Origin of the sequence: Acinetobacter higginsii (assembly GCF_000369845.1) — a bacterium.
GTDB lineage: Bacteria > Pseudomonadota > Gammaproteobacteria > Pseudomonadales > Moraxellaceae > Acinetobacter > Acinetobacter higginsii.
This window is the reverse complement of sequence record NZ_KB850217.1, coordinates 115,343-173,013: the sequence shown is the minus strand read 5'-3', so window position 1 is coordinate 173,013 and position 57,671 is coordinate 115,343. Positions and strand designations below refer to the sequence as shown.

Here is a 57,671-nt window from a genome sequence, read left to right as displayed (position 1 = left end):
AAGCGTGCGCTGAGCTCTTTAAGATCAACAACCGTAAAGCCAACATCAATCGCATCTGATTTTTTATCTTCGTATTCAACTTCGGCTTCAGCCAATGACGAACCACAGTCCATACACCAGTTCACAGGTTTTAAACCTGGTTCGATATGACCTGCTTTGGCAATCGCACCCAAGGCACGCACGATGTCAGCTTCTTGCTTGAAGTTCATGGTGAGGTATGGATTGTCCCAATCACCAAACACGCCCATACGCACAAAGTCTTTCTTCTGTAGTTCGACTTGCGTATACGCATATTCACGGCAAGCCTTACGGAAAGTTGAGGCATCAACTTTAACGCCCACTTTACCGACTTTTTCTTCGACTTTAAGCTCAATTGGTAGGCCGTGACAGTCCCAACCCGGCACATACGGTGCATCGAAGCCATCTAAAACGCGGCTTTTAATGATGATGTCTTTTAAGACTTTATTGACTGCATGACCTAAATGGATTTGACCATTGGCATATGGAGGGCCGTCATGCAGTACATATTTTTTCTTGCCAATACGCGCTTCACGAATCTGCTGATAAATGTTGTCGGCATACCACTCTTCTAACCATTTGGCTTCACGCACAGCCAAATTTGCTTTCATGGCAAATTCAGTATCTGGCAAATTGAGTGTGGCTTTATAATCCACTGCATTTTCAGGAGTTTGCTTATCGCTCATGCAAGTTTTCTTCCAGTTTGATCAGTTTGTAAACTGACATGTATTACGTTTTAAATTTAAAAAGGAAATTCTGGTGTGCTGCTACGATAGTCTCGTAACTTTTGCACATCATCATCAATTCCAGCTTTGAGGGCTTCAAGCGAAGGGTAATTCAGTTCACCATGCAAATAGTGAAGAAAGGTTACCCGCATCAATAAGCCATACAGATTAGCAGAAACATCAGGGAAATGTACCTCTAATCGCCATTCTGGCTGGTCTTGTTTGATGGCTGGGCGTGTCCCCACATGACCTGCACCAAACAAACTGTCAGCTTGATAGCCTGCAATCCCGTTGAGGGCAGGATCTGAATGTTTTACTTTTGCGTTCAATGATGCATTCTCACAGACCACATCCACCGCATAAATTCCGTTTAAACAGGGTTTGTGACGGTTTAAACGAACATTAATCGTTGGAAAATCAAGGGTACGGCCAATCTGATCGCCATATTGTACTCGGCCTGTGATGCTATAAGGACGGCCCAATAGTTTTGCCGCTAGTGCCAGATCACCCTGTTGAAGGACCTGACGAATACGAGTTGAACTGACACGTTCATCATTTAAAGCCACAGTATTTAAATTGGTGACATCAAAACCGTAGTCACGTAAGAATTCGCTGTTGCCTTGGCGGTCTTTACCAAAATGGAAGTCATCGCCCAACACTAGGCTTTGTGCATTGAGTTTTAATTTGAGTAGGTCGGCAAATTCAGTGGCATTTAAACTTCTAAAATATTGATCAAATTTCGCAACTGCAATGTAGTCCACACCGAGCTCAGTTAAATATTCTACTTTTTCTCTGAGTGAGCTGATTCGTGGCGGTGCATCATAACCTTTAAAAAATTCAAGCGGTTGTGGCTCAAAAATCATCACCAATGTTTTTAAGCCTTGCGCTTCAGCCAACGTTTTGAGTTGAGCAATCATCGCTTGATGGCCGAGATGGACACCATCAAAATTGCCAATCGTTACCGCAGTTGGGGGTAACTGAAAATCTGGCGATAATGCGTTGAGACGAAGCAACTTCATGGGCGTTAAATACAGTGATTTTTGCAAAGGCTATATATTGCCATATTCTCAGCGTTTCGTCTTGTTGTTGTGTTTTTACACAGGGAATTTTCAATATTTAGAAGCTTTATATCAATTAAATTGATTCATTAAATAAAAATAAATCAATTTTTCTTATTTAATGATTGACCTAAAATAGCTGCATAGTCGCTTGATATTGAGAAAGAGATGAAAAAGCCGTTTTATCAGCTAGAACAGAGCACCGATGTGATTCGCCATTTTACCCCGAACTGGTTTACTGCAACCATGGGAACAGGTGTGGTGGCGATGATTTTAGCACAGCTGCCTTTCGCTTCATCTGTCTTATTTATGCTTGCGACCAAATTATGGCAATTTAATATTTTGTTATTTAGCACCTTTAGCGTGCTGTATATCTTACGCTGGATTTTATTTCCAACTGAAGCCAAGCAGATTTTTACTCACCCCAACATGAGCTTATTCCTTGGTGCGATTCCGATGGGCTTAGCGACGATTGCCAATGGTTTTCTCAGTTTTGGTATCCATTTATATGGCGATATTGCCGTTCAGATTGCCACTTACCTTTGGTATATCGATGTGGTTCTTGCGGTAGTGATTGCGTGGGTGGTGCCATTTTGTATGTTTAGTTGCCAAGATCATCAATTACAACGGATGACTGCGGTATGGTTACTCCCGATCGTGGCCTGTGAAGTCGCTGCCAGCTCTGCGGGGCTGCTATTACAACATTTAGCTGCCGATCAACATGCATTAACCATCTTGATCACAGGCTATGTGTTGTGGGGTATTTCTGTACTACCTGCTTTTGCGATCTTAACCATTTTGATGTTACGTTTAGCTTTACACCAGTTACCTGAAAAAGAGGTCGCGATTTCTAGCTGGTTATGTTTAGGGCCGATTGGTACAGGTGCGTTGGCGTTATTATTATTGGGTGAACAAGCACCACGTATTATGCAGGCGATGGGCTTTGAAGGCTTAGCGACATTACTTCCAGCCTTGGGTATTGTGGCAAGTTTGGTGCTATTAGGTTTTGGTTTATGGTGGTTTGGGATTGCGATTTTGACCACACTACGTCATATGCGCACTGGCATTCCATTTAACTTGGGTTGGTGGGGACTGACTTTCCCATTCGGTGTCTTTATCTTGGCGATCTTCAACTTGGCGCATCAGTTACATATCGACTTCTTACAGTACGTGGCTGTGGTTTTAAGTCTGTTGTTGGTTGGCCTATGGGCATTGGTGATGAAGAAAACACTGGCAGGGGCGTATAGCGGTCAGTTATTTTTCTCTCCCTGTTTAGTCGCCTTACAGCAGAAGATGTAATAATATCGAGGTGTGCCGAAGCACACCTTTTTGTGTCTCTATTTTGATTTGAATGAGTCTTTTTATGAATGCTGATGTTGCTCTGATTATGGCTTTGCCGAATGAATCTAAAGGCTTGTTTGAGCAAGCAGGGATTGACGTTCATTACAGTGGCATCGGCAAAATTAATGCAGCATTCAAGGCATTTGAAGTGATTCAAAAGACGGGATGCAAAACGCTAATCAATTTAGGCAGTGCAGGCAGTTCACACTTTGATGCACATAGTCTGGTTGAGGTGATCACTTTCGTACAACGTGATATGGATGTGTCTCCTTTAGGTTTCGCAGTTGGGGTCACTCCGATGGATGATGAAATTCCTGCGGAGATCCATACTCAGCCTCATTTTGAGATTTTACCCAAAGGGATCTGCGGCACAGGTGATTCTTTTGAAACAGGGATTCCAAAGGTTAGTTGTAACCTCGTCGATATGGAAGCCTATGCTTTGGCCAAAGTGTGTCAAAAGCTAGGAGTACGTTTGATTTCAGTCAAATATATTACAGATGGTGCCAATGATACTGCGCATCTGGACTGGGAAGAAAATCTGTTGCTGGGTGCACAAAAATTATTGGCGCTGTATCAAGCACATTTTTAAATGCAAAGGTCTAATGTAGTAGTATGTACTGGTAAACTTTACACACTACTAAGCTATTGAAATTAAAAAAATATTATTTTATTAATTCGCATAACCCCCATTATGTTAAATAGACTCAGAAGTTCTTCAACTAGCTGAAAAATATTTACTTAATTTTTAAAATAATATAATTTACTATTATTTAAAAAATCAAGATGATATAGGTTATTAAAGCTATGAATTATAAAAATTTTCTACAATCCACATATCATATAAGAGAATTTAGTTTTAATAAGGAAAATCATTTTTTGATGAGCATTCAAAAAGCAAAAAAAGCTAATAAGAAATATTTGAAAAATTTAGAAGGTTATAAAGGTATTTTTGCTTTAACTGATTTTATTCATTTGACAGATTTTGGCTATGTACATCCGTTGGATACAAATAAAAAATTAACATGTATTTTTTGCTTAAAATCTGTAGATGATACTAGTTTTAGTCAGAAAGCTCATGTTATTCCTGAGTTTTTAGGAAATAAATATTTACTTCATTATGAAGAATGTGATGAATGTAATTCTTATTTTAGCTCTAGCATAGAAGATGCTTTGGATAAATTTACAACTATTTATAGGGTTTTTAATCGAACAAAAAATAAAAAAAATAAACTTATAAATTATCGGTCAATTAATCAAAAAAGTTTTGGAAAATTTAATCTTGATGATACTAGATTTGAATTTTTAGGATATGAATCTGATTTTTTGATTGATTTTGAAAAAAAAACGATGGTTATGCAATTTGATATTCCTAAGCATAGACCATCAAATATATATAAAGCTTTCATGAAAATAGTTTATGGATTGTTACCTAAAAATGAATTACAAAATTTTTCATTATTAAGAAGCTGGATAAATGATCGCGATCAAACATTAACCTATATCTCTCCTTTAACTGTTTATAAATCAAATTTACCATTTTTTAATCATAAACCATTGAATATTATTATTATCAAAAAAGATACTAAAAGCATTGATGAAGTTCTAAAAACTCAGCAATATGAAGAAGATATGGAGTATATGGGATTAATCAGTTTTGGAAATGTTGTTTTTGAATTTCCAATTTTCTCGGATAATATGATCCAAAAAGTTCAAAAAATTAAGAATTTTAAATTTAATATTAAATTTATGCCAAAGCCATTTTTTACGGGAAACCCTGAAGCTCTTGATTTAAGTAGTTCGGTATATAAGATTGATAGATTAAAAATGAACTTTTCATTTGATAGTTTGATTGAAGAAGATATCGACGTTGATAAGTCAACTTAAAATAAGGTTCAATCTAAATTAGATAATTTGTATGAAGTATGGAGAATGTGAATTGGAGTCAATTGAAGAATTTAAGCAAAGTTTCAAAACTAAAGGTGGGTTTAAATCAGCTGTAAGTTTTGTAAAAAAACTGATTGGGGTAGAAAATGACTCTTTTAGAAGCTGGATTGGACTTTTTAATCTTTACCAAAAAAACTTAATTTCAGATGATTTCTTTATTTCAGAAGAGGCAAAATTAATTTTTGCATTAACCCAATTAGATGGAGAAAAAAGAGCAGAGATTTTAGGAATAAAGAAAGAAATGTACTCTTCATTGAGGGAATCAAAACAATGGTATAGGCAACTTGCTTCTAAACTGCATTCAGATAGATGTAATCATATGTTAGCAGATGAAGCCATTTCCGAGTTAAATAATATATATGAACGGATGAAGAAAAATGGGCAATAGTAGATTACCTATAATTCTCGAAGATCTATCTGAAGAATATGAAAAGCCAACTCGTCGGAATAAGCTAGTTGATGATAAGAAATATAATGAAGTTGATGGTGCCATAAAGAATGGAGTAAAACTAGGCTCTAATGGAGTGGCATATGTGGATGTTAATGAAGCTCCAAAAATTCTTCAAGAAAATGCTGGAGATGCTCAATATATAATAGATACTTTTATTCCCGACAGTAAAAAAAGAAATGTTGGCGGCAAGGATTTAGTACATAGCGCATCATTAGTGGGTTTACTAGATGAAAGAGCACAAGAGTCTCGAAGTGCAAGTAAGCAAGCTTTGCAACAGTATGCTCGTGATTCATTGATAAGTGCTTCAGATTCGAATCAGGCTCAGGCTTTGAGAAGAAATTTAGATGATTTTAGTAATAAAGAACAAAAAAAACTAAGGACATTACGTGATTCTACAGTCGATGAAGTAACAGGAGATCCTCTATCAAAAGGGTATGCTTTTCATCATAAAAACCAGAAGTCTTTGCATACTGACCCAGAAATGAGTTTAGATCCTGACGCTGGTATATTAGTAAATTCCTCAACACATACAAAAATTCATCAGAATAAACTTAGAGATGAAAGAGCTCTTGATGAATATAAAAAAGAGATTGGTTGTGACTCTGATGATACGTAAGATTATTTAAAATTAACATAATACGCCTTATGCGAAATGCTTGAGCTTTTCCTATTTGCATCAATATCTTAGCCTAAACCGTTTTAGGGTTCGGCGAACTAGAACGGCTTTTTCTTCACTTTTCACGTTCTACGTATGTTTCTTAATTAATGTTCCACATTTTTGATTAGTTCAGTTGAATAATCACCTTAACCATTTGGCAAGAAAAAAGCGACTCACATAGTCGCTTTTTAGTGTAAGTCAATCGCTAAAATTAAGGCTTTTAGAAGAAAATTTAACGTGGCAACACGCCATACAACATCACATGAATGGTATGTTCGATGGTCCGTTGATACATGCTACGGTTGCGTAAGGTTTTACCTGTGACCATTTCTATTTGCGTCGAAAAATCAGCATAGTTTTGAGTGATCGCCCATATGTTGAGAATCAATAATTCTGGATCGACCTCTGCCGACAATTTGCCTTGTTCTTGCCAAGTTTGAATCACCTTGGTTTTACGCTTAAATAGCTTTTTCAAAGGCCCTTTTAAGATTGGCAAAATATGCGGCGCACCTTGAATAATCTCAAGAGCAAATAAACGTGACGCTTTCGGTTGATCACGCGAGCTTTCAATTTTTTGAATCAAATAGTGAGTGAGTGCTTCAGTTGGCTCAAGCTCAGACTCTAAGGTTTGTAAGGGTGCAAGCCACTTTTGCAACACAGTGGTGAGCACTTCGACATAAAGCGACTCTTTATTTTCATAGTAGTAGAAAATATTCGATTTATGCATATTTGCGAGCTGTGCAATCTCATCGAGGCTGGCACCACTAAACCCATAGACGGAAAAAACATCTAGGGCAGCATTCAGCAGTTGATTGCGCTTTTGTGTACTTTTCTTCTGTTCCATCTGCGAGCTTGATTCAAAAAATGTCATTGACATTGTAAGATAAATTGTCGGATTTGTGCACAATTGCGAAAATTTTTTATCGAAAAAAATATACTTTTTAGGCCAATGCAAACGATGTATTTGATAATTATTGAAATCTAAAAAAATGCATACATATTTTGTAAATAATTTTTTTCTGATCAGGAGAAAAGAGCACTCGGTTTTTATTATTTTGGTCACATTTTAGTGCAAATTAATGCAGTTTTAGGTAGCTAAAACCGCATCGAGGACTTGTTGCTCGAGTTGAGCGAATGCAATACTTTTTTTGCGTGGTCGTGGTAGATTGACCTGAAAACTATGGGCGATATGCCCTTGATCCAAAAGAATAATCCGATCGGCAAGTTGTACCGCTTCACTAACATCATGCGTAACCAAGATGGCGGTAAAACCTTGTTCTTTCCAAAGGCGCTCAATCAGGTTCTGCATTTCCAACCGCGTCAGTGCATCTAATGCGCCGAGTGGTTCATCTAACAGCAAAATACGGGGTGTATGGGAAAGCGCGCGCGCAAGCGCAGCGCGTTGTCGTTGCCCACCTGATAACTGAGTTGGCCATTGCGTCGCCTTGTCTTTTAGCCCGACTTTTTCTAGCAATGCTTCTGCAAGCTGATGCTGATTTTTAGGCAACCCCAATTGTACATTTTGTATAATGCTTTTCCATGGTAACAGGCGTGGATCTTGGAACATGACACGAATATCGTGGTTGGTAATGCCTTCACGGAAATTGCGAGCGGATTGGAACTTGATTTCGCCATAACTGGCCTTTTCGAGTTGGGCAATCAAACGCAGCAGGGTGCTTTTACCACAGCCACTACGACCAACGATGGCAACAAACTCACCTGCTTGAATGTTCAGGTCAAGGTCTTCAAGAACTTTGACCTCGCCATAAAATTTATATAGCTGCTCAATCAGAATATGAGCACCATTGTCTGGTGAGGTTATGGTTTCTGGTTCAGTAACGGGTTGAATCAGGTTGTTATCGTAGAAGTTTAAATTTAAGTTACTCATCGTTATGTCCTTATTATTTTTGATAACCTGCATGCCAGCGTAGTAGATAACGTTCTAACACTTGAGCCAATACATCTGCTAATTTTCCGAGCAGGGCATACAGTAAAATACCCACCAAGACGATATCTGTTTGCAAAAATTCTCTTGCATTCATAGTCATATAGCCAATTCCCGCTTGTGCAGAGATGGTTTCTGCCACAATTAACAGTACCCAAACCAGACCTAAAGAGAAACGTAGCCCAACTAAAATCGAGGGCATCGCACCAGGTAAAATAATGTCTTTATAAAGTTGCCAACGATTGAGTCCGTAACTTTTTCCCATTTCGATCAGTTGAGGGTCAACCGAGCGGATACCGTGATAAGTGTTGATGTACATTGGGAAAAATACGCCGACGGCCACTAAAAATAGTTTGGCAGTTTCATCAATCCCAAACCATAAAATCACCAGTGGTATCAGTGCTAGCGCAGGGATATTACGGATCATTTGCAGGGTAGTATCGAGTAAGGTTGAGGCAATACGAGATGAACCATTCAATAGCCCCAAAACCAACCCTAAGCCACCGCCAACCAATAAGCCGAGTAAGGCACGACCAGCACTCACTTTGACATGTTGCCAAAGTTCACCACTGATCAGTAGGTGCCAGAAGGCACTCACGACAGCAGTTGGGGCAGGTAAGACCCGACTTTGCAATAGACCTGAACTAGAAGCTGCTTGCCAAATTAAAATCAATAAAATCGGAAACAGCCAAGGCAGGAGACCTTTGCCTATTTTTTGTGTTCCACGTGAAACATCATTCAAAAAAGGTTTGGCACTCATGCGTCCTCCTTGATCAAGGTTTTTGCTTCCTTGGTCTCAGGGACATAGTTATTGGCAATGATTTCTCCGAAAGGCCCCGTTAAATGCGGTTGCGCCAGTTTTTCACGGGTTTTGAGTGGCAGTAAAGGGAACACCAGTTCGGCAAAACGAATTGACTCTTCCAAATGTGGGTAACCTGAGAAAATAAAGGTATCAATACCCAAGTCTGCATATTCTTGAATTCGTGCAGCAACGGTTTCTGGGTCACCCACTAGAGCGGTTCCCGCGCCACCACGGACTAAGCCGATGCCCGCCCATAGGTTCGGTGATACTTCAAGTTGATCTTTACGACCACCATGTAATGCAGCCATACGTTGCTGGCCCACTGAATCCATTTGTGCAAATTTTTTCTGTGCTGCGGCAATCGTTGCATCATCTAGGTATTGAATCAGTTCATCTGCAGCGGCCCAAGCCTGTTCATTGGTCTCACGCACAATCACGTGTAAGCGAATGCCATAATTCAGGGTACGGCCTTTGGCTGCGGCTTTGGCACGTAAATGCTCAATCTTTTCTTTTACGGCAGCAGGAGGTTCACCCCAAGTCAAATAGGTATCGACCTGTTCCGCTGCCAACTCGGTTGCAGCTTCTGATGAGCCACCGAACCAAAGCGGTGGATAAGGTTTTTGTACGGGTGGATAGAGTAGTTTGGCATCATCCACACTGAGACGCTCGCCGTGAAAGCTAAACGGTTCACCCGTATGTGAGCGAGTGAGAATTTCGCGCCAGATTTTGACATATTCAGAAGCAGTTTGATAACGGGTACTGTGATCTTCATAGAGTCCATCACCTTTGAGTTCCTGTTCATCACCACCTGTGACAAGGTTGAGCAGAATACGGCCATTGGAGAGGCGATCAAAAGTTGCTGCCATGCGTGCAGCAAGTGCTGGTGTAGTCAACCCAGGACGAAGTGCGACTAAAAACTTAAGCTGGGTGGTTGCATCAATTAAACTGGCTGCCGTAATCCAAGGATCTTCACAAGAGCGTCCTGTTGGAATGAGTACGCCTGCATAACCCAGATTATCCACGGCAACTGCAATCTGTTTCATATAAGCATGATCGACCTGACGAGCACCCTTGCTGGTGCCTAAATAACGACTGTCACCATGAGTGGGGATAAACCAGAAAATATTCATGTCGATGTTCCTTATGAAAATGAAATCAATGTTTATTGGGCAGACCAGACACTGTGCTGAATATCAATTTGCACAGGAATGAGTTGCTCTTGTTTAAATAAATCGGCGATTTGCTGCTGACTCTTTATGACCTCAGCTGTGAGGATGTGTACAGGTGATGGTTTTGGTCGTTTGTCTAAAACACGTTGTGCCACAGGAAGGCTCAGCCCCGTACTTTGTGCGTAAATCTGTAGTGCCTGATCTTGATGCTGCACAATCCACTGATCCGCGATGTTGATGCTCTTAATCAGCTTTGGCGCAGAATCAGGATGCTTTTGAATAAAATCAGGATTACCAATATAAAAAGAATAAGTGGTTGGAAAAGCAGAGCCATCGACCAAGGTTTTGGTATGGCCTTGCAGTTCTGCTGTACCTAAGTAAGGTTCCCAAATTGCCCACGCATCAACGGCCTGTTTGTCAAAAGCTGCGCGTGCATCGGCAGGAGGTAACCAGATCGGTTGAATGTCTTGCCAAGATAGACCTGCTTTCTGCAAGGTTTTTGCCAAAAGTTCGTGCGCACTGGAGCCTTTTTGAACCGCGACACGTTTGCCTTTTAAGGCTTGAAGGGTGCTGATTTTATCGTTGGCATGTACCAAGATAGCTTGGCCTGTTGGTGCGACCACTTCATAAGCCACATAGCTCAATGGTTTAGCTGCGGCTTGCGCAAAGATGGGTGGGGTATTGCCGACATAACCAAAATCGACTGCACCAACCGCAAGTGCTTCAAGCATTTGTGGACCTGCTGGAAATTCTCGCCATTCAATTTTGGCATTCGGAAATTCTTGCTCAAATAGCTTTTGTTGTTTGGCAACTAACAAATTGAGGGAGGATTTCTGAAAACCAATGGATAGGGTTTTGACAGCCGTATTTTCAGCTGCTGAAGTTGTCTTCTCCGTACTCTGCTCTGGTTTCTGGCAACCACTCAGTGAAAATGTAGAGATTAGCAACCCCAAAACAGAAACTTTAGATAGCAACTTCATAGTGATCCTCAATTATTTAACGTCGTTTTTTAATACGGCATCTTGGATCACAAGCTGCTTCGGAATCAGTTTTTGTGCAAAGAAGGCATCAGCCACATATTGCTGTTCTTTGGCGACTTTGTCAGAGATCGGTTGAACCCCGAAGCCCATGCGTGAAATTGAGCTTTTTAAGACATCAAATTCAAGCCCCGTTGGTTTTTCCAGTAATTTGGCTGCATCATCTGGATGGGTTTGCACCCAGTCTGTGGTCTGGTTCAGTGTATTCACCAGCGTTTTCAGTGCTTCAGGATGGCTTTCGGCAAATTGACGATCAGCCAGATAAAATTGGTGATTGCTGACCAGATGCTCGCCTGTAGTGATGACACGCGCATGAATCTGATGTTCTGCTGCGGCAAAGAATGGGTCCCAGATCACCCAAGCATCGACTGCACCTTTTTCAAACGCCGCACGGGCATCGGAGGGTGGTAGGTAGACGGCTTGAATATCATTGAGACTGAGGTTATTGGCTTCCAAGAGTTTGAGTAAGAGGTAATGAACATTTGAGCCTTTATTCAGCGCAACGCGTTTACCTTTCAGATCTTGGATCGATTGAATTGGCGAATCTTTTTGTACAATTAACGCTTCTGCTGTTGGTGCCGGTGGTTGGTTGGCGACATACACCAAGTTTGGATTGGCTGCTTGAGCAAAGATTGGTGGTGCTTCGCCTGCCTCACCAAAGACCACACTGCCGACATTTAAACCTTCTAACAGTTGTGGGCCTGCAGGGAATTCAACCCATTTAACATTGACACCTTGAGCAGCAAGTTTTTTTTCTAATTCACCTTTTGCTTTGAGAATCGGCAGGATGCCATACTTTTGAAAGCCGATATTTAATGTTGTGGTTTCTTGTTTTGTTGTCTCTTGCTGCTCTGGTTTTTTTGCACAACCTGCAACACTCATCAGGCTGGCAAGACTTGCTGCGATGATGCTATATGTTGCCCATGAACGATGGATTGAAATGGTCATGTTGGTTGTGCTCCCCGACAAATCAAAAGATTTAAATAAGATGAGCAACTAAACTAAAACTTTTTTTATTGCATAAAAAATAAGTAATCGGGCTTTGCTTATGCTGAAAAGTGCAAAATAGAAAATTGCATAATCTTATCTGCGGATTGAATAAGTGTCGAATGCTTTAATTTAACCAAGATATTGTTTTAATTGCATTATTTTTTATTTTATCGGTTGGTGAATTTATTCTTCATACTCACTTAAGCAGAGATAATGATGAAGCGGAGATATCTTTATCAAAAATAAAAATATCTCCTTCAGTCTACGTTGCGATGACTACAATGCTTTTTTAAAGACGAGAGAATTACGTTGATAGTTATACAGTGCTTGGCGCGCATTAGGTAAATCATCTACGCTGGCAGGACTAAAGCCTTGCTCTAGGAACCAGTGAGCGGTTCTAGTGGTCAGTACAAATAGTCGCTGAATCCCTTGCTGTTTGGCTCTGCTTTCCAAGAATTGCAAAATTTGGCTACCACGATTGGATTTTCGATAGCTTGAATCCACTGCGACGCAGGCAATTTCAGCAGAACGAATTTCATCTGTTCCCGCCGGAATTGGATACAGTGCTGCACAAGCCAAAATCATACCGTCGCGTTCAATCACTGCAAAATGTTCAATTTCACTTTCAAGACGTTCGCGAGAGCGATACACCAGAATGCCTTCCTGTTCCAGCGGACGTAGCAGATTAATCAAGCCACCGACATCGTGAATATTGGCAATCCGCACTTCTTCATAGTGCGCATCGGTGATCAAGGTACCAATACCATCGCGAGTAAATAGTTCTTCAATCAGTGCGCCGTCATAAGCATATGAAATCAAATGTACGCGATGTACGCCAGATAAAGAGGCTTGCTGCGCTTGTTTGAGGTGTAAGGCAAATTCTGGGTATTGTTGTTGGTTTTGTTGAATATAGGGTTCTAGCTGGCGCGGACTTAATTCACGTAATAACTGTTGCTGTTCATTCATCAAGCCTTGTTTTTCGCCTAAGAAGATCAGTTTATCTGCTTTTAAGGCTGTCGCTGTTTTGGTGGCGACGTCTTCAGCCAGTAAATTAAATACTTCACCTGTGGTTGAATAACCTGTTGGTCCAAGCAAAACAATATTGTGATTGTCTAAATGACGTTGAATGGCATCGGTATCAATTGAACGGACTTCACCTGTCAGTTGGAAGTCGATGCCATCGCGAATCCCATACGGTTTGGCGGTGACAAAATTGCCAGAAACGACATCAATGCGAGCACCATACATTGGTGAATTTGCCAAACCCATGGAGAGGAGGGCTTCAATTTCGAGACGAATGGAACCTACCGCATTCATGACTCCACGTAAGGATTCGCGTGTGGTAATGCGACGACTTTGATGGAAGGGGGTCTCGATATTGCGTTCGAGTAGATTTTGATTAATTTGCGGACGTGCGCCGTAAACCAAAATTAAACGAATCCCCAAAGAATGTAATAGGGCAATATCGTGGATAATATGTTGGAAATTTTCGTGTTGGACTGCTTCACCAGAGAACATTAAAACGAAAGTTTTATCACGGTGGGCATTGATATAAGGTGCGGAGTGGCGAAACCAATGCACATAATCTTTTGTTGTACTATGTGAATTTTCAGTCATTTGCTTCGCCATGTTGATCTCAGATATGCAGCACTTGCTCTGATTCTAACGAAAAAAATCAAAAGATAAATCTATTCCTAAAGCATCTATTCAACTTTAATTCTGACGAACCATGAAAAAGGGCTTAGAAGCCCATGATTCGGATAATACTGTTGTCATCTGAGTTGACTAAAATGTAGTCATTGTTGATTTTATACCACTGTTCGTTACGACCTGGGCGAGGCAGATTGCTGTCCTTATAGTCGACTTTATAGCCGTTACCACGATAATGTTGTGGCATGACGTAGCCTTCCTGCCAACGATGTTGTTTTAGGCGCTCTACACCACGTTCTTCACGCATACGACGTTCGCGTTGACGATTTTCACCATCTGGACGATCAAAGCCACGACCATTTTGCCAGCCGCCACCACGCGAATCATCATCGCGATCATGTGGACCTGCAAAAGTCCCCAGACTACTGAACAGGGTTGTCGAACCTAAAACCAAGATAATGAAAAATTTTTTCATGATGCACCTTATGGACTTCGGATGTCTCTCATGTGAACTACTGTACGTTAAAAATGCAGAGAAACTGTGAAGATCGATTCATTATTCCTTTAAAACAATGAAGATTTTTCACACATTTCTCTGAAAAAAGCAGTTTTAACGCCAGTGTCCAATGTTATTTAGAATTATTGTAAGGATGAAATTAAGCTTGAGCGTCAATACTTTGGCCATTCATATCTAAACTGTCATCGCCCATGAGGTACAGATAGGCGGGCATAATGCTATCTGGAGTCGGGAGCACTTTTGGATCTTCCTCTGGATAGGCTTTGGCACGCATGGCGGTACGGGTCCCGCCTGGATTGATGCAGTTAAAACGAATGTTCGGATAGGTGTTCTCTGCGGCAAAGATTTTGCTCATGGCCTCAGTTGCAACTTTAGACACTGAATAAGCACCCCAAAGCGCACGTGCTTCACGGCCGACGCTTGAACTGGTAAACACCACTGAGGCATGTTCAGATTTCTCTAGTAAAGGCAACAAGGCTTGAGTGAGGGCAAACGGTGCACGTAAATTTACTGCGAGTACATCATCCCAAACATCGACAGGATAATGTGCCAGTTCAACCCGATCACCCAACATGCCTGCGTTATGCAAGATACCATCCAAACGACCAAACTGTTGCTCTAGCGTACTGACGAGCAGCTCGTAATCATGTGTTGATGCAGTCGACAGTTGTAGCGGCAAAATTGCAGGTTGTGGTGCGCCTAAGCCTTCAATTTCATCATAAATAACTTCAAGTTTATTTAAGGTGCGGCCATGTAATACAACGGTTGCACCATGCAGGGCATAACTCATCGCAGCAGCACGACCAATCCCATCACCAGCGCCTGTGATCAGGATAATACGATCTTTCAATAAATCTGGACGAGGTTGATATTCTGAGTATTTCATTGTTATGCCTCCTATTCTTATCTTAAAAATTTAATTCATCATACCCTGATTTTCTGACAACACCGTGATTTTCTGTTTGATCAGCTGATGCAGTTCAGGAATGGTTTGAATAATGGCATCGGCTTGCCAAGCGGCAAGATCATCGCGTGATTCGACCGGCAAATAGCCATAAGCTGCCAAGATGGTGTACATGTCGGCATGACGACCTGCGTCAATATCGCGTGGATGATCACCGATATAGATAATCTCTTTTGCATCAAGCTCGAGTTGCTTTGCAGCCAAATACATCGGTTCTGGATCAGGCTTGGTTTTGCTGACATCTTCTGGGCAAACCAAGACTGCACAACGTTCAGTCAGATCCAATTTTGCCAATAGAGACTCACTTAGACCACGAGGTTTGTTGGTGACAATGCCCCACGGAATTTGATGTGCTTCCAGTTCTTCAAGTAATGGGTACATGCCGACAAACAGGTCGGTATCGACCACAATATTGTCACCATATACATCTAAAAAGCGTTGGCGATGTGCTAGAAATACAGGGTCTGTGACCTCTAATTCAGGATAAACCAACTTCACCATGGCACGCGCACCTTCCGATACTTGAGTACGAATGGTATCCGCATCAACTACTGGGCGTTGTTCATCACGACACATTTGTTGAATGATACGAATGAAGTCTGCGGCAGTGTCAATTAATGTGCCATCTAGATCAAATAAAACCGCTTTCATTCAGCACCTGTATTGGTGGTATGCACCATGTAATTCACGTCAACATTTGGTGCTAACCAATAGTGTTTGGTAATTGGGTTGTAGTGCAAGCCTGTCATTTCTTTCAGCGTTAAACCTGCATTGCGAATATCATGCGCCATTTCTGAAGGACGGATGAATTTATGATAATCATGCGTGCCTTTAGGCAATAAACGCAGCACATATTCCGCGCCAATAATCGCAAATAAATACGATTTAGGATTACGGTTAATGGTCGAGAAGAACACATGACCGCCTGGTTTCACCAAGGTTTGGCAGGCTTTCACGATTGAGGCTGGATCAGGCACGTGTTCCATCATTTCCATACAGGTCACCACATCGTATTGACCTGCTTGCTCGAGTGCCAATTGTTCAACGGGGATTTGACGATATTCGATGTTTTGTACATTGTCTTGTTGTGCATGCAAACGACCTACAGCAAGGGGTGCTTCGCCCATATCGATGCCAAGGACATCTGCTCCGCGACGTGCCATGCTTTCAGCCAAGATGCCACCACCACAGCCAACATCCAGTACTTTTTTGCCAGTCAAGCCACCGACACGCTCATCCACCCAGTTTAAACGTAAAGGATTGATTTGATGCAGTGGGCGGAATTCAGAATGTTGATCCCACCATTTGGCAGCCAATGCTTCAAATTTTGCGATTTCTTGTGGGTCAACATTCAATTGCGACATGGTGTCACCTCTATATTAGGATGATTATTTAGGTTTAATCTGTTGGTAGTGTAGCGATTCTGGCAAAAAAAGCGATAAATCCAATAAAAAACTTCACAGAAGCAAAACGAATTGCTCGTGTTTGTTTTATATTTAGCATATAAACTTACGAAAAATGCTTAGAGGAAAAGCAAAGCCAATGAAAAAGTTAGTATTAGGTGGTTTAAGTGCAGTTGCGTTGGCATTCTCAATGAATGCGATGGCAGCAGATTTTGTAGCCGGTAAAGACTATACCGTGATTGCCAACCCAGGCAAAACTTCAGCACCTGCTGGACAACTCGAAGTACGTGAGTTCTTCTGGTATGGCTGCCCGCACTGCTTCAAGCTTGAACCACATATGCAAACATGGTTAAAGCAAATTCCAAAAGACGTTTATTTCTTACGTACCCCTGCGGCGATGAATAAAGTCTGGGAACAAGGTGCTCGTGGTTATTACGTTTCAGAAGCACTGGGTGTACGCAAGAAAACCCATATTCCATTGTTCCATGCGATTCATGATGGCGGTCAGCAAATCTTTGACCAAGCCTCTCAAGCAAAATTCTTTGCGCGTTATGGTGTACCTGAGCAGAAATTTAACAGCATGTTTAATTCTTTCCCAATTACCGCAAAAATTGCTGAGTCGAATAAATTGGCACAGCAGTACCAGTTGACAGGTGTTCCTGCTGTGGTCGTGAATGGTAAATATGTGGTTCAGGGCGAAGACGGGAAAGTGACTCAAGTGGTTGATTATTTGCTAGAAAAAGAGCGTAAAGCAAAATAACTTACGCCCATCTGCAATAAAAAGGACTGTAGTGACAGTCCTTTTTATCATTTAATTTTGGTCAATCTGTAAATCTTTTAAATCAATCTGGACTTTCTGTGTCGGTAGAGACAAAGCCTGATTCACATAAAGATTAATCAACTTCTCACGCGAACCAATCGAGCGTTGGTAATAGCTTGAGTTTAATAATAATGCTGCGCCGTAGGTCAAAGACCAGATATAAGACAGGTAATCACGAATCGACATATCGTAATTCTGTGATTTTAAATATTTTTCAGTCATATCTTTCAATGAAACAATACGCTGCTGACGAATCGCATACAGCTCATCAAACAAATGTTTTAACTTCGATTCGGTCATGGTCAAATGTTCTTCTAGCTGATGCAGCAGAATGGTACGACTAGGTGAAGTTAAGTGATAAAGCATATAACGTGGTGCGTATTCTTTGACATCGGTATTGTATTTATCTGAAATTTTTAAAATTTCTTTTTCATTTTGAATAATCAGTTCCAGCAACAGTTCATTCTTGCTACGGAAATGTTTGTATAGCGTACCTTTAGCAATATCCAGTTCCGCAACCAGTTCATCTAAGGTCATTTCTTGGTTGTTTTCTAATAATAGCTTTTCCGCAACCTGCAAAATTTTTTCTTTACGAATTAAGAACTGAGTATGACGATCAGGATTCATGATGCTTATAAGCTCCTCATAGTGTTCTGGACTGCGTTTGCATTAGTGTCTAATGCATCATAACGCTAAGCAATGCTTTTATATATCAAACTTTGGTTTGGATCAGGTCAAGCGTTTTGTGGTTCCCAGTTAGAAATGCCACTGAAGAGTAAACGGACTTGAGTCGCTGCATTGTCGATAAATAAGTTTTGTTGTTCGAGTAGATGATCAATCGTGAATTGTTTGGGTAAATTGATCCACGTCATTGCCCATGTAAACGACATATTAATCAAAATCGTAGATAAGACTTGCAAGTCTTTGGCTTCTTTAATGTGTTTGAAGGTTTCGAGTTTGCATAGATCTATGGCGAGGTCTTCAATCAGAAACTCAATTTCACGTGCGATCGCAATGCGGACTGTTTCTGAGCCACCCCAACGTTCTGCAATCATAAACTGCCATTGTTGCGGGCTATGATTCACGGCCTGTACAAAAAGTTCAATACTGGTACGGGTTTTGGCACTGCCGCTGTGTTTCAAATAACTTTGCCCTAATTGATGGATCAAGCTTTTTAGATGTAAAGAGACTTGATCAACCAGTTCTTGGCCCAGTGTGTCCATATCTTGGAAATGACGATAAAACGCTGTTGGGACTAAACCAACCTCGCGAGCAACTTCACGCAAACTAATACTACTAAATGAGCGCCCAGCAGTGCTGAGATGAAGTGCTGCATCTAGTAGAGCCTGCCGACTCTGTTGTTTTCGTTCATCTCTAATCGACATGAATAAGACTCGTTGAAACCGTACAGCAGAGTCTAGCAAAAAAAACAGAAACTTTTTAGTCCTTGTCCATTGCTAAATGCCAATGTTTTTGATCTTTCACTGATCAACGCTTGCTAGATATGAGTTCAAAGCCTGCATAATTTTTTTATTTTTTCCTTGTTTTAAATGGCTTATTAAAAAGTATAAAAAATATTCAAAAAATTAGTGAACAAGTGTTGACTCAGTGAACACAAATAAATATAGTGTACACATGTTCACTACACGAACATTTGTTCACTCAAAATAAATAGCCAGATACAAAACGAGGAACGTATGAACGCAGAGTTAAGTTATCAGCCACATTGGATTCGAGAAGATTTTGTTGATTTTATTTTGCAAAAAATAAAGCCAACCTTTGCTTGGAAACGCATTCTTGCAGAAGTGACCGCCGTACAGCCACTCAGCTCGGATATGGTGTTATTGACGATAAAGCCAAATCATAATTTTGATTTTAGCCAAGTCCAAGCAGGTCATAGTGTTTTGATTACCTTGATGATCAATGGGGTATATCAACAACGTAGTTATTCAATTATTGATGTCACGCCACAGGGCGAAATTCGCCTTGGGATTAAAGTCCAAGGTGTAGTATCGAAAGCAGCACAACAATTGTGTGTAGGCGATCGTTTCGAGATCTCACAAGCACAAGGTGACTTCGTCTTACATCAAGGTCAGCAAGCTGCATTACTGATTGCTTCAGGTTCAGGGATTACTGCGATTTATTCTTTATTGCAACAAGCGCTACAACAGCAGCTTGAACAGATTCATGTGGTTTATTTTAACCGTGCAGAAGTGTTGCATCAGGACATTTTGGCTTTGGCTGAGCAATATCCACAGTTGCACTATCATTTCTTTAATACCGCAGAGCAAAAACAGCATTTAGATGCAGCATTGTTAGAGAAATTAGTCCCAAATTTTAAAGAGATGCAGGCTTATGCGTGTGGTCACCACAGCATGATGCGCCAAGCACAAGACATTTATACACAACAGGATGCAACTGGAAATTTTCATCAAGAGTTTTTCCAACCGATCCAGATTGAGCATTCAAGTGCAGCTCAACCGATTAGTTTTCGTCGTGCGCAACAGAATTTTATTGCAACGACCAATCTATTAAGTAGTGCAGAACAAGCAGGTTTACGTCCACAACATGGTTGCCGTATGGGTGTCTGTAACCGCTGTAGCTGTACCAAAGTCAGTGGTGTGACGCAGAACGTGATCACAGGCGAAATTGATGATCAACCGAATCGTCCAATCAAGTTATGTGTGAGCCAGGCCTTAAGCCCAGTCACGATTGACCTATAAAAACAAAGATATTTGAGGATTAGTACAATGAATATGGCATTAGAATTTAAAACCGTATCAAAGTCAGCGCATTTAACCCCTGAACAAGTTGAAGAGTTTGGTCGCCGTGTCGAGCAAATACGTCTAGAGGTGATGCAAAATCTCGGTGAGCAGGATTCAAAATATATCTACAAAGTACGTAATTTTGTACGTTATACCGAAATCGCATCACGCGGCATGTTGATGTTCGGTGGCTGGATCCCACCCGTATGGTTGCTGGGGACAGCCATGCTGGGTGTGTCTAAAATCGTAGAGAACATGGAGCTTGGGCATAATGTGATGCACGGTCAGTTTGACTGGTTGAATGACCCAAGCTTGCGTGGCGAAGACTACGATTGGGACAATACCTGTTCAGGCAATGACTGGCGCTATACCCATAATTATATGCATCACACTTATACCAATATTGTCGGTAAAGACCATGATGTCGGTTATGGCATTTTACGAGTAACAGAAGATCAAAAATGGGAAGTGCGTCATTTAGCCAATATTCCGTTGGCTTTACAGTTGATGTTCTTTTTCCAATGGTATGTAGGGGTACAAAACCTGCATTTGGAAGATGCGTTGGTCTATAAAACCAAAACATGGAAACAGGTTTGGGCGGATGCATCTGATTTCCGTAAAAAAGCGACACGTCAGGTGTTAAAGGACTATGTGTTTTTCCCTGCAATTGCAACGATTAACTTTATTCCAGTATTGGCTGGAAATGCAGTTGCAAACATCATGCGTAATTTATGGTCATCAGCCGTGATTTTTAATGGTCACTTTACTGAAGATGCGGAAACCTTTGAAGCAGATAATACTGAGAATGAGACCAAAGCGCAGTGGTATCTGCGTCAGATCCGTGGTTCGAGTAACTTTACCGGTGGTAAATGGATGCACTTTATGAGTGGTAATTTGAGCCATCAAATTGAGCATCATTTGTTCCCAGATATGCCTGCCAATCGTTATGAGCAAGTTGCACCACAAATCAGAGCTTTATGTGCTGAATATGGCGTGAACTACAACGAAGCTAACTTTATGAAGCAGTTCTGGACGGTTTGGGTTCGTTTAGCAAGATGTTCTTTGCCGAATGATATGGCTGCACAAGTGGCTCAAACTTGGTCGAATTTCAAATCGAAGTTTAAGTTTGCTTAAGCGATGACTAATTCTGTGAATTGTAACGAATAAGTAAAACTGGAAGCACGTGTAATTGAGATATACTATGGCGCAATGATATTTGTGCCATAGTTTTAAGGAATCGTTATGCGTATTGACCAAAGAACATTAGACCAATTACGTGAGGTCAAAATTACCCGTAACTTTACTCGTTACGCAGAAGGCTCAGTTTTGGTTGAGTTTGGTCATACTAAAGTGTTATGTACCGCAAGCATTGAGAACTCAGTCCCTCGTTTCTTGAAAGGTCAGGGACAAGGTTGGGTGACGGCTGAATATGGCATGTTACCGCGCTCAACGCATACTCGCAGTGATCGTGAAGCGGCACGCGGTAAGCAAACGGGTCGTACGCAAGAAATCCAACGTTTAATTGGTCGTAGCTTACGTGCCATGGTGGATTTGAAGAAATTAGGCGAGAACACCATTACGATTGACTGTGATGTGATTCAAGCGGATGGCGGAACACGTACAGCAGCAATTACAGGCGCAGCAGTGGCTTTGGTTGATGCGATGAACGTATTGCTCAGCAACAAGAAAATTAAACAGGATCCATTAAAAAGCTTAGTCGCAGCAATTTCTGTCGGGATGTATCAAGACGAAGTTTTACTCGATTTATGCTACGAAGAAGATTCAAATTGCCAAACCGATTTAAACGTGGTGATGACACAGGCTGGCGAATTTATTGAAATTCAAGGAACGGCAGAAGACAAACCGTTTACGCGCCAGCAGTGCAATGCCATGTTAGAGCTTGCAGAAAAAGGAATCGCGGAATTGATTCAGAAGCAACAGCAGGCACTCGGTTGGTAAGCTCCAGTTGATAGTGCGGGCGGTCTGGTTTTTTTAGACCGCCTTTTTTTTATCCATTTTTTGTCATCGAATTGCGATCAAATCATCATCGAATTGTCATTTATATTGTATTGACTATCTGCACTGATATTTAACGGATAGTCAAATGCGAAATTTCCTTTTAGCGTTGCTCAGCAGCAGTTGCTTGTTACTCAGTGCCTGTAACGACAGCGATGGCGATAATAATAACCCAACGCCAAGTCCAAAGCCGCCAACATCCACATGCAAAATTCACTGCGCGCCATAAACAAGAACAATAAGGAAATAAATCAATGAATCGTCGTGATTTTTTATTAAATTCAACCAAAGCCTTGTTTGGTACTGCAGCACTCACCAGTTTCCCAATGAGTATTCAAAAGGCACTTGCGATTGATGCCAAGGTAGAAACAGGCACCATTAAAGACGTTAAACATGTGGTGATTTTGACCCAAGAAAATCGTTCTTTTGATAATTATTTTGGGACGTTGAAAGGTGTACGTGGTTTTGGTGACCGTTTTACTATTCCTTTAAGCCAAGGTCGTAAAGTCTGGGAACAGTATGATGCCAATAAGAATAAGGTCTATCCATATCATTTAGACAGCAGCCGCGGCAATGCACAGCGTGTCAGCGGTACACCGCACTCATGGACCGATGGACAATATGCTTGGGATCATGGTCGTATGGGCAGTTGGGTGCAATACAAGCAACCGCAATCGATGGGCTATTACAAGCAACAAGAAGTTGAATTCCAGTTTGCCTTAGCCAATGCCTTTACCCTGTGTGATGCTTATCACTGCGCGATGCATACGGGAACCAACTCAAACCGTATGTTTATCTGGACGGGAACCAATGGCCCAACAGGCGCCAATGTTGCTAGTGTAGTCAATGATCTAGATGCGATTGGCCCATCGACCACAGGTTATGACTGGACCACCTATCCTGAGCGTTTGCAACAAGCTGGTGTCAGCTGGAAAGTGTATCAAAACATGCCTGATAACTTTACTGATAATCCATTAGCAGGATTTAAAAAGTATCGTCGTGCCAATGAGTTATCAGGCAAACCAGTCAATAACAGCACCATTTGCCCAGCCTATGATCCAGCAATTGATGCCAGTCAACCTTTGTATAAAGGCATTGCCAATACCATGCCAGATGGTGGTTTTCTCGGTACATTTAAAGAAGATATTGCCAAGGGACAATTACCTCAAGTGAGTTGGTTAGTGGCACCTGCAACCTATAGTGAGCATCCAGGGCCATCGAGTCCAGTTCAAGGGGCATGGTACATCCAAGAAGTTTTAAATGCTCTAACTGAACGTCCAGAGGTTTGGAGTCAGACCGTATTTTTAATTAACTTTGATGAAAATGATGGTTTCTTTGACCATGTACCATCGCCGAGTGCACCGTCAATGGATACTGCTGGAACAGTGTATGGTAAATCGACTTTAAACAAAGAGCAGATGTCGTACGAGTATGCCACGCATGCCAAAGCATCGAATGGTCAGCCTAATTTTACCGATCCAAAAGTGAGTAATGGGGTCGGGGTCTATGGGCCAGGCATCCGTGTGCCGATGTACATCATTTCACCATGGAGTCGTGGTGGTTGGGTCAACTCCCAAGTGTTTGATCACTCTTCCGTGATCCGATTCTTGGAGCAATGTTTTGATGTGAAAGAGCCGAATATCAGTCCATATCGTCGTGCAGTGTGTGGTGACTTGACCTCGGCATTTAATTTTAAAACGCCAAACTTACTGCCTATGCCAGATTTATCCGGTAAGAAGAGCAAAGCAGAAGCTGATGCGATTCGCAAAGCACAGGAGCGTTTATCTCAGGTCAGCCGCCCGCTCAGTCAGACCGATCCAGTTCAGGAGATGGGGATTCGTCCATCGCGTGCACTGCCTTATGTCTTACATAGCAGCGCCAAAGTTGATGTTACAGCCAAAACGGTCAAACTGATGTTCTCAAATACGGGCACACATGCGGCCGTGTTCCATGTCTATGACAAATTGAATTTAGAAGCAGTTCCACGTCGTTATATGGTGGAAGCAGGTAAGCAACTGGATGATGTTTGGCAGACTAAAGAGAATCGATATGATCTATGGGTATTGGGGCCAAATGGTTTCCATCGCAGCTTTACGGGTAATCTAACTCAAACCGCACAAATTCAAGCACTTCCAGAAGTTCGTGTCTGTATGGAGGAGTGTGATCCAAAGATTTTCTTAAAAGTCCGCAATGATGCTACACAAACAGCAAAACTGGTGGTCAAAGCCAATGCCTACTTACCAAATAAGAGTTGGCAAATTGAAACGGCTGCGACTGAAAAAGAACTCAGTTGGGATATGACTGAGTTTGGTGGTTGGTACGATTTTACCGTCACGATTGAAAATGATCCAAGCTATAGCCGTCGCTTTGCTGGACGTATTGAAACCAATGAAGACTCAATTTCTGATCCGTATATGGGCTTTTCAGGAAATTAAGGTTGTTTGATATGAGCCTAAAGCAGTCTAAGTCAATCTTAGGCTGCTTTTTATAGGTTGAAGATTATCGTAGTAAAAACCAGTAGATACATAGAAATATCAATATGAGCAGCGTGATAAAACCGACGACAAATACTTCAGTGCTGTCAAAATCTACTCGTTGCCCAAGCCGGTAGCAACGTACAACTCCATAGCCAAGGCTACGAATTACACTTTCAAAAATAATCTCAAAAATTAGGTCAATGAATAGAAAACGGAACAGCTTAAACAGCACATGAAATACGGCTTCGAATACGGTATCCATACTTATTATTTTAATAAATTGAGCTGCTTAGCATTTTAAGCTTACATAGATCGAAATAAAAGTAGACACAAACACATCATCGTCAACAAATAGCTCACTGAGCATTTACATGCCTATAACACAGCCCACTGATTTGACTCATTTTAATTTGATAGATTGAGCCAAATTGAAAGGAACAAGTTTAGGGGGAAATAATGATGCTACAAGTATTCTTGGTCTTACTCACTGCAGTAACATTTGTATTAATGGCGGCTGACCCTCGCCCAACTGATTCGACTGAAGCCAAATCAGCATGGCAAGTTGAAACGACACAATTGAATAAAGCAGAGGTTTTAGTAGAACAAAAGCCGCTGAAACAAGAAAAAGATCTTGATCAGGCTTAAGCGTTAAAACGCATGGATAAATCAACTGCGCGTACGTCTTTGGTCAATACGCCCATGGAAATGTAGTCTACGCCAGTGCTTGCCACTTCACGTAAATTCTCAATGGTAATATTACCAGAAGCCTCTAATTTACAACGACCTGCCACATGTTTGACCGCATCAATCATCTGCTGTTGGCTAAAGTTGTCCAACATGACAATATCAGCACCTGCTTCAAGCGCTTGATTGAGCTCATCCCAAGTTTCTACTTCGACCTCAACCGGTTTGCCTGGCGCAATCGTATGTGCCTTGGCAATTGCTTGAGCGATTCCACCCGCAGCCATGATGTGATTTTCTTTAATTAAGAATGCATCAAATAAACCTAAACGATGATTTTGACCACCGCCGATCGCAACCGCGTATTTTTGTGCAATACGTAAGCCGGGTAAGGTTTTACGGGTATCGAGTAGTTTGGTATGTAAACCATCAAGCTGTTGCACATAGCTTGCTGTTTTGGTTGCAACCGCAGACAGCGTTTGGATGAAGTTTAGTGCTGGGCGTTCTACGGTGAGTAAACTACGTGCAGAACCAGCAAGTTTTAAGAATGCTTCATTTGCCGCAACATGTTCGCCTTCTTGCTTGAGCCATGTGATTTGAACAGCGCTGTCATAGGCTTGAATTAACGCATTGACCCAAGGCTGACCCGCCAACACCATATCTTCACGTGTAATAATGGTTGCAGTGGCTTGTTCATCTTCAGGTGTGAGCAGGGCGGTAATATCGCCGTCCCCAATATCTTCTTGTAATGCTTGTTGAATATTGATTTGAATAGATTGTTCAAGCAAAGATTGAGGGATACTCATACCAGTTCCAGTGTATGTTTGACTAAAAAACGTGTGCGTTATAATAGGGTCTATTGACATTTCAACCATGCATTGCGTTATTGGCTAAAACGACATAAACAAGGCATGAAATGTAGGCAATGGCGCCACCCTTGTCAAGTTTCATAACGCTGTTTATGGAGGTTTTAGCCATAACCCTTCGGGACAGGAATATTTTTTGCCGTTCCTGCGTTATGACTTGGCTCATTTAGAATGACTAAATTTCACAAGTCATGCCTTGTATCGTCTAAAAATATTCTCTGTCGCAAGCATCTGTGAACTGTCGATAGACCCTAATACTCTACTCATAAAAAATAAGTATTTCATCTCGATTATTCGTGATAAAGCATGTCAGAATGGGCAAGATAAATATTAAATTGCTGATTCGAGTCACCATGCAACAATCTAGATTTACTCAAGTTCAAGATGGGATATTGGAAGGTGCAACACAAATTTCATCGCCGAATTTTAATGCCCGACCTACAGATACCGATATTCAACTAATTGTTATTCATAATATTAGTTTGCCACCCTCACAGTTTGGTGGTGGTTATATTCAACAATTCTTTCAGAATCAGCTGGATTGGTCATTACATCCTTACTTCCAAACCATTGAGGGAATGAAGGTTTCAGCGCATCTATTGATTTTGCGTACAGGTGAAGTGATTCAGTTTGTGAATTTTAATGATCGTTCGTGGCACGCAGGCCGTTCTAGCTATTTGGCTTTGAAGGAATGTAATGATTATTCGATTGGAATCGAGCTAGAAGGAAGTGATGATCTACCTTTCGAAGCTGAGCAATATCAAGCATTGGTTGAAGTCGTGAATAGTTTACGCCAAGCATATCCAAAAATTCAAAATCATATTGCAGGCCATTCCGACATTGCGCCGAAACGGAAAACCGATCCTGGTGAGTACTTTGATTGGCAATTATTTCGAAATTTGCTGTCTAAACAAAAAACACGCTAAAAATATGACCAGATTTAAGATTTCATAACGAAATCTATTCGGACTTTCATTACAATAACGCTTTTTAAAAGATAAGCCGTAGGTGAATGCGATGGCATTGTGGCGATCGACTGTAATTGTCAGTGCAATGACGATGTTATCTCGAGTGTTGGGGCTGGTACGTGATGTTGTGCTACTCAATGTATTTGGTGCAGGTAAGGACTTCGATACCTTCGTTGTTGCCTTTCGTATTCCCAACTTTTTCCGACGCTTATTTGCGGAAGGGGCTTTTTCTCAGGCTTTCATTCCTGTTCTGACCGAATATAAGACCAGTCGTGCCCATGCTGAAGTCCAGATTCTGATTAGTCGGGTGTTTGGCTGTTTGCTTACGGCCATGTCCTTATTGACCTTTGTCGCTATGGTGGCTGCCCCAGCGATTATTTATCTGTATGCGCCTGGTTTCCATAATGATCCTGAAAAATTTGATCTCGCTGTGGATATGTTCCGTCTGACTATTCCATATTTGATGTTTATGTCGTTGACGGCTTTTGCTAGCAGTATTTTAAACAGCTATGGTTCATTTGCTTCACCTGCATTTTCTCCTGTATTACTCAATGTGGCGATGATTGCGGGGGCGTGGTGGTTAACGCCGTATATGGCAGAGCCAATCATGGCTTTGGGCTGGGCTGTGGTTGCTGCGGGTATTTTACAGCTGGCGATTCAGATTCCTGAATTATGGAAAAAGAACTTATTGATTCCACCTAAAGTGGACTTCAAACATGAAGGGGTGGATCGTATTTTAAAACTGATGCTGCCAGCCTTGTTTGGGGTGTCAGTGACTCAGATTAACTTATTGCTCAATACAATCTGGGCATCATTCATGCAAGATGGCTCGGTGTCATGGCTATACAGTGCTGAACGTATGACTGAGTTACCGCTGGGCTTAATTGGTGTCGCGATTGGTACGGTAATTTTACCTTCACTTTCCGCACGTCATGCAGAGCAAGATCAAGCCAAATTTAGAGGCATGATTGATTGGGCTGCCAAGATTATTATGCTGGTCGGTATTCCCGCAAGTATTGCATTATTTATGTTGTCGACACCGATTATTCAAGCTTTGTTCCAGCGTGGTGAATTTACTGTAGAAGATACGCGAATGACTGCCTTAGCACTGCAATGTATGAGTGCAGGGGTCATCTCATTTATGTTGATCAAAGTATTTGCGCCAGGCTTCTATGCACAACAAGATACTAAAACCCCTGTTCGTGTCGGCTTAATGGCGGTGGCAGCCAATGCCATTCTAAACGTAGTCTTTATTGGCTTCTTTAAGTTAATCGATTGGCATGCCGAGCATATGGCGCTCGCACTAGCATCTTCAGGCTCGGCTTTGGTGAATGCGGGTATGCTGTATTTCTATTTGCATAAACGTAACATCTATCGTTTTGGGGGACATTGGAAAAAACTGGCATTGCAATATGCGGTTGCCAATATCACCATGATTGCAGCACTTTGGTATGGTTTAACCTGGTACCAAGGCGATATTTCTCAATGGCTACGTATTGCTGAAGTGATTGGCTTGTGTGTCATTGGTGTCGTTGCCTATGCTGTAGCATTGTTGGCTACGGGTTTCCGACCAAGACATTTAAAAGCTTAAATTAGATTCAATTAAAAAATTAAACCCTCCAAATGGAGGGTTTTTATTATTTCACTTCAAGTAATTCAATATCGAAAATTAAAGTACTGTTTGGCCCTATTGCATCGCCCGAACCGACATCACCATAGGCAAGATTTGCTGGAATAAAGAAACGTGTTTTGCCACCTTCTTTCATCGTTTGAACACCTTCAGTCCAACCCGCAATCACTTGGCTGAGCTTGAATTCAAGAGGGTGGTTGCGTGCGATTGAACTGTCGAACACCGTTCCATCGAGCAAGCGGCCTTCATAGTTTACTTTAACCATTGATGTCGCTTTCGGTGATTTACCTTGGCCTTGTTGTAGTACTTGGTACTGTAGGCCTGATTTCGTGGTCACGATATCTGCTTTCTTGCCATTTTCAGCCAAAAAGGCTTTGCCTGCTTGATCATTTTTTTGTGCTTGTTCTTGAAACTCAACCAGCTGTTTGGCTTCAAGGCGTTTTTTATATTGATTGAGTACAGTCGCCATTTCCTCATCGGTTAAAGATGCTGTTTTACCTTGAATAGCTTCTTGTAAGCCTTGTACAAAAGTTTCGATATTTAAGTCTTTTAAAGTCTCGGCATTGCCTCTGCCCATGAGATAACCGTAGCTATATCCGAGTTGATCTTTTTGTGGGCTTTTTTGTGTAATTGATGCTGCTTGAACCGTTCCGATGGTTGAAGCAATTAAAATGAGACCTAATCTTTTCATTATTTCTTCCAAAAAATAAAGGAGAGCATAGGCTCTCCTTAAGATCATTTACTTAACAGCGATTAATTCTACATCAAAAATTAATGTGCTATTCGGTGGGATCGAACCAGGAACACCTTGTTCACCGTAACCTAAGTTTGCAGGAATATAAAGTGTTGCTTTACCACCTTCTTTCATCAGCTGTAAACCTTCAGTCCAGCCTGGAATCACTTGATTCAGCGGGAATTCAATTGGCTCGCCACGGTCATAAGAGCTATCAAATACTTTACCATCAGTAAGTTGACCTTTGTAGTGAACTTTCACAACAGAGGTCGCGGCAGGCTGTTTACCTGTACCTTCTTTAGTGATTTTATATTGTAAGCCTGAAGCGGTGGTTTTCACGCCTTCTTTTTTCGCATTTTCTGCTAAAAAGCTGTTGTTGGTCGCTTCGACTTTTTTGGTCTCATTCGCTTGTTTTTGTTGCAGCTCTTTTTGGAACTCGATATAAGCCGCTTGTAACTCTTCTTCTGTATAGGCTGCTGGTTTTTGTGCATGCCCGTCACGGAAACCAGTAATAAATGCACTGGTTTCTAATTCTGGTGGGGTTTGTTTTGCGACTTCATAACCTAATGCATAACTGATTTTTGCCACAGGTGCTGCATTTTTGTCAGCCTTGGCGCCAAACTCAGTGGTTGGATTTTTAGTAGCGTAGTAAATAGGAACGAGCGCTGCACCGCCTAAAACAGCTGCGACAACGAAAGGTAAAGCTTTACTCATGAGATGTCCCAAAGCGAGATTTTAATAAAAAATATGCCGTTGATCTTAGCATGTATAGGCTTAGGCATTGAATAATAAACAGCAAAAATGCATGGATTTTTTGTATGAGGATTGAGTCATTTGTGAAATCAATGAGCATTCTTGTTGAAATAAAAAAACCAGAGAATTTATAGCCCTCTGGTTCTTTTTATTCAATATTAGAGCAATTATTTGCTGGTCTGATATTGATATTGATTAATTTGATAGCTCGGGATCTGGTCTAGAATAAGACCGTCAATCTCAAGCCCCGCATTCACAAAATAAGATTTTGCGAGTTCAATATCTTTCAGTTGTGTCTGACCATATTGCACTAAACAGAGGTTAAAACCTGTAAATTGAGCAAGGTTTAAACTATCAGGGGTTGCAAGTACGGGTGCTGAACTGATCAAGATGTAGTCGTATTGATTGCTGATCTGTTGCATTAACTGTGCAAAAATTGATTGATGTGAACTAATAGAAGCCTCATCATTGCTTTTTCCACGGCCAATTAGACTCAAATTCGGATAAGTTGTATTCACGATAATTTGATCTAGATCGGCTTGTCCACGTAAATATTCAGCTAGGCCCACTTTTGACGTGCTCTTAAAAAGTTGGTCAAGTTCACCACGATAAAGGTCGCTATCAATGATTAAAACTTTCTGCCCAGCTTGACTTAGATAAAGTGCCAAATGTTGAGCAATCACACCTTGATTTTGATTAGGTGTAACACTTGTTATGAGTGCAACGTTATGTTGTTTTTGCTGTAACTTAAAACATAAAGTCGGGATAAATGTCTTGAGTGCGTGTAACTCAGGAGCAGTTTTATGTTTCGCTTTAGGCAATTCAACATAAGTATTAATGCCGACAGCCTGTTCAATTTCATCACGATGACGTACGCCAGTTTGTAACATATTGCGAACTAGAGCAATCAATACACCAACAAATCCACCAATAAAAATTGAGAGGATTAACACGATTAGCTTACGAGGTTTGATTGGTTTCGTTGGTTCTACAGGGTAATCTAAAACACGAGTATTTCCTGTTTCGCCTGCTTTAGCCAAGCTTAAAGACTGGTATGTTCCTAATAAATTGGTATACAGCTGCGTTTGTACTTGTACATCGCGATAGTATTGCAAATACTGGCTTTGTGTATTTGGTAATTTTTTTAATGCACTATTCAATTCATTAATTTTTTTATTGAATACAGCAATTTGGGTATTAATTTCTTGCATCATTGGGTGTTGTGCTGTGTATTGAGCAGCCAATTGTGCCTGCTTCTGCTCTAACTGAATTTTTTGTGTTTCCAACTCAACACTCTGCTTTAAATAAAGCCCAGCTTCTTGCTGAATATCAATGGTCCCATGAGTTTCTCGGAATGTATTAAACTTTTTCTCTGCCTCTGTTAGCTCTTGTTTCAGTTGTGGCAGTTGCTGGTTTAAAAAGGCTAATGTTTTTTCTTTTTCTGCTGATTTCGTCGCTAAGTTTTGCTCTTGATAAATTTCCAAAATGTGATTTAGCACTTTTATGATGTGCGCTTTGTCTGCTCCATCATAATTGATAGTGATAATCCCTGTTTGCTTGGTAAGTTCAGCCACTTTTAAACTTAATAAAATAGCTTTGACTGCAGCAAGTGTTGATTGTTTTTGAACAATATACTGACCTTCTAAAGGATGTTGGCTTGAAATACTAATTTTCCAAGCTGAACTAAGGGAAGTAGAATTTGCTTTTTGATTTAGGGATCCTTTGTATACTTCTAGCCCAGTCTTTTCTGACGTAAGGCTAAAGTTTTGCCCATGGAAGCTTAAAAGTAGGTCTTGATCTAGATATTTTTTTGGAATGTCAAATTGGCGAATAGAGAACTCAGTTTTATGATTTCTAACTTGTACTTGATCCGTAAGATAGTTGGTGTGAAATTGATCTGTGCTTAAAAACTTCTGAACAAAACCTTGATCTGGTTGGATTTGGATATCTAGATTTAGATCTTGAATCGTTTTTGCTAAAATAGAGCGAGATTGCAAGATTTCGATTTCTGCCTGAATCGATTGTTGACCGCCAAGACCACCAATATTTACGCCAGCTAAACTGCCTAAAGATGCAAGCTGTGAGTTTAGACCTGCTAAGCCATTTTGTTTGTTATCAATAATTTGAATTTTTGCATCAACAGCGTAAGTTTTTTCTGCAGTTTTAAGATAAATACTGGCACAAATTAGGGCGAATATTGTACAGAAAACAATAAGTTTCCATTGTGCAATAAGAGCGAAAAATAATTCTCTAAGGTCAATCGTGTCATCAGTCAGTTGTGTATTTTGATTCATAAGGGAACAACTATTTAAAATTTGGGAAAACGCTTGCAGATTCTTGGAGATCTAAATGGTTAGATTGAAAAGGTCATATTATTTACCTAACTGATCAAAACTATAAAGTGCGTTAGAGAATGGTATAATTTGATTAACCATACGCTGCCAGCGCGTCAAGCCTGTTGCATCAATATAAACAATATCATTTTTCTGCATAGCGAATTGATTGGCTAAAGCAAGATTCCCTAAGCTACTCAAATTTAGTTGATAAATAGTCGAGTGCTGAGTATTGAGGTTTGTACGCATTACATAAATACGCGCAGCACTTGCTGTATATGGGTTAATACCTTCACTCTCACCAAGTACATCACTTAAGGTCATCCCTTGATCACGTAAGGGAAGCGCCTGGCTTTTACTTGATTCACCCATGATATAAAGTTTTTGGTTTTGTTTGGTATTTACAAAAATCGTATCATTAGGTTGAATTATTAATTTGTGGAGAGATAAACCACTTTGTTCTAAAGCAACTAAATTTAAATTATAAGTAATCCCTTTACGAATTAACTGTATAGATGTGTTATCCCCTGTTTCAGGATTGACTCCTCCAGCCATACTGAGTGCCGTATACAAGCTAATTGGCTGATCATTCAGCGTATATTGCCCGCTTTTCATGACTTGTCCATTTACAAAGTAACGATTGCCTTCGTAGGATAAAATCCTAACAATAACATCAGGTGTTTTCAAATATTTTGCAAACTGAGACCGTAGATATCGATTAGTTTCAGCAAGGGTTTTTCCTGCGACATGAACTTGGCCAATTAGGGGGAGTTGTACATTGCCATTTATGTCAATTGCATAGCCACTTGCTTGGGCAGATTGCATATTATTAATATTATTTAGAGGGGGGGTAATTTCAGGGTAGGCCCATAACTGGATTGATAAGACATCATTTGCACTTAAACGATATTGGGTGGGAGTTTGGCGAAATAATGTCGATAGCTTGTCTTGCGGTAGCAATGATGTAGAGGCTAGGTTATATAAAGCTAAGTTTTCTTGGGTTAATTGTACAATCGTAAGATTAACGCCTTGCTCCGTTGTAAAGTCTCCATTTTCAGGTAAGTCATGTGTTTGAAGACCTGAAGTGATTGCACAACTTACAGCGCTAATACTAAGTGTAAGAATTGAAAAAAGTTGGTAATACTTCACATGAAACCCTTAGATAATCTTATTTTTAATCAATACCTATTGTCGTGTATGGATCATCAGTGGACAATGGATGCTAAATCGCGATGATTTTATCCCAAAAGATTAAAAAAACATAATATTCTTTTTGTGGGAGTGTTGAATTATTTGATATAAAAAATTCACTTTATAGAGTAATTTGATTTAGTTCAGTATTTAACGAAAAGCTATTCGTAAATAAATTTAAATTAATTAGAAGATCATTTAAATAAAATAGAATGAAGCGCTAACAAATTGATGAAATTTGTTATATTATGCCGAGTTGTATTCTCCGTACTAATTTGAAGTGTTTTAAGCCTTATTTCCTTATTTTTTTCAGTGAAATAGGATGAAATTCGAAATAAGCAGCCTAGTGTCTTAGCCGATATTTTGCGAAAGATTTTATAGGATTGTTCATAAATACTTTAAGTTTTGTGTGAAGATATCAAGTTTAGATAGAGTCTACTCGATGTAGTATAGTGGAAAAATATGAAAATATTATTAACTGGTGGTGCTGGATTTATTGGTTCTGCTGTAGTACGCCATATTATAAAAACAACGAAAGATACCGTTTTAAATATAGATAAATTGACCTACGCTGGAAATTTAGAGTCCTTAAAAGAAATTGATGAGGATACTCGCTATCAGTTCCAACAAATTGATATTTGTGATGTGCCAAAGCTAGAGAAGGTTTTTCAACAATTTCAACCTGATGTAGTCATGCATTTGGCAGCTGAGTCGCATGTTGATCGTTCAATCGATGGACCAAGTGCATTTATTCAGACCAATATTGTAGGAACGTATACCTTATTAGAAGTAACTCGTAAGTACTGGCAGGCATTAGATAACAATAAAAAAGCAAGTTTTCGTTTTCACCATATCTCAACAGATGAGGTCTATGGTGATCTAGAGGGTACAACAGACTTATTTACTGAAACAACACCTTATGCGCCAAGCTCTCCCTATTCAGCAAGTAAGGCGAGTTCAGATCATTTAGTTCGAGCTTGGCAACGTACCTATGGCTTACCGACCATTGTCACCAATTGTTCTAATAATTATGGTCCTTATCACTTCCCAGAAAAGTTAATTCCTTTAGTCATTTTAAATGCTTTAGATGGTAAAGCATTGCCGATCTATGGAAAGGGTGATCAGATCCGTGACTGGTTGTTCGTTGAAGACCATGCTAGAGCACTGTATCAAGTTGTTACTCAAGGTGTGATCGGTGAAACCTATAATATTGGTGGACATAACGAAAAGCAGAATATTGAAGTAGTTAAAACTATTTGCAAAATTCTAGATGAATTAAGACCACAGGCTAATGCTCAAGCTTATGAAAGTTTAATTACTTTTGTAAAGGATCGTCCCGGACATGATCTACGCTATGCGATTGATGCATCAAAAATAGAACGTGAACTTGGCTGGAAACCTCAGGAAACTTTTGAAACGGGTATCCGTAAAACCGTTGAATGGTATTTAAATAATTTAGAATGGTGTCGCCGTGTACAAGATGGCAGTTATCAAGGTGAAAGATTAGGGGTAAATGTCTAATGTCGACGAAAGGTATTATTCTTGCGGGTGGTTCAGGTACACGCTTATATCCAATTACCAAGGGTGTATCTAAGCAGTTACTGCCGATTTACGATAAACCGATGGTGTATTACCCTTTGTCAGTCTTGATGTTAGCGGGTATTCGCGAAGTTTTAATTATCAGTACTCCAGATGATATTGATGGCTTTAAACGACTATTGGGTGATGGTTCGCAATTTGGTGTTGAATTGAGTTACGCCGTTCAGCCAAGTCCAGATGGTTTAGCTCAGGCTTTTATTATTGGTGAAGCCTTTATCGGCACGAGTAATGTGTGTTTAGTGCTTGGTGATAATATTTTTTATGGTCAAGGCTTTACACCGATGTTACGCCAAGCAGTTGCTCGTCAAAAAGGGGCAACGGTCTTTGGCTATCAAGTGAAAGATCCTGAACGCTTTGGTGTGGTTGAATTTGACGAGCAAAAACGTGCTGTTTCATTAGAAGAAAAGCCGAAAAATCCAAAATCACATTTTGCTGTAACCGGTCTGTATTTCTACGACAATGATGTTGTCGAGATCGCAAAACAAGTCAAACCATCTGAGCGTGGTGAATTAGAAATCACGACCGTCAATCAAATGTACCTAGAGCGTGGCGACTTGAATGTAGAATTGCTTGGACGTGGTTTTGCTTGGCTCGACACGGGCACACATGAGAGCTTGCTTGAGGCAGCACAATTTGTAGAAACCATTGAAAAGCGACAAGGCTATAAGGTGGCATGTTTAGAAGAAATTGCCTTTAATAATGGTTGGCTAAGCAAAGAGCAAGTTTTAGTAATTGGCCAAAGTATGAATAAAAATGATTATGGCCAATATTTGATTTCTTTGGTGAATGAAGTATGAGCTTAAAGAAACTCATTGATTTACCTGACTTAGGTGATGAACGAGGCGGGCTGGTTTCGGTAGAGGCTAATCAGCATATCCCCTTTGACATTAAACGGATCTATTATATTTTTGCTGCATCTAAAGATAAGCCTAGAGGGTTTCATGCACATAAAGATCTAAAACAGCTTGCGATTTGCCTTCATGGGCAGTGCCGCTTTGTTTTAGACAACGGACGACAAAAAGAAGAAGTTACCTTGAGTTCACCTACTCAAGGTTTAATCATTGAAAGTATGACTTGGCGTGAAATGCATGACTTTTCGGAAGATTGTGTATTGTTGGTATTAGCTAGCGAACACTATGATGAAAGTGATTATATTCGAGATTATGATGAATTTTTAACTACGGTTAATCGTCCATTCATTCACCCATTATCTGATGTACACTCTAAAAATATTGGTCAAAATACCCGAGTTTGGCAATATAGTGTCATTTTAAAAGATGCTGTAATTGGTACAGGGTGTAATATTTGTGCTCATACTTTAATTGAAAATGATGTGTATATTGGCAATAATGTTACTGTCAAATCAGGGGTTTATATCTGGGATGGTATAACCTTAGAAGATAATGTGTTTATTGGCCCTTGTGTGGCTTTTACCAATGATAAAAAACCACGTTCTAAACAATATCCAGAAAGTTTTGCTCAAACAATTGTAGAGCAAGGTGCCAGTATTGGTGCAAATGCAACCATCTTACCTGGTATCCGTATTGGAAAAAATGCACTGATTGGTGCGGGTGCTGTTGTGACCAAAGATGTTCCAGAAAATGCGATTGTTGTAGGAAATCCAGCTATCATTAAAGGTTATGTAGAATGACAACCCCTTTCTTAGATCTAAAAAATATCAATCAGCAATATCGTGAACAACTGATTGAAGCCTGCACACGTGTGATTGATTCTGGCTGGTATATTGGTGGCACTGAACTTGATCAGTTTGAACAGAACTTTGCTGCATATTGTGGTACGAAATATGCGATTGGTGTAGCCAATGGTTTAGATGCACTTATTTTAACTTTGAGGGCTTGGAAAGAGCTTGGCAAGTTAAAAGACGGTGATGAAGTTCTCGTCCCTTCAAATACTTATATCGCCAGTATTCTCGCGATTAGTGCCAATCAACTTATTCCTGTACTGGTTGAGCCAGATTCCGATACGTTTAATCTTGATCCAGCAAAAATTGAAGCTGTTATTACAAATAAGACCAAGGTTATTTTACCCGTTCACTTATATGGCCAGCTTGCGGCAATGCCTGAGATTATGGCAATTGCTGAAAAATATAGTTTATTGGTTTTAGAGGATTCTGCACAAAGCCATGGCGCTGCAATTGATGGTAAAAAGGCTGGAAATTGGGGGGATGCATCTGGATTTAGCTTTTATCCTGGCAAAAATCTGGGTGCTTTAGGTGATGCAGGTGCGATCACGACCAATGATGCAGAGCTTGCAAATATGCTCAGGGCTCTACGTAATTATGGGTCGCATGAAAAATATAAGAATCTCGTACAAGGTGTAAATAGTCGCTTAGACGAAATTCAGGCGGCTATGCTGGATGTTAAACTTAAGTTTTTAGATCAAGAAATTGTGCATCGCCGTGAAGTTGCTCAGGTTTACTTAGAGGGGATTAGTAATCCTTTGATTGAACTTCCTAAAATAGGAGGTAATGCAGTTGAAGATCAACAACATGTCTGGCACTTGTTTGTCATTCGTACTCTTGATAGAGAAGCTTTACAGCAGCATTTAGCAGCACACGGTATACAAACTTTAATTCACTACCCAATTCCGCCGCATAAACAACAAGCTTATCTTGAATGGAATCGTCTAAGTTTCCCAATATCTGAGAAAATACACGAGACAGTCCTGAGTTTACCAATGAGTCCTGTCTTAAATATAAAAGATGCTCAGCATATAGTTGAAGTCTGTAACACGTTTAGTCTTTGATATGAATCTGCTGAAAACAAGTGCTTTAAATGGAGTAGCCGTTTTAATTAAAACAGCTACTTTATTTGTTTTGAATAAAATCTTAGCTATTTATGTTGGCCCTTCTGGCTATGCTATGATTGGCCAGTTTCAAAATTTTATTCAAATGATTACAACCTTTTCAGGAAGTATGATTAATACTGCTGTCACAAAATATACAGCAGAATATTATGAAGATAAGCAAAAGCAGAAAAAAATATGGCAGAATGCAGGGAGCATAGTTTTTATTCTAAGCGTACTTTTTGCATTACTCATTATTATTTTTCAGCAGCAATTATCCCTTTATATTTTTCATAGCCTAGAATACCAATCGGTATTCATTTGGTTTGCCATTTTTCTAGTTTTTTTTAATTTTAATACTTTGTTTTTGGCGATATTAAATGGAAAAAAGGAAATACTAAAATTAGTATTGGCAAATATAGCGGGTAGTTTAGTTTCTTTAGTGATCACGACAGCCCTTGCAGTCAAATATCATTTGTATGGTGCATTGGTTGCATTGTCTGTTTATCAATCTCTTGCTTTTTTTGTAACTCTGTATCTTTGCTATAAAGCAGATTGGTTTAAAATTTCTTACTTGTTTGGGCGAATCGATTCTGCTATTGCACATAAGTTTATGTCATTTGCATTAATGGCTTTAGTCAGCGCAATTTGTGTACCACTTTCTCAAATAGTGATTAGAACATATTTAAGTCAGACTTTTGGTGCGGACTATGCGGGTTATTGGGAAGCGATGATTCGTTTAAGTGCTGCATATCTAATGTTGGTAACAACAACCTTAGGTGTCTATTACTTGCCTAAATTATCAGAATTAAAAACCCTTGTTGAAATAAAAAAAGAAGTCTATTTAGGTTATAAGTTTATATTCCCACTCGCTATTTTAGGAGGGGGGCTGGCTTATCTATTGAAAGATTGGGTTATTGTTGTATTATTCAGTGAAAAATTCCTGCCTATGGCTGATCTATTTTTATGGCAAATGATAGGAGATGCCCTAAAAATTGGAAGTTGGATACTTGCTTATTTGATGTTAAGCAAAGCAATGATTAAACTGTTTGTAACGACAGAAATTATGTTTGCAATAAGTTCAATTCTTTTGACTTATATCTGTACCCAGATGTTTGGTTTTGAAGGAGTTTCTATTGCTCATCTAATAAATTATGCAATCTATTGGGCGGTAATGAGTATTTTTGTGTTTAAACATTTGCGGATGAGAGTTATATAGAGATGCAATCAAAAAGTCAGCCGTTAGTTTCTGTTGTCATCCCTTGCTATAACCATGCACAGTATGTTCAGGATTGTATTCAAAGTGTGATTAATCAGACTTATCAGAATATTGAACTAATTATTATTGATGATGGCTCTAAAGATAATTCTATAGAAAAAATAGAAGAGATGTTATCTGTTTGTGAAGAACGGTTTACTAGATTTGAGTTCAGATATCGAGCAAATCGTGGTTTAAGTGCGACTTTAAATGAAGCATTGGAATGGTGTCATGGTAAGTATTTTTCAGCCATTGCTTCAGATGATATGCTATTAGCTGAAAAGCTGATGGTACAAGTTCCTATTCTTGAAGCTGATGACGCTTGCAAAGGTGTTTTTGGTAATATGATTTTAATTAATGATCAGAATGAAGAGTGTGGGGAAATAATAAAAAAAGAAAAAAAATATTTTTTTAAAGACTTGTTTAAGTATACAGAATATTTACCAGCCCCTACACAGATGCTTAGACTAAAAGATATAAAGAATGTGAATGGTTTTAATGAAAAATTTATCATTGAAGATTGGTATATTTATTTGAAAGTCCTAGAGAAAGGTGGGTATTGTATACACTTAAACTATACTTTTACGAAGTATAGATTGCATGAGGATAATCTTTCAAAGAAAAAAAATATAATGATTATTGGTAAGTTGCAAATTGCTGATTATTTTAAATCACATGAGAGAGAATATAATCAGCTTTTGGTAGAAATATATTTGTTTGCAATACTAAATATGTTTTTTTTGCATCCTATTATGGTGTTAAAAGCCTTAAGTGGAAAATTAATTAGAAAATTGAATGGTATATTATGATTCCTAAGATTATTCATTATTGCTGGTTTGGTAAAAACCCTATGTCCCCTTTAATAGAAGAATGTATTAAAAGTTGGCATAGATATTTACCTGATTGGGAGTTTATTCTTTGGAATGAAGACAACTCACCTTTAGAGCATGATTTTGTGAAAAAAGCATTAAAAGATAAGAAATATGCTTTCGTTGCTGATTATGTTCGTTGTCATGCTTTATATGAATATGGTGGAGTATATTTAGATACTGATATGGAGTTGATTAAAGATATTTCGACTTTGCTTAATAATGATTTTTTTGCAGCTTATGAAGATTCTGACCAAGATAAAGTGAGCTGTGGGGTAATTGGCTGTATTAAGGGGCATCAAATATTAAAATTAGTATTAGATTTTTATGATATTAATAGTAATGTGTATAAGACTATGCCCTATGTTCTTGGTAGTGTATACAATAAGGTTTCTAAAGAAAGAGATATAGTTTTGTCTCAGAGTTCATTTTACCCCTATAATCCATTTGATCAAGATAAACCTGTAAAGCAGTTGATGTATGTTCATATTAAGGACGATACTTATGGTATACATCACTGGGGATATTCGTGGAAATTTAATTATTTCGAAAGAATAATTAATAAAATACAAAGAATAATAAGGGGGTTGTAGCTTTGAGTGCTTTGCTTCAACTGAATAAAAAATACCTTACTGGTTTTATGTGGGTGTTTTTTTTGTTTATATATATATTTAATATAGCTGTTTTTTTTAAATTTGGTTTCTTAGTTTTTTTATTTTCTCTTTTTGGCCTGTTTTTTGTTTTTAATTCATTTAATAAATTTAGAAAAATTGATTTTTTTATTTTTTTGTTTTTATTTTTTGGTTTTTTTGTAAGTACTCTATCTGCTTTATTTAATAGTAATCTGGATTATAGTTATTATTATGAGGTTTATTTATTTATTTATTTTCAGCTTCTAGCTTTAATTGGTGTTTTTAGGGTAGGTGGTGCTCATTTAGATTTTGTTAGAGTAATTAAACTTAGTGCAATTGCCGTGTTAATTCAACTTATGCTGTCTGCATTGATTAGCTTTTATCCTGCTTTTGAGAAAATATTTTACTCCATTGTTTATAACAATTTGTCGGATTTATCTAGGCTTGATGATTTGAAACTTGAGCGAATTGTCGGGGTTGGTCGTTCCTTTTTTGCATCAGGAATTATTAATTGTTTTATATTGGTTTGTTTAAGTCAAATTATAAAATATGAAAAAAAGCATATAATATTTTGGTTGTTTGTTTACTTTATGATAGCAATTATTGGAATGATGAGTGCGAGAACAACTTTAGTCGGATTTGCTATAGGATCTTTATTGTTGTTTTCTAGTTTTTCTATAAATCAAATCAAAATATTTTTTTCAGGGTTATTCTTGCTATCTATTGCTGTAATTTTATATTTTGTTTACGGGGAAAAATTTGTTGATTTTCAATTGATTAAATTTGGTTTTGGTTTGTTTTTGAGTGATGGGAATTCGGATACTAATAACTCATTTAATACACTATTAGACATGTTTTCAATATTTCCTGAAAGTTATAAAACTTGGATTATTGGGGATAATATGTATAACTTAAAAAATGGTTATTATATGAATACTGATGTTGGTTATTTTAGGGTGATCTTTGCTAATGGTTTGCTAGGTCTTGGTGTTTTTTTGATTTTTAATATATATTTGATATTTAAAATAAAATCTTCATTTGTTGATCTTAAATTTAAAATAGCACTTTTAGTTTTATTATTGGCTTTGTTGGCTAAAGGTATTACTGTTTTCATTTCTTTGTTGATGTTATTGGTATATGCATGTAATTCTATGAAAAGGTGCGAGAGTGAAAAAAATACTGTTTATTATTAACTCTTTAAAAAACAAGTCTGGTTCAGAACGTGTTGCTGTAGAGCTTGCAAATAAGATGTCCAGAATGGATGGTTATGAGATTACACTTTTAAATAGAGAATCTACAAAAGACAATTCAGCATATCCTTTAGTTGAAAATGTGAATGTAATTAGATTGACTGGAAATATATTTAAATTTTATAAGAAATTAAAAAAGTATACAGCCACTTACTCTTATGATGCAGTGATAGTTCATAATATGGGGAAATTATCTCTATTGTGTACTTTTCTACCAAAAGTAAAAAAATTAGTGACGCTTGAGCATGTATCTTTCATAAGTAGACCTAAGACTGTTCAATTGCTCAGTCGATTTTTTTACAAAAGAGTTGGTCAGGTTATTACTTTGACCCAAAATGACAAGGATCAATTCGATAAATTTCATTCTAATGTAATTGTTATCCCTAATTTTTCACCATTCCCTATCATCTCGGCACCTCAAAAGGGTAGTAAACAAATTGTAGCGATTGGTCGCTTAACTGATCAGAAAAACTATATTCATTTACTGCAGGCTTGGGAGAAAATATATCAAACTATTCCTGATTGGCAACTAAATATTTATGGAGAGGGCGAACAAGAGACAATATTGCATAATTATATTAGGGAGCATTCACTTAGACATATTAGTTTGAAAGGAAGTACTTCAAATGTTAAACAAGTCTATGAGCAATCTAGTTTTTTTGTAATGTCATCAAAATATGAGGGCTTACCTATGGTGTTAATTGAAGCTCAGAGTTTTGGTTTGCCTATTGTGTCATATAATTGTCCTTTTGGACCAAGTGATATCATAAAGAATCATGAAAACGGTTTATTAGTACAAGATCAAAATGTTAGTGAATTAGCTGCAGCAATTTTAAAAGTTGCTTCTTCTCCTGATTTATTGGGTCAATTCGCAAAAAACTCATTGTTAAATGCTCAAAAATATCAGCCCGAACAAATTTTAAAAATTTGGATTGATAAGGTTTTGAAAGGATAGTTTTATGTTTTCTGTATTAAGTTCTATTTATCACAAAGAATCTCCAGTGCATTTTAATGCTTGTATGGAAAGTATTTGGGATAAACAAACTTTAAGACCTACAGAAATTATTTTAGTTGAGGATGGGCCTTTAACTCCTGAATTGAATAAAGTAATCGGACAATGGCAAAACAAGCTAGGTGATATTCTTCGTGTAAAAAAGCTCGAGAAGAACGTTGGAACAGGTAAGGCTAAAAATATTGGTTTAAAAGAATGTGCCTATGACCTTGTATGCATAGTTGATACCGATGATATTTGTGCACCAGATAGGTTTAAAAAACAAATTGACTTCTTGAATGAAAACCCTAGTATTTCTATATTAGGTGGTCAAATTATTGAATTTATTGAAAATATTGAAAATCCAACTGGGGTGCGTAGTGTTCCACTTTTACATAAAGATTTAAAAAACTATGCAAAAAAACAAAGCCCTTTCAATAATATGACGATTGCTTATCGAAAGGCACATATTCTGGATGTTGGTGGTTATCATCACCATTTATGGATGGAAGATTATAATCTTTTTTTACGTATAATTGCGAAGGGTTATCAAGTTCAGAATTTATCAGATATTTTGGTGTATGCTCGTATTGATAATGGTATGCATGGTCGTCGTAAGGGGTTGGAATATATTAAAAGTGAAAAAAAGTTGTTGGATTTAAAAAAAGAGTTGAAGTTACAAGATCCAATTCATGCTAATATAGTTTTTTTGTTACGGTCAGTGTTTCGACTACTACCATCCACGATGTTGGGGAAAATTTATAATAATTTTCTTAGGAAGAAAGTCTAAATTATTTTGATATATGGGTTTCAAACAATGAAAAGGCTTGTTGATATAGTTGTTGCATCTGTAGCAATTTTATTACTTTCTCCAATATTTATTCTCGTTGCTTATAAGGTCAGAAAGAACTTAGGCGCTCCTATCTTTTTTTATCAGGAACGCCCTGGTAAAGACGGTAAGCTATTTAAAATGATTAAGTTCCGCTCGATGAAAGATGCTACAGATTCTGAGGGTAATGCTTTACCTGATGAGCAGCGGATTACACCATTTGGACAAAAATTACGCTCTACAAGCTTGGATGAAATGCCACAGCTATTTAATGTGCTAAAAGGCGATATGAGCGTCGTTGGGCCTCGGCCAATGTTAAAAGAATTTGTTGAACTTTATTCACCAGAGCAAGCACGTCGTTTGGATGTAAAACCTGGAATGACCGGCTTAGCGCAAGTGAGTGGTCGTAACGAATTAGATTATGAAGACCGCTTTAAATGTGATGTTTGGTATGTCGATCATCATAATACCTTCGTTGATTTTAAAATCATGTGGAAAACATTAGGTGTTATGTTGAAACGTGAAGGGATTAATGCGCCTGGACATGTTGGCCCCTCTTTATTTAAGGGGAATAATTTACAAGAACAAGATAAAATTAACTCTTGAAGATCTATCTAAATCAATGAAGTAGTAATGTAATGATCAAGAAAGCAATTTTACCTGTCGCAGGTTTAGGTACACGATTCTTACCAGCAAGCAAATCTATTCCAAAGGAAATGGTGACTGTTGTTGATCGTCCAGCCATTGAATATGTGGTACGTGAAGCAGTTGATGCTGGGATTGAACAAATTATTTTGGTCACACATTCCTCTAAGGCCTCGATTGAGAATTATTTTGATCGTAATTTCGAGTTAGAAACAACTTTAGAACAAAAAAAGAAATTTGATCTACTCAAAGAAATTACTGATATTTTACCGAAGCATGTGAGCGTTGTGAGCGTGCGTCAGCCGCAGCCTTTAGGCCTTGGACATGCTGTACTTTGTGCAAAAGATATCGTGGGTAATGAAGCCTTTGCCGTATTATTACCTGACGTTTTAGTCAAGAATCAAGTCTCTGAGAATGATTTGTCTCTGATGATCCAGCGCTTTGAGACATCTCAAGCAGCACAGATTATGGTTGAAGCAGTACCTGATCATTTGGTTGATCAATATGGTATTGTGGATGTCGCGGTTTCTCCGAATGAAGGTGAAAGCGTTGTGATGCAGGGAATCGTTGAAAAACCTGCGGTGGGCGCAGCACCTTCGAACTTATCTGTGGTTGGTCGTTATATTTTACCAGCACAGATTATGGCGCTTTTAGAAAATACCCCACGCGGAGCTGGAAATGAAATTCAGCTCACTGATGCCATCGCAGCATTACAGCAAGCAGAAGCTGTTGAAGCGTATCGCATGAAAGGGCAGACTTTCGATTGTGGTAGTAAGCTTGGATACCTAAAAGCTGTATTACACTATGGTATTGAGCACCCCAAATTGGGCGCAGATTTTAAGGGCTTAATTCAAGAATTGGCCCTGTAGTTTAGGGCATGTGGTTATGAAAGTTGCAATCTTTGGCAATACATTATATGCAGGCGTGATGTCTGCATTATTGTCTGAATCTGGGCACTTTGTGTATTGGTGCTCACATCTCAATGATAATTCCGCTGATCAGCAGTACTCATTTCATGATGAAAATGTTAGCCGTTTACTGGAACAACAGTTAAACAGTGGTTTTCTCAGTTATCGTGATTTGGACGCAATTCCTTTAGATATAGATGCCTATTTATTTAGTTTTAATCAAACACAAGAACAACAAGTTTTTCAACTGCTACAGTCGTTAAAACAGCGCCCGATTATTCATCCAAAACTGATGATCAATGCTTCAACCTTTGGTTTGCAGGGGACTGATCACTTTAAGCAAATCCTTTCCGAAGATGACTGGGTTTATTTACCAGATACGATTCAAGAAGGAAATGCTTTACAGAGTTTAACTCAAGCAAAACAAATGATTGTAGGATGTACGCAAGTTGACGTTCAGAGTAAAGTGAAAGAATTGCTAAGGCCTCTTTTTCCTTTGACACAGCAGTATCTGTTTATGCCAATTTTAGATGCTGAATTTACGAAGCTCAGTATTTCAGGCATGTTGGCGACAAGAATTAGCTATATTAATGATCTGGCTGTGGTTGCTGAGAAACTTGGGATTGATATTGCTTCAGTACGTCAGGGTATGGCGGCGGATAACCGTATTGGTTCAGCTTACTTAGCTCCTGGTGCTGGTTTTGGCGGTGAAAATTTTTCTCATGATATTCTGACACTCTCTAATACAGTTGCAAATACAGGCGTTAAAAGCCAATTGCTTGCACAAGTATGGGACATCAATGAGCAACAAAAAGAAATCCTGTTCCGTAAGTTTTGGAACTATTATCATGGTGATTTAAAGGGTAAGTCCGTTGCAATTTGGGGGGCTTCTTTTAAAGAAAATACCTCAAGTATTCAGCAATCACCCATTCACCAAATGCTTGCTGCATTGTGGGCGCAAGGGGTGACGGTTCATTTACATGATCCGCAGGCTTTGGATGAAATTAAACAGATGTATGGGCAGCGTGACGATTTAGTGCTCTGTGATGATCAGTATGATGCGGTGAAAAATGTGCACGGTCTATGTGTGTTAACCGCATGGAAACAATATTGGAGTCCGGACTTTAAACAGCTCGAACAACTGATGGCACATCCTTTGATATTGGATGGTCGCAATATTTATGATCCAGACTATGTGAAATTACAAGGTTTCGCATATATGGGCGTGGGGCGTTAATGATGATCAAGCAAATTCAGCCTTTTGCCGTTAAGGCACCAGCGTCAGTGCTTGAGCATTTATCATCTTTGCAAAAGCAAATTAAAGAGGTTCATCTCAAAGAATTATTTGCAGCAGATCCCTCACGCTTTAAACGGTTCTCAGTTGAACATGATCAAATTGTTCTAGATTTTAGTAAACATCGTATTGATCAAAATATTTTAAATGGCTTGGTCGACTTAGCTCAGGCACAAGATTTAAAACAATGGATTAAGACATTATTTTCTTCGGAACAAATTAATTATACCGAGCATCGTGCCGCAATGCATTGGGCTCTACGCTTGCCGCAATCGAGTCCAGATTTTCCTCAGGAGAATCAACAGGTACAGCAACAGCTGGAGCGGATGTATGCTTTGGTGGATAAAATCCATGCTGGACAATACCGTGGCGCAACAGGTGAAGTCATTCAGGATGTGGTCAATATTGGTGTCGGAGGCTCTGACTTAGGCCCTTTAATGGTGACACATGCATTGTCCGATTTTAAGGTGACGAGTACAAAGCCTTTAGATGTGCACTTTGTCTCGACCATGGATGGTAGTCAACTGTCTGACCTGCTACATCAGCTGCGCCCAGAAACGACATTATTTATTATTTCCTCGAAGTCATTTGGCACCATTGATACCTTGTCGAATGCACAAACGGTGCGTCAATGGTTAGAAAAGTCGCTTGGACAGAATGAAAAAATTCTGCAGAATCATTTTATTGGGGTCTCGACCAAACCTGAAAAAATGACGGAATGGGGCATTGCCACTGATAAGCAGCTGTTGCTATGGGATTGGGTTGGTGGCCGTTATTCGCTGTGGTCGTGTATTGGCCTGCCGATTGCGCTGACGATTGGGGTTGATGGTTTTAAGCAGTTGTTAGCGGGTGCGCACGAGATTGATCAACATTTTCAAACAGCACCATTTCAGCAGAATATTCCGGTATTGATGGGATTGTTAGGGGCGTGGAATAATAACTTCCTTGAAATCCAAACCCATGCTGTGTTGCCCTATGACGGCCGACTCAAATATTTCGCCGCTTATTTGCAGCAGCTTGAAATGGAGTCCAATGGTAAATCGATCCAGCGTAATGGGGAAAAGGTGAATACAGCCACTTGCCCGATTGTGTGGGGTGAGGTTGGACCTAATGCACAACACGCATTTTATCAGCTATTACATCAAGGCACGCATTCAGTCAGTTGTGACTTTATTGCACCGGTAAAGCGTTATAATGCCAATCAATTTACTTATGCTGAAAGTGCAGAGGCTTTGGTTGAACAGCATCATCTGGCCTTATCGAATTGTTTGGCGCAGTCGCGATTATTGGCCTTTGGTAATCAAGCTTTGGCAGCAGATGAACTTGAAGATTTACCTGCTTATAAGCAATATGAAGGCAATCAGCCAAGTTCAACCATTTTACTCAAAGAGCTGAATCCTTATAGTTTAGGGATGCTGATTGCGACGTATGAACACAAAGTTTTTGTGCAGTCGGTATTGTGGAATATCAATCCCTTTGATCAATGGGGGGTTGAAAAAGGTAAAGAGATTGCCAATCAACTGTTACCGATTTTAAACCGTGAGCAAGATGATTTATCTGCTTTTGATACATCGACGCAAGGTTTGTTGAAAATATTGTTAGGAAAAATAGATGGCTAAAATTTTAGTCACAGGTGGTGCGGGTTATATTGGCTCACATACCTGTTTAGAACTACTCAATGCAAGTCATGATGTTGTTGTATTTGATAATCTTTCAAATAGTTCTGAAGAAGCTTTACGTCGTGTACAGAAACTCGCCAATAAAAGCTTGGTTTTTGTAAAAGGTGATATTCGTAATCAGGATGCGTTAGATCAGGTCTTTCAGGACTATTCTATTGATGCAGTCATTCATTTTGCAGGTCTGAAAGCGGTTGGTGAGAGCCAACAGGTTCCATTGACTTATTTTGATAATAACATTGCCGGCAGTGCTCAATTGGTCAAGGCGATGGAACGCGCTGGCGTATTTAACTTGGTATTTAGTTCATCTGCCACGGTATATGATGAAGCCAATAGTTCTCCGTTAAATGAAGATATGCCAACAGGCATGCCAAATAACAATTATGGTTATACCAAACTGATTGTTGAGCAAATGCTGCAAAAACTGGCACAGGCAGACTCGCGTTGGTCGATTGCTTTACTTCGTTATTTTAACCCTGTCGGTGCGCATAAAAGCGGTCAGATTGGTGAAGATCCACAAGGAATTCCAAATAACTTAATGCCTTATGTAACACAAGTCGCAGTCGGTCGTCGTGAAAAGCTGGCAATTTATGGCAATGATTATGACACCGTCGATGGTACAGGGGTTCGTGATTATATCCATGTGGTCGATTTGGCCAATGCGCATTTGTGTGCCTTAAATAATCGCTTATCTGCTCAAGGCTGTCGTGCTTGGAACATTGGGACAGGCAATGGTTCATCTGTATTAGAAGTTAAAAATACCTTTGAGCAAATCAATGCTGTACCTGTTGCATTTGAATTTGCACCACGTCGTGCAGGTGATGTCGCCACTTCATTTGCAGACAATAGCCGTGCGATTACAGAGTTGGGTTGGCAGCCTCAATATACTTTGGAAGATATGTTGGCAGACAGTTGGAACTGGCAGAAACAGAATCCAAACGGTTTTAACTAAATACCAAGCAAATAAAAAAGGAGCGATAGGCTCCTTTTTTATTGGACTGAATTAACCCTGAATTAACCCAGTTAATTCATCGACATAATGTTGCATCGGTTGCGGGTTTTGATCGGCACGACTTTCAATGTTTAAACGTAGTAACGGTTCGGTATTCGAAGCACGGACATTTAAGCGCCATGCACCAAAATCAAGGCTCACACCATCGGTACGATCAACCTGTGGATTCTGATCGGCATAATGATCAAAAATCTTTTGTACAGTGGCTTGTGTATCCGCCACTTTAAAATTGATTTCACCGCTACATGGGAATTTGGCAATCATGTTTTCAACTAAAGTTGAAAGAGATTGACCCGTTTCCGAAAGCAGGGCAATGGTCAGTAACCAAGGGATCATACCGCTATCGCAATAGGCAAAGTCACGGAAATAGTGGTGCGCACTCATTTCCCCGCCGTACACGGCATTGTGTTCACGCATGACATCCTTAATGAAAGCATGTCCAGATTTAGATTGTACTGCGATGCCTTGGTATTGATCGACGATGTCAAAGGTATTCCAGACTAGACGCGGATCATGCACAATCTTTTCACCTGATTGTTTGATCAGGAAGGCCTGTGCCAATAAACCAACGATGTAATAACCTTCGATGAACTGTCCTTTTTCATCAAACAGGAAGCAGCGGTCAAAGTCACCATCCCAGGCAATACCCATATCAGCTTGATGTTGCAGCACAGCATCACGAGTGCTATCGCGGTTTTCAATCAGGATTGGGTTCGGAATACCATTCGGGAAGCGACCATCTGCTTCGTGGTGAATTTTAATAAATTCTACTGGAATATTCAGTTGCTGGAATTTTTGTTCGATGGCGTCAATCACATGACCTGCTGCGCCATTGCCCGCATTGACCACAAGTTTAAGGGGTTTAATTTTTTGTGGATCAATATAGGTGAGTAGGTGTTCAATAAACTCAGGCAAAATATTGTAGGATTGGGTCGTACCTTTTTGTGCGACCTCTACAAATTGCCCTGTTTCAGCCAGTGCCTGAATTTCTTTTAAGCCTGTTTCTGCACTGATTGGACGTGCATTTTCACGCACCAATTTCATCCCGTTGTAATCCATTGGGTTGTGGCTGGCAGTCACTTCGATACCGCCTTGTACATCCAAATGAAAAGCTGCGAAATAGACTTCTTCTGTGCCGGTCATGCCCAAATCAAGCACATTGATACCTGCATCATTCAAGCCCCGAATTGTGGCCTGTTTTAAGCCTTCGCTACTTAAACGGATATCACAACCAATCACCACGGTTTTCGGTTGATAGATCTGCCCATAGGCACGACCAATGTTATAAGCAATCTCTTCATTCAGTTCAGTACCGAGTTTGCCGCGAATATCGTAGGCTTTAAAGCAAGTCAGTTGAGTCATATTGTTCAATTCATAGTGATGTGATTTGAGTTGTGAACAGATTATACAGATATCGCTACAAAGTCATATTTATTGTTTTATCTTCAGCGGTTGAGGACCTGAGCTACATAAATCGAATGCTGATTGGAAAATTTTTATCAGACTTTAGTCGAATGCCGAAAGCGTACATGAACAGAAAAGGATTGATTTATTTTAATTATTATTGGTCATACCAATTATGATTGCGGTGATAGGGTTGATCCTGATAATTCATATAATTAAGATGCATAAAGATTACGAATGATTAAGATTTGCTGATTTATTAAATATTGGTCATACCAATATTGTGAAGATTCGTTAAATATCGAAGTAAAAACAAAATGACGCCCAGCATTTCAAGGAGATGAGAATGCTAAATGTGTGGCAACAACTATATGACCCTTTAAATAATATCTGGCTATCCAGTGCAGTCGCGTTGATCCCAATTATTTTCTTCTTTTTGGCGTTGGCGGTCTTTCGTATGAAGGGCAGTGTCGCGGGAACCTGTACCGTGATGATTGCCATGTTGATTGCTTTATTTTTTTATCAAATGCCAGCTGAAATGGCATTTGCTTCCGTGGTTTATGGCTTTTTTTACGGTTTATGGCCGATTTCGTGGATTATTATCGGGGCCGTGTTCCTGTATAAAATTTCGGTAAAAACGGGGCAGTTTGATGTGATTCGCTCCAGTATTTTGTCGATTACTGAAGATCAGCGCCTACAGATGCTCTTGGTCGGTTTTGCCTTTGGGACCTTTTTAGAAGGTGCGGCAGGCTTTGGTGCACCAGTCGCCATTACAGCAGCCCTATTGGTCGGCTTAGGCTTTAAACCGCTATATGCTGCGGGCCTCTGTCTGATTGTGAATACAGCTCCTGTGGCCTTTGGTGCCATGGGGATTCCGATTATTGTGGCCGGACAGGTGTCTGGTGTCGATACTATGGAAATCAGCCAGATGGTAGGCCGCCAATTGCCTTTTTTAACCATCATTGTGCTGTTCTGGATTATGGCGATCATGGACGGTTGGCGTGGCGTGAAAGAAACTTGGCCTGCGGTACTGGTCGGTGGTAGTGCCTTTGCCATTGCACAATATCTGACCTCGAACTTTTTGGGACCAGAACTGCCTGATATTACCGCTGCGATTGCCTCATTGGTCAGTTTGACCTTGTTGTTCCGTGTCTGGAAACCGAAACATATTTTCCGTTTTGAAATGACTCATGAACAAGCAGCCAGCCATGCGGTCTCATCACAACAGCGTTATAGCATTGCGCAGATTGCCAAAGCATGGTCACCATTTATGATTTTGACCGTGATGGTGACCATTTGGAGTGTGAAACCATTTAAAGCGCTCTTTGCCAAAGACGGTGCTTTGGCGGACTGGATTTTTAAAATTGAAGTTCCGTATCTGCATAAGCTGGTAGAGAAAATGGCGCCGATTGTGCCTGAAACCACCGCTTATGAAGCGATCTATAAATTTGATTGGTTCTCTGCCACAGGTACGGCTATTTTTATTGCCGCAATTATCACCATCATATTCCTGAAGATGAAAACCCGTGATGCGGTCAGTACCTTTGGCGAAACATTGAATGAATTAAAAACCCCGATTTATTCGATTGGGATGGTGCTAGCGTTTGCTTTTATTGCTAACTATTCAGGTCTTTCTGCGACCTTGGCTTTGGCACTCTCACATACGGGCCATGCCTTTACTTTCTTCTCGCCATTCTTGGGCTGGCTGGGTGTATTCCTAACCGGTTCAGATACCTCATCCAACGCGCTGTTCTCAGCTTTACAAGCTACTACAGCCCAGCAAATTGGGATTCCAGAAGTGTTGTTGGTGGCAGCCAATACCAGTGGTGGGGTAACCGGCAAGATGATTTCACCGCAATCGATTGCGATTGCCTGTGCAGCCGTGGGCTTGGTTGGAAAAGAATCGGACCTGTTCCGTTTCACGGTAAAACATAGCATCATATTTACAGTCTTTGTTGGCATCATCGTCACGGTTCAGGCTTATCTGGTGCCGTGGATGATTCCATAACTCTAATCAAGGAAATGTGATGAGAATCTCCGATCAAGTGGTCATGAAATTACAGGCACTCATTGAGCAACGCCAGATGAAACAAGGTGATCGCTTGCCTGCCGAGCGTCAACTTGCGACCAGCTTAGGTGTATCTCGTCCGTCCTTACGTGAAGCGATTCAACAGTTAAATAGTCAGGGCGTGCTCAGTAGTCGCCGTGGTGATGGCACCTATATCCAACAATTACCTGAGCAGTGGCCGCAACAGCTCATCGTCAATCCGATCAGTCATTTGATTGAAGAAGATCCACTGTACCGTTTTGATGTACAGGAAGCACGTTTGTTGCTTGAAGGCGGCACTGCATGGTACGCCGCACTGCGTTCGACCCCTGAAGATCGTGCCAAAATTCATCATTGTTTTGATGAGATCAGTCGTTATCAAAATGCAGGCGATTCAGCTCGGGCGGCGGTGGCGGATGCTGAATTTCATCTGGCAATTGCTGAGGCCTCACACAATATTGTGCTGATACAAATGATGCGTAGTCTGTTTGACTTGTTGCAATACAACGTCTTGCTTGGGCGTAACAAAGTTTATAACCATCCGGTCAATGGTGACTTGCTCAGTGAGCAGCATTTTCAGGTGATGGATGCGATTGATCGTCAAGATCCCGAGGCCGCACGCCAAGCGGTGTGTGGTCATATTGAATTTGTGATTAATCATGTACGTGCGCTGGGCGAAGATGAAGCTCGCCAGAAACGTGCAACACGTTTAACTAGAGTGGATTCAAAATGATTATTTCTTCTGGCAATGATTATCGTGCTGCGGCACAGCGTCGTTTACCGCCCTTTTTATTTCACTATATCGACGGTGGAGCGTATTCGGAACATACCTTAAAACGTAATGTGCAGGATCTTTCTGAAATTGCCTTACGTCAGCGGGTACTGAATGACATGTCGGCATTGAGTCTGGAAACCAAGCTGTTTAATGAAACCTTATCGATGCCAGTGGCTTTGGCACCTGTGGGTTTAACTGGTATGTATGCACGTCGTGGTGAGGTGCAAGCCGCAGTGGCAGCAGATCAAAAGGGTATTCCATTCACTTTGTCGACGGTTTCAGTCTGTCCGATTGAAGAAGTGGCCCCTGCAATTCAGCGTCCAATGTGGTTCCAGCTGTACGTGTTGCGTGATCGTGGCTTTATGCGCAATGCCTTGGAACGTGCCAAGGCGGCAGGTTGTTCGACATTGGTATTTACCGTGGATATGCCTGTGCCGGGGGCACGTTATCGTGATGCCCATTCTGGTATGAGCGGTCCCAATGCGGCGATGCGTCGTTATCTGCAATCAATGTTGCATCCGCATTGGGCATGGAATGTCGGGATGTGCGGCCGTCCGCATGACTTGGGCAATATCTCAAAATATCTGGGTAAACCGACCGGGCTTGAAGACTATATCGGCTGGTTAGGTTCTAATTTCGATCCATCGATTTCATGGAAAGATCTGGAGTGGATTCGTGAGTTTTGGGATGGCCCGATGGTGATTAAGGGCATTCTTGATCCTGAAGATGCCAAAGATGCGGTGCGTTTTGGTGCCGATGGCATCGTGGTGTCCAATCATGGTGGGCGTCAGCTTGATGGGGTGATGTCTTCTGCACGGGCCTTGCCTGCGATTGCCGATGCGGTGAAAGGCGATCTAGCGATTCTGGCAGATTCAGGCATCCGTAATGGTCTGGATGTGGTACGGATGTTGGCGCTTGGTGCAGATACGGTGTTATTGGGCCGTGCCTTTGTGTATGCCTTGGCGGCAGCAGGTGGGCAAGGGGTGTCGAACTTGCTGGATTTGATTGAGAAGGAAATGCGGGTAGCGATGACCTTAACAGGAGCTAAGTCGATTCAAGAGATTAATGCGGATTGTTTGGTACAAGCCATTAAACAAGGTTTTTAAGAATTATTTTCTAAGTTTAGTCGTAGGCACAGCCGCCAAGTTTGGTGACATGCTTATGTCTGAGGTATAGGCCTTTGTCACTTTTGAAAGGTCAAAAGTAACCAAAAACCTTTTGTTGAGCAAACCGTACTTCCTTGTACGGTTGCTCAACAGGCGGCATCCTTGCCGCCAACCACGATAGCAAATAAAAGGCTGATTCGTATTGAAGAATGAGCTACTCGAATGACACATACTAAGATTCTGCCGTGTTGGTCTAAGTTTATAAATGGATGATCCAAAGGAGCCATCATGCAAACATTTTCTCCCAAAGTGGTAATTGGTCGTTTACAGCAGATCGTTGGGCGTCAACATGTGCTGAGTGATGACCAAAGTACCCGCCAGTATCGGCAAGGTCGTCGTTTTGGTGAGGGTAAAGTCTTTGCGGTGGTGATCCCTGGCACCTTGCTGGAACAATGGCAGGTGCTACAAGCCGCCATCGAAGCAGATTGTATTGTCATCATGCAGGCGGCCAATACGGGCTTGACCGGTGGCTCCACACCGTATGGCGATGATTATGACCGTCCTGTGTTGGTGATGAGTACACGCCGTTTAAAAGGCATTCAAGTCATTCATGAGGGTAAGCAGGTGATTTGTTTACCGGGGGCGACCTTGGACAATCTGGAGCAGATACTGAAAGGCTATGATCGTGAACCGCATTCGGTGATTGGCTCTTCCTGTATCGGTGCTTCTGTCTTAGGCGGGGTGTGTAACAATTCAGGCGGCGCCTTGGTACGTCGTGGGCCTGCCTATACCGAACTGGCGCTATACGCGCAGGTCAATGCCCAAGGTCAGTTGGAATTGGTCAATCATCTGGGTGTGAACTTAGGCTCGAGTCCTGAAGAAATCCTGACCCGTTTAGAGCAGCAGCGCTATCAAGCCACAGATATTTTAGATGATGTTGAAAAGCAGGCATCCGATCAGCGTTATGCACAAGATGTCACTCAGGTCGATGCCGATAGCCCAGCGCGTTTTAATGCCGATCCTTCACGCCTGTTTGAAGCCTCGGGTTCGGCAGGGAAAGTTTGCGTATTTGCAGTACGTCTGGATACCTATGAGAAGGTGGAGAGCAGTGTCTTTTATATTGGTAGCAATAATGCCGATGATCTGACTGCGATTCGACGTTATTTACTGACTTCATTGCCCAGCTTGCCGATTGCAGGGGAATACATCCATCGTGATGCGTATCATATTGGCGAAAAATACGGTAAAGATACCTTCCTGTTTATTGAGAAATTTGGCACCGCCAATGTGCCCAAAGCCTTCGCGCTCAAGGATAAGGTCGATGGCTTTTTAGAAAAATTTAAAATCAAAGGGCTGACCGATCATATTTTACAAGCGGTCACGGCCTTGTTACCTAGCCATTTACCCAAACGGATGACCGAGTATCGTGATCGCTATGAACATCATCTGATGTTGCGAGTTGAAAATAATTGCAAAGCCCAGACCGAGCAATTTTTACATGACTATTTTGCGGTACATGCATCAGGTAATTTCTTTCTCTGTGATGCGGATGAAGGACGTAAAGCCTTTTTGCATCGTTTTGCAGTGGCAGGTGCTGCGATTCGTTATCGTGATACCCATCGCGATGAAGTTGAGGATATTGTGGCACTCGACATTGCGTTACGTCGTAATGATCGTGAATGGGTCGAGCAATTGCCTGCGCAGATGGAACAGCAGATCATTCATAAGCTTTATTATGGACACTTTTTCTGCCACGTGTTTCATCAGGATTACATCCTTAAAAAGGGTAATGATCCTTTAGCGATGGAACATCAAATGTGGCATTTACTCGATGCTCGTCGCGCAGAGTATCCCGCCGAACACAATGTCGGTCATCTATATATTGCCAAGCCTGCATTGGCCAATTTCTATCAGAAACTTGATCCGAATAACTGTTTTAATGTCGGGATTGGACAGACCTCTAAATTGAAGTATTGGGGCAAGGCCAAGTCCTGACTTTAAATAAAACAGACAATAAAAAAGGCGCTTCAAGCGCCTTTTTTATGCGTTACAACTTAAGCGGTTGCAGCAGATTTTGCTAAAACTTCAGCCACTGCTTTGGCAACTTTGTATACGTTGTTCATGTTCAGGCCTGCAACACAGATACGACCACTGCGTACTAAGTAGATTGCATATTCTTCACGAAGAATGTCCACTTGCTCAGCGGTTAAACCAGTGTAGCTGAACATACCTTTTTGGTTCACAAGGTAGCTAAAGTCACGCTCAGGAAGGGCTTTAGTTAGCTCATCTTTTAAGATGCTACGCATTTTGATAATACGTTCACGCATCTCTTTGACTTCGCCTTGCCATTGTTGATTGAGATCAGCGTCATTTAACACTTGATCAACCAACCATGCACCTGTTGTAGGTGGGCTAGAGTAGATACGACGTACCGTTGCTTTCAATTGACCGAATGTGCATTTTGCTGCTTCTGCATCGTCACATACGAAAGTCAAACCACCAACGCGCTCACCGTAAAGTGAGAAGATTTTAGAGAACGAGTTGCTGACAATAAAGTTCAGACCCGCTTGGTCTAAAGCACGAATGGCATAAGCATCTTGCTCCATACCATCGCCAAAACCTTGGTAAGCGATGTCGAGGAATGGAATCAGGTTGCGCTCTTTTAA

At 40.3% G+C, this 57,671-nt stretch carries 55 protein-coding genes (2 of these 55 running past the window's edge); 32 read left to right on the top strand and 23 right to left on the bottom strand.

Annotated features, from left to right (window positions below):
* Both ileS and ribF read right to left on the bottom strand, forming a co-directional pair.
* Positions 1-704 carry the start of an isoleucine--tRNA ligase gene (ileS, locus tag F885_RS05745; RefSeq protein ID WP_005320009.1) on the bottom strand. 2,134 nt of this gene lie to the left of the window's left edge, so only the first 704 of its 2,838 coding nucleotides appear in the window; its start codon is at positions 702-704; the stop codon falls past the left edge of the window.
* A gap of 56 nt (positions 705-760) precedes the next feature.
* On the bottom strand, positions 761-1,762 hold the full coding sequence (gene ribF, locus F885_RS05750; RefSeq protein ID WP_005320006.1) for a riboflavin biosynthesis protein RibF: 1,002 nt from the start codon (positions 1,760-1,762) through the stop codon (positions 761-763).
* Between the two features lie 207 nt (positions 1,763-1,969).
* On the opposite strand from ribF, the gene F885_RS05755 reads away from it, so the two are divergent.
* From F885_RS05755 to F885_RS05775, 5 genes are all read left to right on the top strand, one after another.
* Positions 1,970-3,100 carry a TDT family transporter gene (locus F885_RS05755; protein ID WP_005320003.1) on the top strand — a complete coding sequence of 377 codons (1,131 nt, stop codon included), beginning with the start codon at positions 1,970-1,972 and terminating at the stop codon, positions 3,098-3,100.
* Between the two features lie 64 nt (positions 3,101-3,164).
* A complete protein-coding gene (locus F885_RS05760; RefSeq protein ID WP_005319999.1) occupies positions 3,165-3,731 on the top strand; it encodes a phosphorylase family protein in 567 nt (188 codons plus the stop codon).
* A 290-nt stretch (positions 3,732-4,021) separates the two neighbouring features.
* Positions 4,022-5,026, top strand: coding sequence for an HNH endonuclease (locus F885_RS05765; protein ID WP_050560235.1), 1,005 nt, complete (start codon positions 4,022-4,024; stop codon positions 5,024-5,026).
* Between the two features lie 31 nt (positions 5,027-5,057).
* Complete coding sequence (locus F885_RS05770) at positions 5,058-5,474, top strand: J domain-containing protein (RefSeq protein WP_005319991.1); 417 nt, start codon at positions 5,058-5,060, stop codon at positions 5,472-5,474.
* Positions 5,464-6,153 (top strand): hypothetical protein, encoded by a 690-nt coding sequence (locus tag F885_RS05775; RefSeq protein ID WP_005319988.1) that lies wholly within the window; start codon positions 5,464-5,466, stop codon positions 6,151-6,153. Before F885_RS05770 ends, F885_RS05775 begins: the two co-directional genes overlap by 11 nt.
* Positions 6,154-6,427: 274 nt before the next feature.
* On the opposite strand, the gene F885_RS05780 is transcribed toward F885_RS05775, so the two are convergent.
* From F885_RS05780 to ubiG, 11 genes are all read right to left on the bottom strand, one after another.
* On the bottom strand, positions 6,428-7,039 hold the full coding sequence (locus tag F885_RS05780) for a TetR/AcrR family transcriptional regulator (protein ID WP_004801743.1): 612 nt from the start codon (positions 7,037-7,039) through the stop codon (positions 6,428-6,430).
* A 243-nt stretch (positions 7,040-7,282) separates the two neighbouring features.
* On the bottom strand, positions 7,283-8,083 hold the full coding sequence (locus F885_RS05785) for an ABC transporter ATP-binding protein (protein WP_005319985.1): 801 nt from the start codon (positions 8,081-8,083) through the stop codon (positions 7,283-7,285).
* A 13-nt stretch (positions 8,084-8,096) separates the two neighbouring features.
* Positions 8,097-8,900: an aliphatic sulfonate ABC transporter permease SsuC gene (gene ssuC / locus F885_RS05790; RefSeq protein ID WP_005319982.1), complete on the bottom strand. Its 804-nt coding sequence runs from the start codon at positions 8,898-8,900 to the stop codon at positions 8,097-8,099.
* Complete coding sequence (ssuD, locus tag F885_RS05795) at positions 8,897-10,072, bottom strand: FMNH2-dependent alkanesulfonate monooxygenase (protein WP_005319979.1); 1,176 nt, start codon at positions 10,070-10,072, stop codon at positions 8,897-8,899. The genes ssuC and ssuD overlap by 4 nt, the downstream gene beginning before the upstream one ends.
* A gap of 32 nt (positions 10,073-10,104) precedes the next feature.
* Positions 10,105-11,091 (bottom strand): aliphatic sulfonate ABC transporter substrate-binding protein, encoded by a 987-nt coding sequence (locus F885_RS05800; protein WP_005319977.1) that lies wholly within the window; start codon positions 11,089-11,091, stop codon positions 10,105-10,107.
* A 12-nt stretch (positions 11,092-11,103) separates the two neighbouring features.
* A complete protein-coding gene (locus F885_RS05805; RefSeq protein WP_005319973.1) occupies positions 11,104-12,096 on the bottom strand; it encodes a sulfonate ABC transporter substrate-binding protein in 993 nt (330 codons plus the stop codon).
* A 318-nt stretch (positions 12,097-12,414) separates the two neighbouring features.
* Positions 12,415-13,767, bottom strand: coding sequence for an amino-acid N-acetyltransferase (gene argA / locus F885_RS05810; RefSeq protein WP_005319970.1), 1,353 nt, complete (start codon positions 13,765-13,767; stop codon positions 12,415-12,417).
* A 112-nt stretch (positions 13,768-13,879) separates the two neighbouring features.
* Positions 13,880-14,263: an RcnB family protein gene (locus F885_RS05815; RefSeq protein WP_004801755.1), complete on the bottom strand. Its 384-nt coding sequence runs from the start codon at positions 14,261-14,263 to the stop codon at positions 13,880-13,882.
* A gap of 181 nt (positions 14,264-14,444) precedes the next feature.
* Positions 14,445-15,191 (bottom strand): YciK family oxidoreductase, encoded by a 747-nt coding sequence (locus F885_RS05820; protein ID WP_004656765.1) that lies wholly within the window; start codon positions 15,189-15,191, stop codon positions 14,445-14,447.
* 30 nt (positions 15,192-15,221) lie between these two features.
* Positions 15,222-15,920 (bottom strand): HAD family hydrolase, encoded by a 699-nt coding sequence (locus tag F885_RS05825; protein ID WP_005319967.1) that lies wholly within the window; start codon positions 15,918-15,920, stop codon positions 15,222-15,224.
* On the bottom strand, positions 15,917-16,633 hold the full coding sequence (gene ubiG, locus F885_RS05830; RefSeq protein ID WP_005319964.1) for a bifunctional 2-polyprenyl-6-hydroxyphenol methylase/3-demethylubiquinol 3-O-methyltransferase UbiG: 717 nt from the start codon (positions 16,631-16,633) through the stop codon (positions 15,917-15,919). Before ubiG ends, F885_RS05825 begins: the two co-directional genes overlap by 4 nt.
* A 178-nt stretch (positions 16,634-16,811) precedes the next feature.
* Between ubiG and F885_RS05835 the strand changes: the two genes are divergently transcribed.
* Positions 16,812-17,432, top strand: a complete 621-nt coding sequence (locus F885_RS05835) for a thiol:disulfide interchange protein DsbA/DsbL (RefSeq protein ID WP_004801760.1) — start codon at positions 16,812-16,814, stop codon at positions 17,430-17,432.
* Positions 17,433-17,483: 51 nt separating this feature from the next.
* Here F885_RS05835 and F885_RS05840 read toward each other — a convergent pair whose 3' ends face one another.
* Both F885_RS05840 and F885_RS05845 read right to left on the bottom strand, forming a co-directional pair.
* Positions 17,484-18,119, bottom strand: a complete 636-nt coding sequence (locus tag F885_RS05840; RefSeq protein ID WP_004801761.1) for a TetR/AcrR family transcriptional regulator — start codon at positions 18,117-18,119, stop codon at positions 17,484-17,486.
* A gap of 107 nt (positions 18,120-18,226) precedes the next feature.
* Positions 18,227-18,877 (bottom strand): TetR family transcriptional regulator, encoded by a 651-nt coding sequence (locus F885_RS05845; RefSeq protein WP_004801762.1) that lies wholly within the window; start codon positions 18,875-18,877, stop codon positions 18,227-18,229.
* Positions 18,878-19,189: 312 nt separating this feature from the next.
* Between F885_RS05845 and F885_RS05850 the strand changes: the two genes are divergently transcribed.
* The 4 genes from F885_RS05850 (at position 19,190) to F885_RS05865 (ending at position 24,708) form a co-directional block, all read left to right on the top strand.
* Positions 19,190-20,215 carry a flavin reductase family protein gene (locus F885_RS05850; RefSeq protein ID WP_005319960.1) on the top strand — a complete coding sequence of 342 codons (1,026 nt, stop codon included), beginning with the start codon at positions 19,190-19,192 and terminating at the stop codon, positions 20,213-20,215.
* Between the two features lie 33 nt (positions 20,216-20,248).
* Positions 20,249-21,391, top strand: coding sequence for a fatty acid desaturase family protein (locus F885_RS05855; RefSeq protein ID WP_171068221.1), 1,143 nt, complete (start codon positions 20,249-20,251; stop codon positions 21,389-21,391).
* A gap of 108 nt (positions 21,392-21,499) precedes the next feature.
* A complete protein-coding gene (gene rph, locus F885_RS05860; protein WP_004801766.1) occupies positions 21,500-22,216 on the top strand; it encodes a ribonuclease PH in 717 nt (238 codons plus the stop codon).
* Positions 22,217-22,527: 311 nt separating this feature from the next.
* Positions 22,528-24,708: a phosphocholine-specific phospholipase C gene (locus F885_RS05865; protein WP_005319954.1), complete on the top strand. Its 2,181-nt coding sequence runs from the start codon at positions 22,528-22,530 to the stop codon at positions 24,706-24,708.
* Between the two features lie 64 nt (positions 24,709-24,772).
* On the opposite strand, the gene F885_RS21400 is transcribed toward F885_RS05865, so the two are convergent.
* Positions 24,773-25,012, bottom strand: coding sequence for a hypothetical protein (locus F885_RS21400; protein WP_081401679.1), 240 nt, complete (start codon positions 25,010-25,012; stop codon positions 24,773-24,775).
* A gap of 197 nt (positions 25,013-25,209) precedes the next feature.
* On the opposite strand from F885_RS21400, the gene F885_RS05870 reads away from it, so the two are divergent.
* A complete protein-coding gene (locus F885_RS05870; protein ID WP_026057479.1) occupies positions 25,210-25,395 on the top strand; it encodes an ABZJ_00068 family colistin stress protein in 186 nt (61 codons plus the stop codon).
* On the opposite strand, the gene nadC is transcribed toward F885_RS05870, so the two are convergent.
* Positions 25,392-26,237, bottom strand: a complete 846-nt coding sequence (gene nadC / locus F885_RS05875; RefSeq protein ID WP_004801772.1) for a carboxylating nicotinate-nucleotide diphosphorylase — start codon at positions 26,235-26,237, stop codon at positions 25,392-25,394. The two genes, F885_RS05870 and nadC, sit on opposite strands and share 4 nt — an antisense overlap.
* A gap of 413 nt (positions 26,238-26,650) precedes the next feature.
* On the opposite strand from nadC, the gene ampD reads away from it, so the two are divergent.
* Together ampD and murJ are read left to right on the top strand one after the other, a co-directional pair.
* Complete coding sequence (gene ampD, locus F885_RS05880; protein WP_005319950.1) at positions 26,651-27,223, top strand: 1,6-anhydro-N-acetylmuramyl-L-alanine amidase AmpD; 573 nt, start codon at positions 26,651-26,653, stop codon at positions 27,221-27,223.
* An 82-nt stretch (positions 27,224-27,305) separates the two neighbouring features.
* The gene (gene murJ, locus F885_RS05885; protein WP_171068216.1) at positions 27,306-28,856 is read left to right on the top strand and encodes a murein biosynthesis integral membrane protein MurJ; all 1,551 of its coding nucleotides are present in this window, start codon (positions 27,306-27,308) and stop codon (positions 28,854-28,856) included.
* A 46-nt stretch (positions 28,857-28,902) separates the two neighbouring features.
* On the opposite strand, the gene F885_RS05890 is transcribed toward murJ, so the two are convergent.
* The 4 genes from F885_RS05890 to F885_RS05905 all read right to left on the bottom strand — a co-directional run bounded on the left by F885_RS05890 (position 28,903) and on the right by F885_RS05905 (position 33,863).
* On the bottom strand, positions 28,903-29,586 hold the full coding sequence (locus tag F885_RS05890) for a BamJ family beta-barrel-assembly machinery protein (protein ID WP_005200920.1): 684 nt from the start codon (positions 29,584-29,586) through the stop codon (positions 28,903-28,905).
* 48 nt (positions 29,587-29,634) lie between these two features.
* Positions 29,635-30,342, bottom strand: a complete 708-nt coding sequence (locus F885_RS05895) for a BamJ family beta-barrel-assembly machinery protein (protein ID WP_005319944.1) — start codon at positions 30,340-30,342, stop codon at positions 29,635-29,637.
* 206 nt (positions 30,343-30,548) lie between these two features.
* Positions 30,549-32,675 carry a GNVR domain-containing protein gene (locus tag F885_RS05900; protein ID WP_005319941.1) on the bottom strand — a complete coding sequence of 709 codons (2,127 nt, stop codon included), beginning with the start codon at positions 32,673-32,675 and terminating at the stop codon, positions 30,549-30,551.
* A 78-nt stretch (positions 32,676-32,753) separates the two neighbouring features.
* The gene (locus F885_RS05905; protein ID WP_005319938.1) at positions 32,754-33,863 is read right to left on the bottom strand and encodes a polysaccharide biosynthesis/export family protein; all 1,110 of its coding nucleotides are present in this window, start codon (positions 33,861-33,863) and stop codon (positions 32,754-32,756) included.
* 504 nt (positions 33,864-34,367) lie between these two features.
* On the opposite strand from F885_RS05905, the gene rfbB reads away from it, so the two are divergent.
* From rfbB to galE, 15 genes are read left to right on the top strand one after another with little or no spacing between them, the layout of a single operon-like run.
* The gene (gene rfbB / locus F885_RS05910; RefSeq protein WP_005319935.1) at positions 34,368-35,426 is read left to right on the top strand and encodes a dTDP-glucose 4,6-dehydratase; all 1,059 of its coding nucleotides are present in this window, start codon (positions 34,368-34,370) and stop codon (positions 35,424-35,426) included.
* A complete protein-coding gene (rfbA, locus tag F885_RS05915; RefSeq protein ID WP_004801792.1) occupies positions 35,426-36,301 on the top strand; it encodes a glucose-1-phosphate thymidylyltransferase RfbA in 876 nt (291 codons plus the stop codon). Before rfbB ends, rfbA begins: the two co-directional genes overlap by 1 nt.
* Positions 36,298-37,155, top strand: a complete 858-nt coding sequence (locus tag F885_RS20760; RefSeq protein ID WP_005319932.1) for a WxcM-like domain-containing protein — start codon at positions 36,298-36,300, stop codon at positions 37,153-37,155. Before rfbA ends, F885_RS20760 begins: the two co-directional genes overlap by 4 nt.
* Positions 37,152-38,270: a DegT/DnrJ/EryC1/StrS family aminotransferase gene (locus F885_RS05920; protein WP_005319928.1), complete on the top strand. Its 1,119-nt coding sequence runs from the start codon at positions 37,152-37,154 to the stop codon at positions 38,268-38,270. Before F885_RS20760 ends, F885_RS05920 begins: the two co-directional genes overlap by 4 nt.
* Before the next feature lies 1 nt (position 38,271).
* A complete protein-coding gene (locus F885_RS05925) occupies positions 38,272-39,528 on the top strand; it encodes an O-antigen translocase (RefSeq protein WP_005319925.1) in 1,257 nt (418 codons plus the stop codon).
* A gap of 2 nt (positions 39,529-39,530) precedes the next feature.
* Entirely contained in the window at positions 39,531-40,376 is an 846-nt protein-coding gene (locus F885_RS05930; RefSeq protein WP_005319922.1) for a glycosyltransferase family 2 protein, read from the top strand.
* Positions 40,373-41,029 (top strand): glycosyltransferase family 32 protein, encoded by a 657-nt coding sequence (locus F885_RS05935; protein ID WP_005319920.1) that lies wholly within the window; start codon positions 40,373-40,375, stop codon positions 41,027-41,029. The genes F885_RS05930 and F885_RS05935 overlap by 4 nt, the downstream gene beginning before the upstream one ends.
* A gap of 2 nt (positions 41,030-41,031) precedes the next feature.
* Entirely contained in the window at positions 41,032-42,261 is a 1,230-nt protein-coding gene (locus F885_RS05940; RefSeq protein ID WP_005319917.1) for a hypothetical protein, read from the top strand.
* On the top strand, positions 42,236-43,273 hold the full coding sequence (locus tag F885_RS05945) for a glycosyltransferase family 4 protein (protein ID WP_005319912.1): 1,038 nt from the start codon (positions 42,236-42,238) through the stop codon (positions 43,271-43,273). The genes F885_RS05940 and F885_RS05945 overlap by 26 nt, the downstream gene beginning before the upstream one ends.
* A gap of 4 nt (positions 43,274-43,277) precedes the next feature.
* The gene (locus F885_RS05950; protein WP_005319908.1) at positions 43,278-44,099 is read left to right on the top strand and encodes a glycosyltransferase; all 822 of its coding nucleotides are present in this window, start codon (positions 43,278-43,280) and stop codon (positions 44,097-44,099) included.
* 27 nt (positions 44,100-44,126) lie between these two features.
* Complete coding sequence (locus F885_RS05955) at positions 44,127-44,744, top strand: sugar transferase (RefSeq protein WP_004801805.1); 618 nt, start codon at positions 44,127-44,129, stop codon at positions 44,742-44,744.
* A gap of 32 nt (positions 44,745-44,776) precedes the next feature.
* Positions 44,777-45,652 (top strand): UTP--glucose-1-phosphate uridylyltransferase GalU, encoded by an 876-nt coding sequence (gene galU, locus F885_RS05960; RefSeq protein WP_005319906.1) that lies wholly within the window; start codon positions 44,777-44,779, stop codon positions 45,650-45,652.
* A gap of 16 nt (positions 45,653-45,668) precedes the next feature.
* Positions 45,669-46,928 carry a nucleotide sugar dehydrogenase gene (locus F885_RS05965; RefSeq protein ID WP_005200898.1) on the top strand — a complete coding sequence of 420 codons (1,260 nt, stop codon included), beginning with the start codon at positions 45,669-45,671 and terminating at the stop codon, positions 46,926-46,928.
* Positions 46,928-48,604, top strand: a complete 1,677-nt coding sequence (gene pgi / locus F885_RS05970; protein ID WP_005319903.1) for a glucose-6-phosphate isomerase — start codon at positions 46,928-46,930, stop codon at positions 48,602-48,604. The genes F885_RS05965 and pgi overlap by 1 nt, the downstream gene beginning before the upstream one ends.
* Positions 48,597-49,613 (top strand): UDP-glucose 4-epimerase GalE, encoded by a 1,017-nt coding sequence (galE, locus tag F885_RS05975; protein ID WP_005319900.1) that lies wholly within the window; start codon positions 48,597-48,599, stop codon positions 49,611-49,613. Before pgi ends, galE begins: the two co-directional genes overlap by 8 nt.
* Before the next feature lie 51 nt (positions 49,614-49,664).
* Here galE and F885_RS05980 read toward each other — a convergent pair whose 3' ends face one another.
* Positions 49,665-51,035 (bottom strand): phosphohexomutase domain-containing protein, encoded by a 1,371-nt coding sequence (locus F885_RS05980; protein WP_005319898.1) that lies wholly within the window; start codon positions 51,033-51,035, stop codon positions 49,665-49,667.
* Positions 51,036-51,417: 382 nt separating this feature from the next.
* Between F885_RS05980 and lldP the strand changes: the two genes are divergently transcribed.
* From lldP to dld, 4 genes are all read left to right on the top strand, one after another.
* Positions 51,418-53,085 carry an L-lactate permease gene (lldP, locus tag F885_RS05985; RefSeq protein WP_171066408.1) on the top strand — a complete coding sequence of 556 codons (1,668 nt, stop codon included), beginning with the start codon at positions 51,418-51,420 and terminating at the stop codon, positions 53,083-53,085.
* Positions 53,086-53,104: 19 nt separating this feature from the next.
* Positions 53,105-53,857, top strand: coding sequence for a transcriptional regulator LldR (gene lldR / locus F885_RS05990; protein ID WP_004801820.1), 753 nt, complete (start codon positions 53,105-53,107; stop codon positions 53,855-53,857).
* Positions 53,854-55,005 (top strand): FMN-dependent L-lactate dehydrogenase LldD, encoded by a 1,152-nt coding sequence (lldD, locus tag F885_RS05995; protein ID WP_004801823.1) that lies wholly within the window; start codon positions 53,854-53,856, stop codon positions 55,003-55,005. Before lldR ends, lldD begins: the two co-directional genes overlap by 4 nt.
* Positions 55,006-55,293: 288 nt before the next feature.
* On the top strand, positions 55,294-57,000 hold the full coding sequence (dld, locus tag F885_RS06000) for a D-lactate dehydrogenase (RefSeq protein WP_005319895.1): 1,707 nt from the start codon (positions 55,294-55,296) through the stop codon (positions 56,998-57,000).
* A gap of 59 nt (positions 57,001-57,059) precedes the next feature.
* Here the strand turns inward: dld and F885_RS06005 are convergent, their stop codons facing one another.
* Positions 57,060-57,671, bottom strand: the 3' portion of a protein-coding gene (locus F885_RS06005) for an amino acid aminotransferase (protein ID WP_005319893.1). 603 nt of this gene lie beyond the right edge of the window; the window shows 612 of its 1,215 coding nt (coding positions 604-1,215); its start codon lies off the right edge, out of view — the gene reads right to left on this strand; the stop codon is at positions 57,060-57,062.

What these genes read in the sequence shown, in the direction of transcription:
- ribF (WP_005320006.1), bottom strand. Translation starts at nt 1,762, where the DNA reads ATGAAGTTGCTTCGTCTCAACGCATTATCGCCAGATTTTCAGTTACCC.
- F885_RS05755 (WP_005320003.1), top strand. Translation starts at nt 1,970, where the DNA reads ATGAAAAAGCCGTTTTATCAGCTAGAACAGAGCACCGATGTGATTCGC.
- F885_RS05760 (WP_005319999.1), top strand. Translation starts at nt 3,165, where the DNA reads ATGAATGCTGATGTTGCTCTGATTATGGCTTTGCCGAATGAATCTAAA.
- F885_RS05765 (WP_050560235.1), top strand. Translation starts at nt 4,022, where the DNA reads ATGAGCATTCAAAAAGCAAAAAAAGCTAATAAGAAATATTTGAAAAAT.
- F885_RS05770 (WP_005319991.1), top strand. Translation starts at nt 5,058, where the DNA reads ATGAAGTATGGAGAATGTGAATTGGAGTCAATTGAAGAATTTAAGCAA.
- F885_RS05775 (WP_005319988.1), top strand. Translation starts at nt 5,464, where the DNA reads ATGGGCAATAGTAGATTACCTATAATTCTCGAAGATCTATCTGAAGAA.
- F885_RS05780 (WP_004801743.1), bottom strand. Translation starts at nt 7,039, where the DNA reads ATGGAACAGAAGAAAAGTACACAAAAGCGCAATCAACTGCTGAATGCT.
- F885_RS05785 (WP_005319985.1), bottom strand. Translation starts at nt 8,083, where the DNA reads ATGAGTAACTTAAATTTAAACTTCTACGATAACAACCTGATTCAACCC.
- ssuC (WP_005319982.1), bottom strand. Translation starts at nt 8,900, where the DNA reads ATGAGTGCCAAACCTTTTTTGAATGATGTTTCACGTGGAACACAAAAA.
- ssuD (WP_005319979.1), bottom strand. Translation starts at nt 10,072, where the DNA reads ATGAATATTTTCTGGTTTATCCCCACTCATGGTGACAGTCGTTATTTA.
- F885_RS05800 (WP_005319977.1), bottom strand. Translation starts at nt 11,091, where the DNA reads ATGAAGTTGCTATCTAAAGTTTCTGTTTTGGGGTTGCTAATCTCTACA.
- F885_RS05805 (WP_005319973.1), bottom strand. Translation starts at nt 12,096, where the DNA reads ATGACCATTTCAATCCATCGTTCATGGGCAACATATAGCATCATCGCA.
- argA (WP_005319970.1), bottom strand. Translation starts at nt 13,767, where the DNA reads ATGGCGAAGCAAATGACTGAAAATTCACATAGTACAACAAAAGATTAT.
- F885_RS05815 (WP_004801755.1), bottom strand. Translation starts at nt 14,263, where the DNA reads ATGAAAAAATTTTTCATTATCTTGGTTTTAGGTTCGACAACCCTGTTC.
- F885_RS05820 (WP_004656765.1), bottom strand. Translation starts at nt 15,191, where the DNA reads ATGAAATACTCAGAATATCAACCTCGTCCAGATTTATTGAAAGATCGT.
- F885_RS05825 (WP_005319967.1), bottom strand. Translation starts at nt 15,920, where the DNA reads ATGAAAGCGGTTTTATTTGATCTAGATGGCACATTAATTGACACTGCC.
- ubiG (WP_005319964.1), bottom strand. Translation starts at nt 16,633, where the DNA reads ATGTCGCAATTGAATGTTGACCCACAAGAAATCGCAAAATTTGAAGCA.
- F885_RS05835 (WP_004801760.1), top strand. Translation starts at nt 16,812, where the DNA reads ATGAAAAAGTTAGTATTAGGTGGTTTAAGTGCAGTTGCGTTGGCATTC.
- F885_RS05840 (WP_004801761.1), bottom strand. Translation starts at nt 18,119, where the DNA reads ATGAATCCTGATCGTCATACTCAGTTCTTAATTCGTAAAGAAAAAATT.
- F885_RS05845 (WP_004801762.1), bottom strand. Translation starts at nt 18,877, where the DNA reads ATGTCGATTAGAGATGAACGAAAACAACAGAGTCGGCAGGCTCTACTA.
- F885_RS05850 (WP_005319960.1), top strand. Translation starts at nt 19,190, where the DNA reads ATGAACGCAGAGTTAAGTTATCAGCCACATTGGATTCGAGAAGATTTT.
- F885_RS05855 (WP_171068221.1), top strand. Translation starts at nt 20,249, where the DNA reads ATGGCATTAGAATTTAAAACCGTATCAAAGTCAGCGCATTTAACCCCT.
- rph (WP_004801766.1), top strand. Translation starts at nt 21,500, where the DNA reads ATGCGTATTGACCAAAGAACATTAGACCAATTACGTGAGGTCAAAATT.
- F885_RS05865 (WP_005319954.1), top strand. Translation starts at nt 22,528, where the DNA reads ATGAATCGTCGTGATTTTTTATTAAATTCAACCAAAGCCTTGTTTGGT.
- F885_RS21400 (WP_081401679.1), bottom strand. Translation starts at nt 25,012, where the DNA reads ATGGATACCGTATTCGAAGCCGTATTTCATGTGCTGTTTAAGCTGTTC.
- F885_RS05870 (WP_026057479.1), top strand. Translation starts at nt 25,210, where the DNA reads ATGCTACAAGTATTCTTGGTCTTACTCACTGCAGTAACATTTGTATTA.
- nadC (WP_004801772.1), bottom strand. Translation starts at nt 26,237, where the DNA reads ATGAGTATCCCTCAATCTTTGCTTGAACAATCTATTCAAATCAATATT.
- ampD (WP_005319950.1), top strand. Translation starts at nt 26,651, where the DNA reads ATGCAACAATCTAGATTTACTCAAGTTCAAGATGGGATATTGGAAGGT.
- F885_RS05890 (WP_005200920.1), bottom strand. Translation starts at nt 29,586, where the DNA reads ATGAAAAGATTAGGTCTCATTTTAATTGCTTCAACCATCGGAACGGTT.
- F885_RS05895 (WP_005319944.1), bottom strand. Translation starts at nt 30,342, where the DNA reads ATGAGTAAAGCTTTACCTTTCGTTGTCGCAGCTGTTTTAGGCGGTGCA.
- F885_RS05900 (WP_005319941.1), bottom strand. Translation starts at nt 32,675, where the DNA reads ATGAATCAAAATACACAACTGACTGATGACACGATTGACCTTAGAGAA.
- rfbB (WP_005319935.1), top strand. Translation starts at nt 34,368, where the DNA reads ATGAAAATATTATTAACTGGTGGTGCTGGATTTATTGGTTCTGCTGTA.
- rfbA (WP_004801792.1), top strand. Translation starts at nt 35,426, where the DNA reads ATGTCGACGAAAGGTATTATTCTTGCGGGTGGTTCAGGTACACGCTTA.
- F885_RS20760 (WP_005319932.1), top strand. Translation starts at nt 36,298, where the DNA reads ATGAGCTTAAAGAAACTCATTGATTTACCTGACTTAGGTGATGAACGA.
- F885_RS05920 (WP_005319928.1), top strand. Translation starts at nt 37,152, where the DNA reads ATGACAACCCCTTTCTTAGATCTAAAAAATATCAATCAGCAATATCGT.
- F885_RS05925 (WP_005319925.1), top strand. Translation starts at nt 38,272, where the DNA reads ATGAATCTGCTGAAAACAAGTGCTTTAAATGGAGTAGCCGTTTTAATT.
- F885_RS05930 (WP_005319922.1), top strand. Translation starts at nt 39,531, where the DNA reads ATGCAATCAAAAAGTCAGCCGTTAGTTTCTGTTGTCATCCCTTGCTAT.
- F885_RS05935 (WP_005319920.1), top strand. Translation starts at nt 40,373, where the DNA reads ATGATTCCTAAGATTATTCATTATTGCTGGTTTGGTAAAAACCCTATG.
- F885_RS05950 (WP_005319908.1), top strand. Translation starts at nt 43,278, where the DNA reads ATGTTTTCTGTATTAAGTTCTATTTATCACAAAGAATCTCCAGTGCAT.
- F885_RS05955 (WP_004801805.1), top strand. Translation starts at nt 44,127, where the DNA reads ATGAAAAGGCTTGTTGATATAGTTGTTGCATCTGTAGCAATTTTATTA.
- galU (WP_005319906.1), top strand. Translation starts at nt 44,777, where the DNA reads ATGATCAAGAAAGCAATTTTACCTGTCGCAGGTTTAGGTACACGATTC.
- F885_RS05965 (WP_005200898.1), top strand. Translation starts at nt 45,669, where the DNA reads ATGAAAGTTGCAATCTTTGGCAATACATTATATGCAGGCGTGATGTCT.
- pgi (WP_005319903.1), top strand. Translation starts at nt 46,928, where the DNA reads ATGATGATCAAGCAAATTCAGCCTTTTGCCGTTAAGGCACCAGCGTCA.
- galE (WP_005319900.1), top strand. Translation starts at nt 48,597, where the DNA reads ATGGCTAAAATTTTAGTCACAGGTGGTGCGGGTTATATTGGCTCACAT.
- F885_RS05980 (WP_005319898.1), bottom strand. Translation starts at nt 51,035, where the DNA reads ATGACTCAACTGACTTGCTTTAAAGCCTACGATATTCGCGGCAAACTC.
- lldP (WP_171066408.1), top strand. Translation starts at nt 51,418, where the DNA reads ATGAGAATGCTAAATGTGTGGCAACAACTATATGACCCTTTAAATAAT.
- lldR (WP_004801820.1), top strand. Translation starts at nt 53,105, where the DNA reads ATGAGAATCTCCGATCAAGTGGTCATGAAATTACAGGCACTCATTGAG.
- lldD (WP_004801823.1), top strand. Translation starts at nt 53,854, where the DNA reads ATGATTATTTCTTCTGGCAATGATTATCGTGCTGCGGCACAGCGTCGT.
- dld (WP_005319895.1), top strand. Translation starts at nt 55,294, where the DNA reads ATGCAAACATTTTCTCCCAAAGTGGTAATTGGTCGTTTACAGCAGATC.